This is a genomic window from Chitinivorax sp. B, assembly GCF_005503445.1.
Taxonomy (GTDB): Bacteria; Pseudomonadota; Gammaproteobacteria; order Burkholderiales; family SCOH01; genus Chitinivorax.
Window position 1 is genome coordinate 1 of the sequence record NZ_SCOH01000020.1, and the last position, 57,671, is coordinate 57,671.

Annotated in this window: 49 protein-coding genes and 1 pseudogene (1 of these 50 running past the window's edge); 33 read left to right on the forward strand and 17 right to left on the reverse strand. The window is 50.8% G+C overall.

Translation table 11 applies throughout. The annotated features are described in order from the left end of the window. Positions 1-291: 291 nt before the first annotated feature. Positions 292-837 (forward strand): hypothetical protein, encoded by a 546-nt coding sequence (locus tag FFS57_RS13250; protein ID WP_137938284.1) that lies wholly within the window; start codon positions 292-294, stop codon positions 835-837. Positions 838-1,124: 287 nt separating this feature from the next. Here the strand turns inward: FFS57_RS13250 and FFS57_RS13255 are convergent, their stop codons facing one another. Together FFS57_RS13255 and FFS57_RS13260 are read right to left on the reverse strand one after the other, a co-directional pair. Continuing rightward, positions 1,125-2,837, reverse strand: a complete 1,713-nt coding sequence (locus tag FFS57_RS13255) for an ATP-binding response regulator (protein WP_137938285.1) — start codon at positions 2,835-2,837, stop codon at positions 1,125-1,127. After that, a complete protein-coding gene (locus tag FFS57_RS13260; RefSeq protein ID WP_137938286.1) occupies positions 2,807-3,256 on the reverse strand; it encodes a putative pterin-binding protein in 450 nt (149 codons plus the stop codon). The genes FFS57_RS13255 and FFS57_RS13260 overlap by 31 nt, the downstream gene beginning before the upstream one ends. Positions 3,257-3,987: 731 nt before the next feature. Here FFS57_RS13260 and FFS57_RS13265 point away from each other — a divergent pair. Together FFS57_RS13265 and FFS57_RS13270 are read left to right on the forward strand one after the other, a co-directional pair. Beyond that, on the forward strand, positions 3,988-5,232 hold the full coding sequence (locus FFS57_RS13265; RefSeq protein ID WP_137938287.1) for an MFS transporter: 1,245 nt from the start codon (positions 3,988-3,990) through the stop codon (positions 5,230-5,232). 65 nt (positions 5,233-5,297) lie between these two features. Further along, a complete protein-coding gene (locus tag FFS57_RS13270; protein WP_137938288.1) occupies positions 5,298-6,683 on the forward strand; it encodes a NarK family nitrate/nitrite MFS transporter in 1,386 nt (461 codons plus the stop codon). 62 nt (positions 6,684-6,745) lie between these two features. On the opposite strand, the gene FFS57_RS13275 is transcribed toward FFS57_RS13270, so the two are convergent. From FFS57_RS13275 to FFS57_RS13290, 4 genes are all read right to left on the reverse strand, one after another. Next, entirely contained in the window at positions 6,746-7,573 is an 828-nt protein-coding gene (locus FFS57_RS13275; protein ID WP_137938289.1) for a mechanosensitive ion channel family protein, read from the reverse strand. 200 nt (positions 7,574-7,773) lie between these two features. Beyond that, the gene (locus FFS57_RS13280) at positions 7,774-8,493 is read right to left on the reverse strand and encodes a substrate-binding periplasmic protein (RefSeq protein ID WP_171013918.1); all 720 of its coding nucleotides are present in this window, start codon (positions 8,491-8,493) and stop codon (positions 7,774-7,776) included. A 229-nt stretch (positions 8,494-8,722) separates the two neighbouring features. Next, entirely contained in the window at positions 8,723-9,853 is a 1,131-nt protein-coding gene (locus tag FFS57_RS13285) for a YbdK family carboxylate-amine ligase (protein ID WP_137938291.1), read from the reverse strand. 21 nt (positions 9,854-9,874) lie between these two features. Next, entirely contained in the window at positions 9,875-11,083 is a 1,209-nt protein-coding gene (locus FFS57_RS13290) for a cation:proton antiporter (RefSeq protein ID WP_171013920.1), read from the reverse strand. Between the two features lie 472 nt (positions 11,084-11,555). On the opposite strand from FFS57_RS13290, the gene FFS57_RS13295 reads away from it, so the two are divergent. Continuing rightward, a complete protein-coding gene (locus FFS57_RS13295; RefSeq protein WP_137938293.1) occupies positions 11,556-12,359 on the forward strand; it encodes a substrate-binding periplasmic protein in 804 nt (267 codons plus the stop codon). Positions 12,360-12,463: 104 nt separating this feature from the next. On the opposite strand, the gene FFS57_RS13300 is transcribed toward FFS57_RS13295, so the two are convergent. From FFS57_RS13300 to FFS57_RS13310, 3 genes are all read right to left on the reverse strand, one after another. After that, positions 12,464-13,429 carry a 5'-nucleotidase gene (locus FFS57_RS13300; RefSeq protein WP_137938294.1) on the reverse strand — a complete coding sequence of 322 codons (966 nt, stop codon included), beginning with the start codon at positions 13,427-13,429 and terminating at the stop codon, positions 12,464-12,466. A gap of 108 nt (positions 13,430-13,537) precedes the next feature. Continuing rightward, on the reverse strand, positions 13,538-14,476 hold the full coding sequence (locus tag FFS57_RS13305) for an MBL fold metallo-hydrolase (RefSeq protein WP_171013922.1): 939 nt from the start codon (positions 14,474-14,476) through the stop codon (positions 13,538-13,540). A 181-nt stretch (positions 14,477-14,657) separates the two neighbouring features. Next, positions 14,658-15,095, reverse strand: a complete 438-nt coding sequence (locus tag FFS57_RS13310; protein WP_137938296.1) for a hypothetical protein — start codon at positions 15,093-15,095, stop codon at positions 14,658-14,660. A 205-nt stretch (positions 15,096-15,300) separates the two neighbouring features. On the opposite strand from FFS57_RS13310, the gene FFS57_RS13315 reads away from it, so the two are divergent. Continuing rightward, complete coding sequence (locus FFS57_RS13315) at positions 15,301-15,915, forward strand: PH domain-containing protein (protein WP_137938297.1); 615 nt, start codon at positions 15,301-15,303, stop codon at positions 15,913-15,915. Positions 15,916-15,986: 71 nt separating this feature from the next. Here the strand turns inward: FFS57_RS13315 and FFS57_RS13320 are convergent, their stop codons facing one another. Then, positions 15,987-17,381 carry an FAD-binding oxidoreductase gene (locus tag FFS57_RS13320; RefSeq protein ID WP_137938298.1) on the reverse strand — a complete coding sequence of 465 codons (1,395 nt, stop codon included), beginning with the start codon at positions 17,379-17,381 and terminating at the stop codon, positions 15,987-15,989. A 288-nt stretch (positions 17,382-17,669) separates the two neighbouring features. Between FFS57_RS13320 and putA the strand changes: the two are divergent. From putA to FFS57_RS13335, 3 genes and pseudogenes are all read left to right on the forward strand, one after another. Continuing rightward, positions 17,670-21,287: pseudogene (gene putA, locus FFS57_RS13325) on the forward strand (trifunctional transcriptional regulator/proline dehydrogenase/L-glutamate gamma-semialdehyde dehydrogenase); the annotation flags it as partial. 61 nt (positions 21,288-21,348) lie between these two features. After that, positions 21,349-22,548 carry a branched-chain amino acid ABC transporter substrate-binding protein gene (locus tag FFS57_RS13330; RefSeq protein WP_137938300.1) on the forward strand — a complete coding sequence of 400 codons (1,200 nt, stop codon included), beginning with the start codon at positions 21,349-21,351 and terminating at the stop codon, positions 22,546-22,548. 274 nt (positions 22,549-22,822) lie between these two features. Further along, on the forward strand, positions 22,823-23,551 hold the full coding sequence (locus FFS57_RS13335) for a substrate-binding periplasmic protein (RefSeq protein WP_171013924.1): 729 nt from the start codon (positions 22,823-22,825) through the stop codon (positions 23,549-23,551). Positions 23,552-23,579: 28 nt separating this feature from the next. Here the strand turns inward: FFS57_RS13335 and FFS57_RS13340 are convergent, their stop codons facing one another. From FFS57_RS13340 to FFS57_RS13355, 4 genes are read right to left on the reverse strand one after another with little or no spacing between them, the layout of a single operon-like run. After that, positions 23,580-23,927: a GFA family protein gene (locus FFS57_RS13340; protein WP_137938302.1), complete on the reverse strand. Its 348-nt coding sequence runs from the start codon at positions 23,925-23,927 to the stop codon at positions 23,580-23,582. 59 nt (positions 23,928-23,986) lie between these two features. After that, positions 23,987-25,174, reverse strand: coding sequence for a class I SAM-dependent rRNA methyltransferase (locus tag FFS57_RS13345; protein WP_137938303.1), 1,188 nt, complete (start codon positions 25,172-25,174; stop codon positions 23,987-23,989). A gap of 49 nt (positions 25,175-25,223) precedes the next feature. Further along, complete coding sequence (locus FFS57_RS13350) at positions 25,224-25,496, reverse strand: barstar family protein (protein WP_137938304.1); 273 nt, start codon at positions 25,494-25,496, stop codon at positions 25,224-25,226. Beyond that, positions 25,487-25,948, reverse strand: a complete 462-nt coding sequence (locus FFS57_RS13355; protein WP_137938305.1) for a ribonuclease domain-containing protein — start codon at positions 25,946-25,948, stop codon at positions 25,487-25,489. Before FFS57_RS13355 ends, FFS57_RS13350 begins: the two co-directional genes overlap by 10 nt. 138 nt (positions 25,949-26,086) lie before the next feature. Here FFS57_RS13355 and FFS57_RS13360 point away from each other — a divergent pair, with 138 nt between their 5' ends. Then, a complete protein-coding gene (locus tag FFS57_RS13360) occupies positions 26,087-27,040 on the forward strand; it encodes an RsmB/NOP family class I SAM-dependent RNA methyltransferase (protein WP_137938306.1) in 954 nt (317 codons plus the stop codon). Between the two features lie 58 nt (positions 27,041-27,098). On the opposite strand, the gene FFS57_RS13365 is transcribed toward FFS57_RS13360, so the two are convergent. Beyond that, positions 27,099-27,923 (reverse strand): hypothetical protein, encoded by an 825-nt coding sequence (locus FFS57_RS13365; protein ID WP_137938307.1) that lies wholly within the window; start codon positions 27,921-27,923, stop codon positions 27,099-27,101. Positions 27,924-28,255: 332 nt separating this feature from the next. Between FFS57_RS13365 and FFS57_RS13370 the strand changes: the two genes are divergently transcribed. The 7 genes from FFS57_RS13370 (at position 28,256) to FFS57_RS13400 (ending at position 36,683) form a co-directional block, all read left to right on the forward strand. Then, positions 28,256-31,963: a nitrate reductase subunit alpha gene (locus FFS57_RS13370; RefSeq protein WP_137938308.1), complete on the forward strand. Its 3,708-nt coding sequence runs from the start codon at positions 28,256-28,258 to the stop codon at positions 31,961-31,963. After that, positions 31,960-33,516, forward strand: coding sequence for a nitrate reductase subunit beta (gene narH, locus FFS57_RS13375; protein WP_137938309.1), 1,557 nt, complete (start codon positions 31,960-31,962; stop codon positions 33,514-33,516). The genes FFS57_RS13370 and narH overlap by 4 nt, the downstream gene beginning before the upstream one ends. Positions 33,517-33,578: 62 nt before the next feature. Continuing rightward, positions 33,579-34,226: a nitrate reductase molybdenum cofactor assembly chaperone gene (gene narJ / locus FFS57_RS13380; protein WP_137938310.1), complete on the forward strand. Its 648-nt coding sequence runs from the start codon at positions 33,579-33,581 to the stop codon at positions 34,224-34,226. A gap of 60 nt (positions 34,227-34,286) precedes the next feature. Next, entirely contained in the window at positions 34,287-34,970 is a 684-nt protein-coding gene (gene narI, locus FFS57_RS13385; protein ID WP_137938311.1) for a respiratory nitrate reductase subunit gamma, read from the forward strand. 61 nt (positions 34,971-35,031) lie between these two features. After that, positions 35,032-35,778 (forward strand): peptidylprolyl isomerase, encoded by a 747-nt coding sequence (locus FFS57_RS13390; protein ID WP_137938312.1) that lies wholly within the window; start codon positions 35,032-35,034, stop codon positions 35,776-35,778. Between the two features lie 72 nt (positions 35,779-35,850). Then, positions 35,851-36,180, forward strand: a complete 330-nt coding sequence (locus FFS57_RS13395) for a hypothetical protein (protein ID WP_137938313.1) — start codon at positions 35,851-35,853, stop codon at positions 36,178-36,180. Positions 36,181-36,422: 242 nt separating this feature from the next. Then, the gene (locus FFS57_RS13400) at positions 36,423-36,683 is read left to right on the forward strand and encodes a DUF2249 domain-containing protein (RefSeq protein ID WP_137938314.1); all 261 of its coding nucleotides are present in this window, start codon (positions 36,423-36,425) and stop codon (positions 36,681-36,683) included. A 49-nt stretch (positions 36,684-36,732) separates the two neighbouring features. On the opposite strand, the gene FFS57_RS13405 is transcribed toward FFS57_RS13400, so the two are convergent. Then, entirely contained in the window at positions 36,733-37,524 is a 792-nt protein-coding gene (locus tag FFS57_RS13405) for a class II glutamine amidotransferase (RefSeq protein WP_137938315.1), read from the reverse strand. A 977-nt stretch (positions 37,525-38,501) separates the two neighbouring features. Between FFS57_RS13405 and FFS57_RS13410 the strand changes: the two genes are divergently transcribed. The 17 genes from FFS57_RS13410 (at position 38,502) to epsL (ending at position 57,219) form a co-directional block, all read left to right on the forward strand. Beyond that, on the forward strand, positions 38,502-39,056 hold the full coding sequence (locus FFS57_RS13410; RefSeq protein WP_137938316.1) for an FxDxF family PEP-CTERM protein: 555 nt from the start codon (positions 38,502-38,504) through the stop codon (positions 39,054-39,056). Beyond that, entirely contained in the window at positions 39,053-40,069 is a 1,017-nt protein-coding gene (locus FFS57_RS13415; RefSeq protein ID WP_137938317.1) for an EpsD family peptidyl-prolyl cis-trans isomerase, read from the forward strand. Before FFS57_RS13410 ends, FFS57_RS13415 begins: the two co-directional genes overlap by 4 nt. Then, positions 40,066-40,860, forward strand: a complete 795-nt coding sequence (gene epsE / locus FFS57_RS13420; RefSeq protein ID WP_137938318.1) for a polysaccharide export protein EpsE — start codon at positions 40,066-40,068, stop codon at positions 40,858-40,860. Before FFS57_RS13415 ends, epsE begins: the two co-directional genes overlap by 4 nt. Before the next feature lie 42 nt (positions 40,861-40,902). Further along, positions 40,903-42,342 (forward strand): chain length determinant protein EpsF, encoded by a 1,440-nt coding sequence (epsF, locus tag FFS57_RS13425; RefSeq protein ID WP_137938319.1) that lies wholly within the window; start codon positions 40,903-40,905, stop codon positions 42,340-42,342. A gap of 10 nt (positions 42,343-42,352) precedes the next feature. Then, on the forward strand, positions 42,353-43,249 hold the full coding sequence (locus FFS57_RS13430) for a polysaccharide biosynthesis tyrosine autokinase (RefSeq protein ID WP_137938320.1): 897 nt from the start codon (positions 42,353-42,355) through the stop codon (positions 43,247-43,249). A 16-nt stretch (positions 43,250-43,265) separates the two neighbouring features. Beyond that, entirely contained in the window at positions 43,266-44,129 is an 864-nt protein-coding gene (xrtB, locus tag FFS57_RS13435; RefSeq protein WP_137938321.1) for an exosortase B, read from the forward strand. Next, positions 44,126-44,791 carry an exosortase-associated protein EpsI, B-type gene (gene epsI / locus FFS57_RS13440; protein ID WP_137938322.1) on the forward strand — a complete coding sequence of 222 codons (666 nt, stop codon included), beginning with the start codon at positions 44,126-44,128 and terminating at the stop codon, positions 44,789-44,791. The genes xrtB and epsI overlap by 4 nt, the downstream gene beginning before the upstream one ends. Positions 44,792-44,844: 53 nt before the next feature. Next, positions 44,845-46,026: a glycosyltransferase gene (locus tag FFS57_RS13445; protein WP_137938323.1), complete on the forward strand. Its 1,182-nt coding sequence runs from the start codon at positions 44,845-44,847 to the stop codon at positions 46,024-46,026. A 69-nt stretch (positions 46,027-46,095) separates the two neighbouring features. Next, a complete protein-coding gene (locus tag FFS57_RS13450) occupies positions 46,096-47,619 on the forward strand; it encodes an oligosaccharide flippase family protein (RefSeq protein WP_171013926.1) in 1,524 nt (507 codons plus the stop codon). An 11-nt stretch (positions 47,620-47,630) separates the two neighbouring features. Next, the gene (locus tag FFS57_RS13455; RefSeq protein ID WP_137938325.1) at positions 47,631-49,181 is read left to right on the forward strand and encodes an O-antigen ligase family protein; all 1,551 of its coding nucleotides are present in this window, start codon (positions 47,631-47,633) and stop codon (positions 49,179-49,181) included. A 121-nt stretch (positions 49,182-49,302) separates the two neighbouring features. Then, positions 49,303-49,761 carry a serine O-acetyltransferase gene (locus tag FFS57_RS13460; RefSeq protein WP_137938326.1) on the forward strand — a complete coding sequence of 153 codons (459 nt, stop codon included), beginning with the start codon at positions 49,303-49,305 and terminating at the stop codon, positions 49,759-49,761. Position 49,762: 1 nt separating this feature from the next. Continuing rightward, positions 49,763-50,806: a glycosyltransferase family 4 protein gene (locus FFS57_RS13465; protein WP_137938327.1), complete on the forward strand. Its 1,044-nt coding sequence runs from the start codon at positions 49,763-49,765 to the stop codon at positions 50,804-50,806. Positions 50,807-50,811: 5 nt separating this feature from the next. Further along, positions 50,812-53,130 (forward strand): heparinase II/III domain-containing protein, encoded by a 2,319-nt coding sequence (locus tag FFS57_RS13470; protein WP_137938328.1) that lies wholly within the window; start codon positions 50,812-50,814, stop codon positions 53,128-53,130. 22 nt (positions 53,131-53,152) lie between these two features. Next, a complete protein-coding gene (locus FFS57_RS13475) occupies positions 53,153-53,902 on the forward strand; it encodes a WecB/TagA/CpsF family glycosyltransferase (protein WP_212749160.1) in 750 nt (249 codons plus the stop codon). A 21-nt stretch (positions 53,903-53,923) separates the two neighbouring features. Further along, entirely contained in the window at positions 53,924-55,309 is a 1,386-nt protein-coding gene (locus tag FFS57_RS13480) for an undecaprenyl-phosphate glucose phosphotransferase (protein ID WP_137938330.1), read from the forward strand. Between the two features lie 10 nt (positions 55,310-55,319). Beyond that, a complete protein-coding gene (locus FFS57_RS13485) occupies positions 55,320-56,018 on the forward strand; it encodes a CAAX prenyl protease-related protein (protein WP_137938331.1) in 699 nt (232 codons plus the stop codon). Between the two features lie 4 nt (positions 56,019-56,022). After that, entirely contained in the window at positions 56,023-57,219 is a 1,197-nt protein-coding gene (epsL, locus tag FFS57_RS13490; RefSeq protein ID WP_137938332.1) for an XrtB/PEP-CTERM-associated polysaccharide biosynthesis outer membrane protein EpsL, read from the forward strand. A 76-nt stretch (positions 57,220-57,295) separates the two neighbouring features. On the opposite strand, the gene FFS57_RS13495 is transcribed toward epsL, so the two are convergent. Beyond that, positions 57,296-57,671 carry the end of a [protein-PII] uridylyltransferase gene (locus tag FFS57_RS13495; protein WP_137938333.1) on the reverse strand. It continues 2,204 nt past the right edge of the window, so 376 of the gene's 2,580 nt are visible here — the last part of the coding sequence; its start codon lies off the right edge, out of view; the stop codon is at positions 57,296-57,298.

Sequence of the window (57,671 nt, forward strand, 5' to 3'; positions counted from 1 at the left end):
ACCGTTAGGCTAACGCCTTCGTGTTTGAATTCCGGAGTAACGTTGCAACGACTCATGAACACCGCCGCGAGTAGGTCGGTACGGTACCACCTATGTTGGGACCCAGATTTATTTAGACCAATGAACTCTGAATATTGCAAAGGGTGGTGGTTTCCTGGTGACTTGAGATGTACGTCTGTTTTGGTGTGGATTGTGAAATGATCCGGTATAATGGCATATAAAATGCCAAAAGCATATATTGTGGTATGCGTTTGTATACTTTCTTTCACCCTCAATCACTAAAGGTAAGACGTGAAAACTTACACCAAATTTGCTACTGCCCTTTTACTCACTGGTGTCGCTTTGTCTGCATCTGCTGCTGAATTTTGCCGTCCTTTGATCGGTGCCGTTCATCTGGAGCCCGATGCAGACTGCAAGGTTGCAGAAGCCTATCCAGGCAACGCATATTTGAAGCAGCCCAATACTTGCTTCAAGACCACCGTAACAGGTCTGGGACGTGGTTACTCCGGTTTGACTATGGAGTCTGTCATGGGTGTTGACCAAGGTCGTACAGTGACTCCCAACGTAGCGAACGAAAAGGAGGCACCCCCGATGACTGGTGCTTTGCCGATTCCGCAAACTCGTCAGTTCTTCACAGGCCGCACTGTGTTGAAAACCTTTTGGGGTGATATTTATGCAGCAGAAGCGGGCGTGCAAAGTGCCAAGGGAATGACTGAGCAGGCCATCATTGTTGGTGGTACTGGCCACTATAAAAATGCACGTGGCTACATGACGATCTTTGGTAATTATGTTGGGGGGTGGGGTACACATGTTGGTGAAATCTGCACCTCTCGTTAATGTACGCAGTGATTTACCTGTTTTAGTGTGATGGCTGATTGATATCCACTAGATTGGGGCAGGATCATTAATCCGGCAGGGTGTAGCTTTAACTTAAACGTGTACAAGGTTTCGTTTTAAAAGCAAGATGGGTTAAAACAAAATTATGCCGGATCAATAGTTGGCATTTTACTGCGCCTTAATGTGTGGTAGGGCAAGGTACAAGCAAACCGGGGAGTCAGTATTGCTGCCCGGTTTCTTTTGTTTGATATCTTTAGGTTTAAGGTGGTGAAACTGGTCACTGCAGTTCATTGCAGTTGAGCAAGTGTTTCCTTAAGCTGACTTTCTGAAATGGGTTTGTTCAATCGAGCGGAAAAAGGCTGGGTTACAGTTTCTGGCTGATGACTGTCATGTGCTGAGGTGGTGATAATTGCAAATGGCCGAGAGACTTTGGTTTCATCGTAAATATTGGCCGTGTCGAGATCACTGTCACAAATGATGGCATCGAATTGATTATTGTCCATCATCGATTTAGCTTCTGACTCAGAAGATGCGCACTGGCACCGCATCCCAAGCTGCAATAGCATTTCTTGCAGCGATTGGCGAATGGCTGGGTCATTGTCCACCAATAGTACGGATTGAATACCTGCTATGTAGGATGAGGCTGCCAGTTGCACAGGGATAAACACAGTAACGGTTGTGCCATTGTCCACCAGGCTGTGTATGTTGATATGGCCACCCATGGCCTCGACCAGGCTTTTGACGATCCAGAGTCCCAAGCCGGTGCCGCCACGCTTGTTGGGACCTTGCTGAAATGGCTCTTGGACACGCTTCAGAAAGTTGGAGGGAATACCAACGCCCGTATCCTTGACAGTCAGAATCAATAACGGGTCACTGTCAATCTGGATTTCGACGTTGATGGTCACGCTACCCGTATCTGTATATTTCACCCCGTTGGATGCCAAATTCCACAATATCTGCCGTAGCCGTTTTTCATCTGACATGATGTGTCGGATGTGCCTCAGATCAGTCAACAATGAAATCCCACGTTGCTCCGCACGATAGGTGAGAGCGTCAACAACTTGATTGACGACATGTTGTAAGTCAGTTGGCTCGCTGGTGAGGGTAAGTTGTTCGCTACAGATGGCGGCTTGGTCAATCATCCCATCAATAATGGATTCTAGATGCAGCATGGAAGCGTTCAACCGTTGGACAGCCTTTGTTGCTGAATTTCCTAATGGGAGCGATTTGGCGATGATCCGCACGTTGGTGGCGATACTTTGCAAGGGTGAGCGGAATTCGTGGCTGATTCCTGCCAATACTGTATTACGGGCAACATTCTCTTGCTGCTGCTGCAGAAGTTGCGCACGAAAACGGCGGGCTTCAATATGCAGAATGATGCAGACCATCAACAAGAGACCAATTGCAATCACCAGCAACAACATGATGGTGCGTGTTGTTTGCTGGATACGTTGTTCTCGGTCCTCATTGAATTGTTGTTCCATCAGGCGGGTCTGATTGGAAAATGCTTCACTACGCTCCCGTTCTACTGCAACTTTGTGGATCAATTCTTCCAACACAGGAGGATTGAGCCGACCTTTGATGTCTTGCATGTAGGCAGTCAGGGCTTGTAGTCGATTCACATAGGCGTCAAAACCATCAACAGCTTTCAAGTAGCGCTGGCTACCAAAATTGGCATTAAGGATGTCTTCCAGGCGGCTGTTCACAAAATCAATACGCATTGTCACTGGGACATCGTGCGATGGTTTTTTGGCCAAGGTCAACGCGGCTTCTTCGGCAAGTAATCCCAATTCTCGATCCATGCGAGAGGGTAGCCAGAACAGATCACGCGAATTCTGCTGGGAATCCAGATTCCGGTACAGATCCACCAGTTCGACAGCGATGAAAGTAATGGCCAATACCGCCAGAATGCCAACAACAATAATACCCTTACCTGCAGGGTAGCTACGCCATTGACGCAGAATACTGCCTAACGAACGATGATTTTCTTCACGTACCATACATACAGGTTTTCACGCGATGAGCGTCGAAGCTCAGAATATTGGCTATAAGGAAACAGGGTCATATATGGCCCCTTCTCTTTGATGGTGAGGCGTTGACCGTTGCCTGATATGGCTAGGATCGGTTGGTAGCGCTCAATATCTGTCAACGGTAGGGCGGACACATAGCCATTGGATGCTACAACCGTCACGGTACTAGCATGGCGTAACTTAAGGATTGTTGACAGCAACGGCCCTTGAAAATCGATTTCTTTGGGGTTCCATTGGGTTGCCGTTCGCAGGCCTGCTTGAGGGAGCGCTTGCAATTGGGCATCACTGAAGGTTTCGACATGATCGCGATACACAATAGTGAGTGGGCTGGCATAGACATAGCCAATGCACGTCCATAGACAGAGCAGGCATATCCTGACAGGTTTCATCGCACTTTCCCATGTGATAGGTCGCGCATCGCTGCTTTCTCAGTTGATACGCCATCATGCTGGGTTTGTGCTTTGACACACTGGGGTGATGCAATAGTTTTCCAGGGCATGGCGAAGATTGCTGTTTTCCGCATGAAATATCCACTACTCGAATCAAAAGCGTGCTTATGATAATTGGAAAAAACGCGAAAGAAGATTCGTTTTACATTGAGTAATTGTTAAATCAAATGCTTATGTTAATTTTCAAATTGCGAATGTAAGTATGCCAAGTGGCCTGATATGCCATGGTCTTGCTGTTAGTCCAGTTATTGCTTGTACAAATCTATTCCCAAGGGCCGCCTCTTGCGTGAACGTGATCGGGGCTCATTTGCTGTTTATCACCCCTATTTATCACACCAAAATTCTGGTTCTTGTGCTGCAACTCCCCCCCGTTGACGGCCACTTTTGATAGATCTTGGCTAGGTTCTAAACGCTAAATCAATCAATAAGGATTTGCCTTCAATCAGGTTCGTTTCCGATGGCCTTATAGTGCTTTCGGACTAAGTCTAGCTAGCCACGGGATTTAGTGGACCTAGCCATTCCGCCCTCGGCCCGCACTTCTTACGGTGAATATCCCTAAGCCTTGAAGGGGCATAGCATGCAATCGAGTGAAAACCTTGGCTGACAGGACAAGGTGATCGGTGCAGTCCGTTACGGGGGTAGCAATCATGGCTCAGGAGAGTCGCAAGCAAATGTCAGTACTGATTTCTAGTACTGCGGCATTCACAGTCTGTTTCATGGTGTGGATGATGTTCGCCATCATCGGCATTCCGATCAAAAAACAACTTGGGCTGAACGAGACCGAATTTGGTTTGTTGACAGCGACACCTGTGCTTACTGGTTCACTGGTTAGAGTGCCACTGGGCATCTGGACCGACCGCTTTGGCGGTCGTATTGTACTGTTTGCGCTGATGTTGTCGACAGTGCTGCCGATCTGGTTGATGCAATACGCGACGGAATACTGGCATTTTCTGGTGTTGGGACTGTTTGTTGGTCTAGCTGGCGGTTCATTCTCAGTTGGGACACCCTATGTCGCACGCTGGTTTCCCAAGAATCGGCAGGGTCTGGCCATGGGGGTGTTTGGGGCGGGGAATTCCGGATCGGCTGTCACCAAATTCCTGGCACCTGCGCTGATTGCCACTGCCGGTGGCACTTGGACCATCGTGCCACAAGTGTATTCGGTGATCATGCTGGTGGCCGCTTTGTTATTCTGGGCGTTCTCCGCCACGAACCCGGCCCACAATGTATCGGGTACTGCAGGGTTTGGAGAGCAACTGAAAATGCTGAAAGACCCGCGTGTATGGCGTTATTGTCAGTACTACTCGGTTGTATTTGGTGGCTATGTGGCATTGGCTTTGTGGATGACCAAATACTATGTCGGCGAGTATGGCTTCGACATGCGACTGGCAGCGCTGCTGGCGGCCTGTTTTTCTCTACCTGGCGGCGTGTTGCGGGCACTGGGGGGCTGGATATCTGACCGCTATGGTGCTTACAAGACCACATGGTGGGTAATGTGGGTGTGCTGGGTAGCGTTCTTCCTTCTCAGCTATCCGCAAACGCAAATGGTGGTCAGTACTATCAATGGTCCAGTCACCATGCATATTGGCCTCAGTCCCTGGGTATTCACCGGACTGTTGTTCATAGTCGGGATTGCAACGGCCATTGGCAAGGCATCGGTATTCAAATTCATCTCAGATGATTTCAGCCACAACATTGGCGCCGTATCAGGCATTGTCGGCCTGGCCGGCGGCTTGGGTGGCTTTATTCTGCCGATCATGTTTGGTGCCCTGGTTGATCTGACGGGCATTCGTACCAGCTGTTTCATGCTGTTGTACGGCACGGTCTGCGTCAGCTTGGTATGGATGCATTACAGCTTCAAACCGGAAAGTTGTGCGGTAGAGGTGAACCAAGCCCTAGCTGGTACTAGTAAGGCTTGATCGGGTGCGGGCGGCGGTGTGCCCCGCGCCCGATACATGGCAATGTGAAGACGGAGTAATCAATAATGGCTACGCATGTGATTAAGCGCTGGGAGCCGGAAGATACAGGCTTTTGGCAGAGTGAAGGTGAGAAGGTCGCCTATCGCAATTTGTGGATTTCCATTCCGGCCCTGATGCTGGCATTCAGTGTGTGGATGTTGTGGAGCGTGGTGGTGGTCAACCTCGATAAGGCGGGGTTCACTTTCACCAAAAACCAGCTGTTTTGGTTGACTGCATTGCCCGCGTTGTCGGGTGCGACATTACGCATTTTCTATTCATTTCTGGTGCCGATCTTTGGTGGGCGCAAATGGACGGCGATTTCCACTGCCAGTTTGCTGATCCCTGCCTTGGGTATGGGGTTCGCCCTGCGGGACCCGACTACGTCCTACCCGACTTTGCTGATTCTGGCGTTGTTGTGTGGATTTGGAGGGGGAAATTTCAGTTCGTCCATGGCCAATATCAGCTTTTTCTTTCCGAAAGCAAAAAAGGGGTTGGCGACGGGACTGAACGCGGGGATTGGCAACCTTGGAGTGTCTGTGGTGCAGTTCCTGACCCCGATTGTGATCTCGACTGCAGTGTTTGGTGCATTGGCAGGTGATCCGGCGGTGTTCACCAAGGATGGCGTCTCCAAGCAGATCTGGCTGCAAAACGCGGGTTTCGTCTGGGTACCATTCATTGTCATGGCCACCATAGCGGCTTGGTTTGGTATGAACGACATTGCTGATGCCAAAGCATCATTTGCTGATCAAGCGGTGATTTTCAAGCGCAAGCACAACTGGCTGATGTGCTGGCTCTATATTGGTACCTTTGGCTCATTTATTGGTTTCTCTGCTGGTTTGGCGATGTTGACCAAGTCACAGTTCCCAGATGTCAATCCGACACAATATGCCTTTCTGGGGCCGCTGGTAGGGGCGCTGACACGTCCGATCGGTGGCTGGGTCTCGGACAAGCTAGGTGGTGCACGCGTGACATTGTGGGTATTCCTGGCCATGGTATTTGCGGTGTTTGGGGTATTGAGCTTCATGCCGCACAACGGTGTAGGCGGAAACTTTCAGGGTTTCCTGATGATGTTCATCGTACTGTTCGCGCTGACAGGTATTGGCAATGGCTCAACTTTCCGGATGATTCCGATCATTTTCTTGACAGAACGGCAACATGAGGCCCAAGGCAAGGGTGATATCGCACAACGACAAGCTTTATTGGATGCAGGTAAGGAATCGGCGGCTGTGCTGGGCTTTTCCGGTGCAATTGGCGCATATGGTGGCTTTTTCATTCCAAAGAGCTTCGGTACATCGATTGATCTGACGGGTTCGGTGGATGCAGCACTGTACTGTTTTGTCGCGTTCTATATCAGTTGTTTGCTGGTGACCTGGTGGTTCTATGCTCGTAAGGGGGCGCAAATGCCTTGCTAAGGTGCTTGGCGATAAGGTGTAAACAGAAAGGGAGCCCAGGCTCCCTTTCTGTTTTTATACGGTCAAGCGTTCTGGTTCTGGAGCAACACCATTTGTGACGGGATCGGTGCAGGCATGCCGGCTGCTGCAGGGGCTTCGCGCATTACCTTGTTTGCGTCGAAATACACTTGCCAATAATGATCATTATGGCAATAAGGACGAACGGCCAACACAGGCCCAATCAGATTGAATTCGAGAATTTCCACATCAGGTGCCGGGTCCTTCATTACGTTCGGAACTTTGGCCAATTCCTGCTTCAGCAGCGTGATGGCGGCGGCATGGTCTGCATTCCCGGCCAGCTGACATTTCAGCTCCACACGACGATAAGGGTTGTGGCTGAAGTTTTGAATGGTGTCGCCAAAGATTTTGTTGTTGCCCACAATGGTCATGACATTGTCTGGTGTATTGATTGTGGTCGAAAACAGGCCGATTTCCTTGATGGTGCCGGTGACGCCGGCTACGGTCACAAAATCGCCTACCTTGAACGGCCGTAAGGCAACCAGAAACGCCCCCGCCGCAAAGTTAGCCAGCAAACCTGACCAAGCCATCCCAATGGCGACACCGGCTGCGGCAATCAATGCCGCAAATGTCGTGGTCTGAATGCCGAAATAACCCAGAATGCCAATGATCAGAATAATGTTCAGTGTGACGGTGACCATGTTGCCGATATAGCGAAGCATGGTCGGGTCGACCTTTTGTCGTTCCAGTGAACTGGACAGCAAACGACTTGCCAGCCCGATCAGCCAACGGCCAATGATCCAGAAGGCAATCGCCACCAGAATCTTGACGCCGAATTCGGTCAAATACTGCTCAATCAGGTTTCGCCAATGGGTGAAGTTCAGATCTTGCATGTTGCACTCCTGTGAATGGGTCATCGATTTTGCCCATTCACTATGGACCGGGCCGGGAGGGTCTGCAAGGCGAGATCCATGCCCAGCGCGGGTTCTGTACATGCATCAGTTGGAATGTGGGTAGGGGGAAATGCCGACTCAATTAAAGGAGTTGGACTGACCTTATCGCTAATGAAGCCGGGGGAGCGGTGAGGTGGGAGTCAGAAGACGCCGGATTGGTCGATCATCTGCTTAAGCAGACCGTCATTCGTCATGGATTGCAGGCCCTTGTTGAAAGCCTCTCGCAATGCTTTTGCCCGAGGCGCCTTCAAAGACAAAGCCACATATTGCAGCATGGTGGCAATGGGCGGATCGATCCAGATCAGTTGCTTGCCAAGATGCGGTAGTTCATTGGTGATCAGATATTGGGCGACACCTTTCTCGATCAGAATCAAATCAACTCGACCAGCCCCCAATTTGATCAAGTTGTGCTTGTCATCAGGAGCCGGGTCGGTAGTGAGTTTGGCGGCCACAAAATTGGGTGGATCGCCGTAGCTTTGTACTGTTCCAATCACATAAGGACGCAGGTCTTCAAAGCTCTGAAACTGAATGCTGGTGTCGGTGCGCGTATAGAAGCCAAGCTGTATGGGTGGCATCGGATCGGAATACATCAGGAAACTTTCACGTTCTTTCAAATACCATACGCCAAACAAGCCATCGACCCGACCATTCTTTGCATAGGCAAGGCAGCGCGTCCAGGGGAGGAATTCCAGCTTGGTGTGATAACCGCTGCGCCGAAAAGCTTCGCGCACTATTTCGCTGATGACGCCTTCATTGGGTAAGGTTGGCCCAAAGTAAGGGGGATAAGCAGAGGTGACCAAATGAACTGTTTTTACTGGTTCAGCTTGGATGGGCTTGGCCGGCAGAGCAAGACTGAGCACGAAGAGTATACTCAGCAAACCCCATAGCCAGATGCGATAGACCATTGCTGTCCTTACCTTACTGTGCACAATCCGCCAGTACAAATCAGCCAACTGTGTGTCAGCAAGTGCTTAACAATACGATGCAAGTGGTAATGCCAAATCAAGTTTCCTGTTTCTCAATATAGTTAACTTTCTGTTGATTTTGTCGGTGGCCATGACACCGATGGTATTGAACACAGTGCCATTGCTATAACACCCAGTCTTCGTTGCCCGCCCGCCAATAGTCACACTGGCGTTGCACCACGGCAGACAACATACGGTGTTGCTGGAATTGTTCGCGAATCCAGTCGGCATCGGTTTTCATGCGCATGGCCCGTACACGCAGATAACCCAGTGCATCCTGCGTCCCTAACCGCGCTGCAGTTTCGCTGAGCATATCCAGCGTGGTGAACAAATCCTGTCGCAGTTCTGGCTGGGCACCAGTCTCCGCGTCTGACAAGGTCCCGGCCATGCCAAAACGGCAAGCCTGGAAGCGATTGTAGGCATAAGTTTGGTACAGATCCGGATGGGCCGATAATTCTGGATGATCTAAGAAATAGGCGGCCAGTGTTCTGGCATAGGCCGCCAATGCAACCGAGGTTTCCAGTTGTAACGGTGTATCGCAGACACGAACTTCGACTGTCCCATATTCAGGTTTAGGGCGAATATCCCAATAGAAGTCCTTCATGCTGGCGACAATGCCATAGCTCGACATTTTGGAGAAATAAGCCTGAAAATCGGCCCAAGAGCTCAGCATCGGCATGAAGCCGGAAAGCGGGAACGCATTTACGCTGGTCAGTCGAGACGACTGGAACGAGGTGTCGACACCTTGGTGAAATGGAGACGAAGCTGACAAGGCGATGAAATGCGGGACATAGCGACCCAGCAAGAGTGTCAGTCGAACTGCGGCATCACCATCCGGTACGCCGATATGGATATGCTGGCCGTAAACTGTAAATTGTTTTGCCAGATAGCCATATAGCTCAGACACCAACATGTACCGCTCTTTCGGATAGATGCGCTGGTCGCCCCAGTGCTGGAATGGGTGGGAGCCACCACCTGCAATACCGAGATTGAGCTTGTCAGCGCAATCCAGCATCAGTGTGCGAATCTCGCGCAGCTCTTGTAGCATTTCATGGTGGCTGCGGTGGATGGCGCTGCCGACTTCAATCATGCTTTCGGTGATTTCAGGTTTGATGTCGAAATTGTGCTTTTTACGACCAATCAACGTCAACAGATCGGGCGCGCCGCGCGTCAAGTTGAAATCTCGACGGTTGACGATTTGCAGTTCGAGCTCGATACCAAAGGTCAGTGGTTCGGAAGGGGTGAATTCAAGCATATATGGGCTCCGTTAGCGGGCTCAAGATTTGGCTTCGCCACTGGCTGTTAGGGCGAGACGTAGTACCAGCGGGCCGGTCAGTTCCAGCAATGCGAGCACTGAGATCATCAAGGCGGACAGTTCTGCCCCAAAGTCGGGATAGGGGGCGGACACATGCAAGGCTAGCAAGGTGGCTACACCAGACATCGGAAACAGGCTGATACCCAGCCACATGCCCTTTTTCCAGCTGATCCCATTGAACCAGGCAAGCAGCCCAGTGGTGGTGGTCATCACTACGCTGCGCAAGGCGATGAAGGCCAACGCCAGCCCGATGAATTCCGGTAAATAGCGCAAGGAAATCTGCGCGCCGGTATACACGAACAGAATCGTGCACAACATGGCATTGATTGGCGCTAATTCATCTTCACGAATGAACCACATCGCATGAGTACTGCGGGTCGTGGCGCCCATGACCAGCAAGGCGATCAACGAGGACAATCCGAGGCTGCTGCCCAGACCGACTACCAAGGCAACTGCAGCAATGATCAAGGTACCTTGTTGCATGCTGGATTCGATTTTCAGGACTGTCGGTAGCGTCAGTAGTCGTGCAGCCAGCCAACCCAACAAGCACCCACCGACGACTCGATAGGTCGAATGGATAATGGCGGTATACCACGCAGGTTGATGCTGCATGTAATGTGCACTTAGGCACACTGCAAACAGCAAGATGGCCAGCGCATTCCCCAAGGCGGTCAGATGCAACATGCGCTCGGTCAACTGACCTTCGGCTTTCAGCTCACGGACCAGCAGCAATGCCACCGCCGGGGAACTGGTAATGCCGATCGAAGCCACCATGCTGGCCGGTAGGGTGGGAATCCCCGCCAGACTGAGACTTAGGAAGAGTGCAGCAAAGGTCAAGGCGCTGACCATCAGGCCCGTGAACAATAGCCAGCGTTCCCGCAGTAGCCATCGCACATCAATGCGCCTGCCTAGCTCAAATAGTACTAGTCCAAGCGCAATATCGACAATGAATCGGAACTCATCCAGACCGGACTGTGTGAGCAGATTCAAACCTGATGGGCCGATGGCCAGCCCGGATAACAGACAGCCGGTAATGAACGGGACATGCAACATGCGTCGGCAAAGCGATGCCCCCAACACGCCGGCCGCCAGTAGCAAGCCGAGCACCAATAACGTGACCATGTCGCCGGATGGCTTCACATTCAACCAGGAAATCAAGGATTCTGGCATGACGCTCCTTTCTGTGCAGAACATTGCGGATGGGCTAGGTGACACGAGGAGCCCGGCGATCATACCGGTTACGGGTTGAGTCACCAAATGGATAAAGGATTCAGCATGTTGGCATGAGTATCCGCAAATGTCTGCTTTGGTTTATTGTTTGTTGAGCGGTGGGGTGATCCACCTCCGGTTGGATTGTGTACAACCGGGTAACGCCTGCAGGTGTTTTCAAGTTGGTCTTTTACACATTGAGAATAGTTCCCAAAGTCGATTTATGAACGTTCTGTCTGGTTGCTGGCGAATTGCTGGCGAAGATTGACATGTCATGTGGAAATTGCTTTGTTGAATGTCAAATCAATGGCTTGCAGTCTGCTACATTGAAAGCGATAGATGCGTGACTGCAAATGTGGCAACCCAATGTGATGAGTGTCCGGTCGAGGAATGGCTGGAGTATGTTGTCGGCAAATGATTCAAGGGGACTGGAATGAGCCCGTGGCAAACCAAATTGTTGATCGCACTGGTGGCACTTGCACCAGGTTGGACCTACGCGGCCGATACCACCGTGACGTTACTGATTGATGATGCATATCCACCGTATGCCTACAAGCAGAATGACAAGGCGGCCGGTATATACCCTGATGTATTACGAATGGCTGCTAGCAAGTTGAAGGGGTTCAAGGTGGAGCTGGTCCCTAAGCCATGGAAACGAGCGCTGGCCGAGGTGGAGGCCGGTATGGCCATGGGTGTGGTGCCACCGTACTATCGACCGATTGAGCGACCTTGGATCAGGCCTTATTCGGTGCCGATTCTGGAGGAGCGAGTGGTGGTGTTTTGTCGCCGTGAGATGTTTTCAGATAGTCCACGCTTGCGTTGGCCGGATGACTATCGTGGTTTGACGTTTGGCAACAATATGGGCTTTGTGCTGGGAGGGCAGCCCTTCTGGACTGCAGTGCAGATGGGTTTGATCACCGTACAGGAAGCCCCGGGTAGCCGCACCAATCTGACCAAACTGATCAACAAGCGCATTGATTGCTATTTGAACGACCGGTTGGCCATTCTCTCTGAGATTGCACAGATGCGGCGGGATGGCATCTACGATGATATCAAGCATGCTCACATTCAAGAGGGGGCCACAATTTCCATCGAGAATGGGCATATTGGCTACAGCAGCGTAGATGGTGAACGATTCGCTCACAAAGACGAATTTGTCAAACAGATGGATGCCATTTTGACTTTGATGCGGCAATCTGGCGATATCCAGCGGATTGTGGATCAATATACGCGCTGATCTGGGGCGTTTTATCACAAAAACAAAGGCGCGGCTGGTGCTGGATTCGCAGGCTCTACTGAACCATTGCTACGTGGGCTAACGTAACAATGATGCTGAGCCGCTTATGCATCAGTGACCGCTGGCGTGTTTTCACTGGAACGGGGCGCGTTGGTGACCCCGAACGGGATGTGAACGGACGGCAGGACTGTTGACGTTGGTTCCAGATGCAAGCGCTGATCATCAAAGAAGATGTGTGGCTGCATTACTTCCAGAATGCGTTTCTTCTCGACACCACCCAGAAAAAACGCCTCATTGACAAAAATATCCCAACTGCGCATGGTGTTGATGACACGTTCATGAGATGGTGCGTTACGTGCGGTGACAATGGATACTCGTAACCGAGGTTGATAGTGTTGATCTTGACTGGCGCGATCCAGCTCTTGGCGCTGGATCAGCGACAGTTTTTTCAGAAACTGGGCCAACGGGCCAGGATTGTGCGGTATGTTGACATGCTGCTGTTCATGGGCATGAAAGCGGCCGATATCTCGGGTGTGTTGGAAAACCGCTTCGGCCTGATCGTCGGCTAGTACGCCATCGAAATCTAACGCAATCCGCAATTCGTGATCGTCCGGATCATCCGGTGCATTGGAGTGCAACACCTGACCTGCAGGGTAACCGGCCTCCATGGCCTGCTTCACGTCATCTTCGTTGGCGGACAGGAATAGACTGATGTTCAGTGCTGGAATATAGCGATAGGGTGAGCGACCCTGCAGGAATACTGCCCGTGTCATGTCCAGCTCGTAATGCTTGATGGTGTCCATGACCCGCATCCCTGTGTCTGGATCGTTACGTGACAACAGGATCACCTCAATGGGCGGGTCTGCTGGATTGACTGCGTTGATTGACAGCAATCGTTTGATGAATGGAAAGGCAACACCCGGTGCAAGTGGCTGATGTTGCTTGTCACGTTGATATTGACGATAGGTGGCTTCACCTTGTTCGCGAAACACCTGATCGGATTCCGCCAGATCAAATAAAGCACTGGAGGCCAAACCGACTACCAATCGTTTTTCCAGTTCGTAGGGCATGATGTGGTCAGCGTTGTTGTCAAAGAGTGGTGCCTGAACAGTGTGGCGTCCGCATTGAATCACGGGGCTTGGTACTTGGGAAGCGCTACTCGCGGAATTGATCACGAATCAATCTGTACGACGGGGGATTGGTACACAGTCCAGATCATTGGCAAATTGCAGCTTGCCTTGATAATGATGGCGAATGGTACGAGTTGTCGTTGTTTCTTGCCCCAAGGTGCGTTGCATGCGATGTGAAAGTAACAAATGTTGGACCTTGCTCAGTGACGCAATCTCGCCAATACGTGACGGAGGCATGTGCAGAGCCCGTTCCACACCTTGTGCGCCCTCGGGTACAGCATTGTGAGCTACCAGCAAACCAGCGCCACGGGTCAGTTTGATCAAGGCCTCGCCGTTACCATTGGTATCGCCGGAAAACACCACTGCATGTTCACCAATATCGACGCGCCAGGCCAAGGCGGGAACTGCCCCGTGTGCCACACTGGCGGCTGTCAGTTGTAGTCGGTCTTGTTGCAGCACGGGCATTTTGTCTTCGCCTTCCGGCAGAATATCTTGTGGTCGCAACTGATAGGAGGCCTGATCATCACCAGAAACGAATCGTTCCAGATACCGATAGGCACCACCCTGCATACCCAGCAGCGACTTCAACCATTCGCTGGTCGGTGGAAAACGGCTGCTACCGTCTGGTCCCAGCACGGGCAAATCGCGGGATCGGTCTCCAAAGAAGCCTGCCTTGACGTAGGCTGGCAGGTCAGCGCTGTGATCGGTATGCAGATGTGTCAGGGCAATCGCCTCCAGCATTTCAAACCGTGCACTCACCCGACCGAAGTTCACAGCACTGCCAGGGCCCGCATCAATCAATACCCGACTGCGGCCGTGATCCCAGATCAGGTAACTGCTCTGAGCACGACCGGTCAACTCAGGCCCGCCAGACCCTAGTACCTGCACGTAAACACCGGTCGTCGGGCAGCCTTGTGGCTTGGCCCAGGCGAGGGTGCTGCTTGCAAGCAGGGCAACACAGCCGATCAAGTAGGTAGACCGCCGCATCGGCTGTATGCGGCATGTATTTTGAGCGTCTGCCTGATCTGATTTGGAGCGGCAATCACTGTGCAAGCATTGTCGCTGGGCAATGAGTGCGGAACGTGGCATGGGACTATTCCTGGAAAATGTGCTTGGTCGTTCATCCTGCGAAAATCTGACAACGGGCAGGAATAAACCGGATCAGCAGTCACATGATCACGGCCAAGTGAAACTTTCCGCTATGGGGTATCACACTCTCCAGTACATCGACGCAGTTTGCCAGCTCTTCGACCAGCATGCGTTGTTGAGTGGGCGGTAACCATTCCTCTCGATGATCCTGCAAATGGATGTGCAGCGCTTTGAGCGTGGCCAGGCCGGCTTCGGCATCGAACCATTCCATATCCTCTACGCTATAGCCTTTGTCATCGTCGTCATCCGACGAATCATCATCATCGTCATCGCCAAAATCATCAGCCATGTTGTATTCGACATCGGTTTCATCGGTGAAGGACGATAACTTGGCAACACCCAGTTCGTCACAAAGCTCATCCAGATCATCGCAATAATCGAACATTAGTGAATGGTTATCACTGTCCTCTGAACAATGGCCGTTTTCCAGGGTTTGAATCCAGAATGTCATGCTCATGGGGGAAACTCCTGTCAAGATGGGAGAGCGTGGTTGATTGACAGAATCATAGTCACAGTGGCGGCAACGTAACAGGCCCAGTGTACCGATCAACTATGGACACGGTTGGCAGGCAATGTACTATGCTCATCTGGCCGGTTGGTAAACCTTGCCGGAACCGGTGCATTTCTACTGTGATAAATCATTGACCTGAAAGGTGCAAACCATGTTTGGCAAAGTGGCGGCAGATATGTTGGGTTTGAGTGATATCGGATCGGTGATCGGGCCGGCCGATTACGATAAGGTTGATGCAGATGATTATGTGATGCATGAGGACGACGAGAAGATCTATTTCCTGATCAAGTCCAAATCCGACGAGTACTGCTTTACCAATAAAGCGCTGATCCATCTGGATGGCACCAGTGCCGCCAGTAAAAAACGTATGTTGCGCCGCTATAGCTACCATACTCACCAGATTGCCAATGTGTTGCTGGAAACGGCTGGTACGATCGATATGGATGTCGAAATCAAGTTCGATCTAGGCGACCAACACTTCTCCATCGACGTGCATAAAAAGCATCTGGAACCATTGAAAGATCTTTACAAAGCGCTGATCCGCATTGCGGATCTGTGTCATGAAAACGAGATTGCGCTGGAAAATGCCCGCCACAGTCTGGAGGTTGCCTCCGCCACATTTGGCCGGAGTGCCTCACACAGCGGGTCGGTCGTGGACGCATTCAAGGAGCTGAATCAAGCTGCCTTTGACTGGTTGACCAGCGCTAGACGGCAATATTGCGTCAAGGATTTTGGCTTCGTGTTTGAGCGGTATATTCACAACTGATGCAGTTCAACCCTGTCGTGCAACTGGTTGGGTTGACCATGTGGCTGTGTGATAAGGTGATTTGAGCAAGCTCATATCACCTTGCCGGGGTTGAATAACCCAGTTGGATCTAGCCAGGCTTTCATGCCACGCATCAACTGTATGCCTGTCGGGTCTCCACAGTCTGCCAGCCGGTCGCGTTTCAATTGGCCAATGCCATGTTCCGCGCTGAAAGTACCGCCTGCCTTTTGTACCAAGGCATAGACAATTTCGTTGACTTCGGTCTCGTCCAGAAAAGTCTCCACAGGCGTGCTTCGGGTATGGGCGACGTTATAGTGCAGATTGCCATCCCCAGCATGGCCAAAAGCGATGATCTCCACCGTCGGGAAGCGTTCCTGCAAGCGTTGTTCTGCTTCGGTCACAAATGCAGGTATGGCTCCGCAGGGAACCGCGATGTCATGTTTGATGTTGCCGCCAGCCAGCCGTTGTGCTTCCGGGATCAATTCGCGCCACCGCCATAGTTGTACTGTCTGCGCTTGGTTTTGTGCCAATGCCGCGTCCAGCAAGCCTTGCTGCTGCAGACAATCGGCGAGTAAGGTGTCAAGGTTGATTCGATCATGGGTGGTTGCAAGTTCCACCAAGGCATACCATGGAGCATCCTCTGCCAGTGGGCGAGAAAGATCAGTCACATGTCGGGCAACCAGTTCAATACAGGTCCGACTGATCAACTCGAAAGCGGTCAACGCATCACCAGCCTGTAGCTTCAATTGTGTCAATAGAGCCATGCCTTTGGCGACGTTTGGTAGGGCAATCCAGGCCGTGGCGACCTGTTTCGGGATCGGGGCCAGTTTCAGCGTGGCGGCCGTTACAACACCCAACGTTCCCTCTGCCCCGATGAACAACTGTTTCAGATCATAACCACTATTGTTTTTCAATAGCGGTCGCAGATCTGACCAGATTTCACCATTGGCCAGTACCACCTCCAGACCCAATACCTGTTGCCGCATCATGCCGTGACGAATGACCCGCATTCCACCAGCGTTGGTGGCAATCAGTCCACCCAGTTGCGCGGAGCCACTGGATGCAAGATCAATCGGTAGCTGCAAGCCACGTGCCGCTGTCAAGCCATTCAGTTGGTCCAACACGATGCCGCTTTCAACGGTAATGGTATCGTCTTGCCAGCCTCGAACGGTGTTCAGGCGTGCCAAGTTCAAAATCAGGCTGTGCCTGCCGTTCGGTAACGGTGTTGCGCCGCCGACCAGCCCAGTGTTGCCGCCTTGCGGCACAATGCATACACCTGCAGATGCTGCAAGGCGTACAATCTGTTGTACCTCGGTCACCGTGACGGGGTGTAAAACGGCCAGTGCCAAGCCGTGATATCTGCGACGTTGGTCAAGGCAAAATGGGGCCATGGATGTGGTGTCAGTCAGCATCCGGGTATTCCCTAGCAAGCGCTGTAGTGCTTCCAGCAAATGAATCGTTTCCATCTGGCAAGTTTGCCACAGCCAAAGCCTGCTGTGGCCTTGATATAACGGGATTTGCCAAGGGCATAAAGTATTGCGATTTTCCCCAATGGCTGTGCATGCGAAAATACCGCTAAATCCTGATCGATAATCGCCTCCGAGCAGGTACGGAAGGTTGAACCGATCAAGCCCATTCCAGCCGACGACCGGCACCGGCATCTCCCCTTAGATGTGGCCCTGCAGGTTGGCGCTGGAGACGGAATAAATTAATAATACCGACGGCGTACCCACAAGGTTGCGACCGGCAGGAGACCCCTCATGCAATTCGGCGAATTGTCCCGCCCTCAGTCCGTACTCCGTGATGCCATTACTTCAGCCTATCGACGCGATGAACGCGAATGCGTACAAGCCGTACTGGCTCAAGCCGCCCTTCAACCTGAGCAAGTGAAATCGATTCAGGCCCTGGCCCGCAAACTGGTCACCGAAGTGCGCGAAAAACGCACCAAGTCCAGCGGTGTCGATGCACTGATGCACGAATTCTCGCTCGACAGTACAGAAGGCGTTGCGTTGATGTGCCTGGCTGAAGCCCTGTTGCGTATCCCCGATCAGGAAACCGCAGATCGCCTGATTCGCGACAAGATCTCCAAAGGTGACTGGAAGGCGCATTTGGGGCAAAGTGCCTCGTTGTTTGTGAATGCCGCGACCTGGGGGCTACTGATAACCGGCAAGCTGGTCTCCACCAATAGCGAAAAAGGTCTCTCCAGTGCACTGACACGCATGATTGCGAAGGGCGGCGAACCGCTGATCCGTAAAGGCGTGGATCTGGCGATGCGCATGCTGGGCAAGCAGTTCGTCACCGGTGAAACCATCGATGAAGCGCTGAACAACGGTACCGAACGCGAGGCCCTCGGCTTCCGTTTTTCGTATGACATGCTCGGCGAAGCGGCGATGACGGAGGAGGATGCCAAGCGTTATTACGCAGCCTACGAGGAGGCGATCCATGCCATTGGTAAGGCCAGCAATGGTCGCGGGGTGTATGCCGGCCCCGGGATATCGGTGAAGTTATCAGCCCTTCACCCGCGCTATAGCCGTGCTCAGCATGTTCGTGCCGTCAGTGAACTGTTGCCGCGTATCAAGACATTGTTATTGCTGGCCAAACGATACGACATCGGTTTCAATGTGGATGCTGAAGAGGCTGATCGCCTGGAGTTGTCATTGGATCTGCTGGAAGCCCTGTCATTGGACCCGGACTTCGCAGGGTGGAATGGCATCGGCTTTGTCGTTCAGGCATATCAAAAGCGCTGCCCATTCGTGATCGATTGGATTGTCGATCTGGCACGCCGCAGTGGTCATCGCTTCATGGTCCGGTTGGTGAAGGGTGCATATTGGGATGCCGAAATCAAGCGCGCGCAGCTGGATGGCCTAGAGGGGTACCCGGTCTATACCCGTAAGGTATATACCGACGTGGCTTATCTGGCATGCGCGAAAAAGCTGTTGGCGGCACAGGATGCCGTCTTCCCGCAATTTGCTACCCACAATGCCTATTCGCTTGCCGCCATCTATCACTTGGGTGAAGGCAAAGATTACGAATTCCAGTGCCTGCACGGCATGGGTGAAACCCTGTACGACCTGGTGGTCGGCAAGGACAAGCTTGGCAAGGCCTGTCGCATTTATGCGCCGGTCGGCTCACATGAAACGTTGCTGGCCTATCTGGTGCGTCGGCTGCTGGAAAACGGCGCTAATAGCTCCTTCGTGAACCGGATCGTCGACGAAGCAGTACCGATTGATGAATTGGTGATAGATCAGGTGACGGATGCCGCGCGCCATGCTGGTCAGCCTCATGCCAAGATTTCGTCACCCGCTGGGCTGTATGGTGAAACGCGTGCCAATTCCGATGGCATTGATCTGTCAAATGAATTCCGACTGGCTGATCTGAGCACAGCGCTGAAGGCCAGCGAGTCCCGCCAATGGCAAGCTGCTCCCTTATTGGGCAGCGGGATGGCGTTGGGTGGTACCGCACACGCCATTTGTAATCCGGCTGATCGCGACGATATAGTCGGTAGTGTGATTGAAGCCAGCAGCGAACAGGTCGCGCAAGCGCTGGATGCTGCGGTAGCTGCCGCATCGCGCTGGGCCGCCGTGCCGGCAGCTGAACGTGCTGCGTGCATTGCACGTGCTGGAGATTTGTTGCAACAGCATATGCCAATGCTGATGGGCCTGGCGGTGCGCGAAGCGGGTAAATCATTGCCGAATGCCATTGCAGAGGTGCGCGAGGCGATCGACTTCTGCCGCTACTATGCGGTCCAGGCGCGACAAGAGCTGGCCCAGTCAGCTCCTCGTGGCCCGATTGTGTGCATCAGTCCGTGGAATTTTCCTCTGGCGATCTTCATTGGCCAGGTAACCGCCGCATTGGCTGCCGGTAACCCGGTATTGGCCAAGCCCGCAGAACAGACTCCATTGATTGCTGCAGAAGCAGTCCGCCTGCTGCATGAGGCGGGTGTGCCACAAGATGTACTGCAGTTCCTGCCTGGCACAGGCGAGGTGGTAGGGGCTGCATTGACATGTGACCCACGCATTGCCGGTGTCATGTTCACTGGCTCGACCGAAGTGGCACAGCTGATCAATCGCACGTTGGCGGCGCGAGATGATTCGCCGCTCTTGATTGCAGAAACTGGCGGGATGAATGCGATGATCGTCGACAGTTCATCTTTGCCGGAACAGGTAGTCAACGATGTTCTCAGCTCAGCTTTCGACAGCGCGGGTCAACGTTGCTCAGCCCTGCGTGTACTTTATCTGCAGCGTGACATCGCAGACAAAGTGATTGAGATGCTTAAGGGCGCGATGAAAGAACTACGCGTTGGTAATCCTGCCAGATTGGATATCGACATTGGGCCGGTGATTGATCAGGAGGCGCAGCACAATCTATTGGCGCATATCGAGAAGACCAAGCAGCAATCGAAATGGTACTACCAGGCCAGCATGGATAAAGCCTGCGAGAATGGCACCTTTGTCTCGCCCACTGTATTCGAGATTGACAGTGTACGGCAGCTGGAGCGCGAAGTGTTCGGGCCCGTGCTGCATATCATCCGTTTTGAAGGATCGGCACTCGACAAGGTCATTACTGAAATCAATGCGACGGGCTATGGCCTCACCCACGGCGTACATAGTCGGATCGATGAAACCATTGATCAGATCACATCAGGTGTCCATGCCGGCAATATCTATGTGAACCGTAACATTGTTGGTGCGGTTGTTGGTGTGCAGCCATTTGGTGGCGAAGGTAAATCTGGAACAGGCCCCAAAGCTGGTGGCCCACTGTATCTGCATCGTCTGACTCAGACACCGGCGTTGCCACAAGTAGGCAAACCCGCCCGCGTTATCGAGTTATCTGGCCTGAAGCTGTTGTCAGAAGCCAAGTTGAACAGCCTGTCGCAAGGCCAGCGCGATCAGCTGCAAGCAGTCATCTTCGAATATGAGGCTGCCAGTCCGTTGCGTCGTGAGGCACTGTTGACAGGGCCTACCGGTGAGCGGAACACGCTGGGCTTCTCCAGGCGCGGTAATGTGGCCTGCCTGGCAGAAGGATTGTATGGCCTGGCCTTGCAGGCAGCCGCCGCATTGGCATGTGGCAACAACGTGGTGCTGCCAGCCAGTTCCGATGGTCGTGCCTTGGCTGAATTGCTGGGGGGGCATGCCAGTACAGCCAGCAATCCGGCTGCCAGTGAGGTCGCTGCGGTGTTGTTCGACGGTGATGCCACTGTTGAAAAAGCATTGCGTCAGGCGCTGGCTCAACGCGATGGTGCACTGGTTCCATTGATCAAACCGCACAATGATGGCCGTTACGATTTATATAGATTGGTGGCTGAGCGTGCTGTCAGCGTCAACACGACTGCTGCAGGTGGTAACGCCAGTCTGATGAGCATTGGTGAATGAACTGGATTTTTTCATGGCCGGCGATGTACCGGCCTGTTACTTTCAACACAAGAGGTAGACCATGTATTACTCCACATTGCGTACACTCGGCTTAGCCGTTACTGCAGCACTGGCCATTGTGGCTTGCGGTAAGAAAGCCGACCAGGCTCAACCGGCGGGTCAGTCAGCCCCGGCCGGCGCATCGGCCGCCGGTGATGTCGAAGTCGTCAAACTTGGTTTTGCTGGCCCATTGACTGGTCCGCAAGCTCACTATGGCACGGATATGAAAAATGGCATCTTGCTGGCAGTGGACGATGCCAATGCACAAAATCCGGAAATCGGTGGCAAGAAAGTGAAGTTTGAACTGATATCCGAAGATGACCAGGCTGATCCGAAAACCGGCGCGCAGATGGCCCAGCGTCTGGTGGATGCCAAAGTGAATGGCATCATTGGTCATTTCAACTCCGGTACCTCGATTCCGGCCTCCAAGATCTATTCTGACGCTGGCTTGCCGCAAATCGCTATGGCAACAGCACCAACTTATACCCAACAAGGTTTCAAGACCACGTTCCGCGCGATGACCAGCGATACCCAGCAAGGGGGGGTGATGGGGCCGTTCGTGGTGAACAAATTGGGTTTCAAGAAAATTGCCATCATTGATGATCGGACCGCTTACGGCCAAGGTCTGGCAGATGAATTCGAAAAGTCTGCCAAGGCCGCTGGTGGTCAGATCGTGAAGCGTGAATTTACCAATGACAAAGCAACCGATTTCACCGCTATTCTGACCGCCATCAAAGGTGCACAGCCGGATGCCATTTTCTACGGTGGTGCGGATGCACAGTCAGCCCCGCTGGCCAAGCAGTTGAAGCGCCTGGGCTTGAAGGCGACGCTGGTATCAGGTGAAATGACCCGTACACCGACATTCCTGCAGTTGGCTGGTGCGGAAGCAGATGGTGTGATTGCTTCGTTGGCTGGTTTGCCAATGGACAAGATGCCTGGTGGCAAGGATTTTGAAACCCGCTTCAAGGCCAAGTTTGGTGCGATGGAGCTGTACTCACCCTATGCTTATGACGCGACGATGACCATGATTGCCGCCATGAAGAAGGCCAATTCGGTTGATCCCGTTAAATACCTGCCGGAACTGGCAAAAATCGAGAGCCAAGGTGTCACTTCCGCCAAGATTGCTTATGATGAAAAGGGTGATCTGAAAGCGGGTGATATTACTGTGTACAAGGTTGAAAAAGGGCAGTGGACTGTACTGGAAACAGTATCAGGCAGCTGATTGCAAGTGTGATAGCTACCCTTCATCATTAGGGTACACAGCTTAGAAACGGCACCCGTGTGGTGCCGTTTTTACTTGCATGGTTTCTTGCGGAATAGAAATTGTCTTACTCAATGTTGCGGCGGATTAATATGTATATAGTCAAGCCGGCATGCTGCTGGCAACTTTGGGTTGCTATCAATTGATCAGGCTCACGTGTTCCTTTGCTTTCACTAGGCAGTCAGTGCTGAAGGTGCTGGCATTCTGTATGGTTTGCCTGCTATTGATAGGTAACGTGCAAGCCGCGAAACCGTTGGTATTTGCTTTCAGCGAGTTGGAGCCCTGGAAGCGCATCTACCACAACCAATACACCGGGGCTTACACTGAAATCGTGCGTGAACTATCCAGGCGAGTTGGGGTATCCCTGGCCATCGTAGAATGCCCGTTGGCACGTTGCTTGAAGATGATGGAAGATGGCAGTGCGGATCTGATCATTGGCATCCAGATTTCACCGGAACGTGAGCAGTATATACAGTTTCTCAACACGCCATATCGTGTCGACAGCTCGGACAAGGTCTTCTACCTTGCCAAAGACAGGGGATTATCAATCAGGCGTTATGACGATCTTTATGGTTTGCGAATCGGGATCAAAAATGGGGCTGCCTATTTCGACCGCTTTGACGCCGACCAGGCATTGAACAAGGAAGCCGGTCGGGATAACCTGGTCAACCTGCGTAAATTGGCGATGGGGCGGCTGGATACGGTCATCCTAGCTGAAGATCAGGGTGAGCCACTGCTCACCCAGCTGGCATTACGCAACGTTTTGGTCAAAGCCAGTTACCGAGAGTCGGATGCTACGCCACGCTATATAGGTCTAAGCAAGCGCTCCAGTTACCTTGACAGGTTGCAACAACTTGAAACCGCCATGAGTGACATGGTCAAAGACGGTACACTGGCCAAGCTTTATCTGCAGCATTATCACCGTGCATTGGGCATTCCGCCGGAAGCAATCAATATTCGTTAGCACGGCTTCATGGCCTTACCATCAATGTTCAGGTACTGCGGCCGTCGTAAGGAATGCGTGGCAGCGCGGTCAGATCCAGCGATTCCAGGCAGCGTACATTGACTGCGGCGGTCGTTTGCCCATCTGGCCCCGTGCCAAAACCAAACGGTGCGCACCCGCAGGTCGGGCAGAAGTGGTGATCGATGACATGCTTGTTGAATCGATAGGTTGCCATGGTGTTGGCTGGCGTCTTGAGTGTGAGGCGGTCACGGCTCACAAACCACAGTAAGTAGCCCTTGCGGCTGCAATGTGAGCAGTTGCATTCGATCACCCGTTCAAGTTTGCCGGTTACTTCGAATGCAATTTCGCCGCAGTGGCAACTTCCTTGATAAGTCATGATCACCTCAACAGTAAATGGCTGGGTAGGATTCCCCAGCCGTTATCGACAATTGCCGATCACAAACCGCGTTTGACCAGCAATCCTTTCAAATAGTCACCTTCCGGAAAACTCAATGCGACCGGGTGATCGACATCTGGTGTGAATCGCTCGATCACCTTTGCATCCAGTCCAGCGTCGACTGCTGCCCCCGCGATGATCTTCTGGAACAAGCTGGCATCCATACCGCCAGAACATGTGAAGGTGGCCAGCAAACCACCTGGCTTCAACAGCTTCAGACCCAGCAGATTGATATCCTTATAGGCTCGTGCTGCCTTTTCGACATGCTGAGCCGTCGGTGCAAATTTGGGCGGGTCCAGAATGATCAAATCGTAACTTTGCCCCTTATCGCGTAACAGCCGCAGGTATTTGAAGACATCTGCTTCCACCCAGCTGGCCTGTGCTGGGTCCAGATTATTCAATACCAGATTGGCCTGAGCGGTGGCCAAGGCTTCTGCTGAGCTATCAACCGACTCTACCGACAGCGCCCCACCTCTTAATGCCGCCAACGAAAAACCGCCGGTATAACAGAAACAGTTCAGCACCTTTTTACCGGCAGCCAACTCACCAATGCGACGGCGGTTCACCCGTTGATCAAGATAAAACCCGGTTTTCTGGCCACCAGCAATATCGACACGGTAACGGACACCATATTCATCAATCATGGTGTCTGCAGGCAGGTTGCCACGCAACAGGCCACACCGCTCGGGCAGGCCCTCCAGGCCACGAACATCGGCATCGGATCGCTCATACACATTGGGAATGCCAGTCAGTTCGACCAAGGCATCTACAATCACCTCACGCCAGCGCTCCACGCCGATTGATAGTACCTGCACTACCAACACCTGGTCGTAACGGTCCACGACCAAGCCGGGCAAGCCATCTGATTCGCCATGGACCAGACGTTGGCCATTGAGGCTCGCGGGCAACAAATCCCGACGTAATGCCAATGCGGTCTGCAGGCGGCGACGGAAGAAATTGGCATCAATCGGTTCGCCTTCCACCACGCTCCACACCCGAGCTCGAATCTGGGAGTGCGGGCTGTATGCAGCATTTCCCAGAAAGCGGCCATCGGCGGACCTTACCAGTACGGTGTCTCCGGCTTGCGGTTCACCATCGAGCTGTTGAACGGCACCGGAGAAAACCCACGGGTGGCGGTTGAGCAGCGATTTTTCGCGGCCGGGTTTGAGCTTGAGTATAAAAGTCATAAGAGGAGGCAATACCAAAAAACAGACAATTTTAACCGACTTGGACTGCTCAGCCGAGCTTGAGCGTCACGTCGTCACGTTCATCAGCCAGATCGTTCAGCAGGTCAAACACTGCTTCGCCCTGTTTGCCCAGTGTGATCCGGTCTTGCTGAGCCGTTGGCCAAACAATCTCGATAGGGCCTTCTACATCGGTACTCAATACGTCCCACAAGGCATCCAGATTGCGACCTGTCTGTTTGGGAAGCACCAATTGTCGGTTCAGTTCATCATAGAGTTGGGCCATGGATTGAATTGAATTCAGTTCGCAGCGTATCAGCGGCATGCTGGCACCTCGGTAAAGGTTTCATAGTGATCAACAGTAACTTGGCGCTGACCATCCGGGCTGTATAGCAGACGCTTGGCACCGCGCTTGCCACCTTGGTAATCCAGATCTGCTTCACGCCATTTGCCGCGGGGCAGGCGGCCTTCACGGTTGCCAAAACGGTCTCCGCCAATGCTCTTGCCTTGCAATGCGGGTGCTGACCAGAGTGACTTGCCGGGTCGCCAGCCGGCTTCCTTGGCTTGTTGTTTGGTCACAAATTTGGGCGGCAGGCTGCGGTTTTGTGTTTGATTCAGGGTGGACAGCATGTCTGCTAGCTCTGCTGCATTGATTGCAGGGCTCATATGGCGATTCAATGATTCGGCGGCCTCTTTGCAACTGGGTGTGGCCATCACCAAGGTGGGGAAAGCCAATACGCAGTACGCCAGCCATCGTTTGTTTGGCAATTGGGACATGGGACTCGATCAGTTGAGAAAAACAGTTGATGATTCAGGGACGGTTACAGTCAAGCATGTGGACATCAGTACCTGAAAACCATCGCAGTAATGTTATGCTTGCCGCGATTTTAACGCCTTTTGCCGACTAGAACTGCCATGACTAATGCTTTGCCCGCCATTTTTGTCGAACGACTGCAACATATTATTCCTACTGACAAACTGGCTGAAGTGTTGGCCAGCTTCAGCCAGCCTGCCATGACAGTGTTTCGTGTCAATACACTGAAAGCTACGCCGCTGGACGTTTGTGAAGAACTGCGGGTGGTTGGCCTGAATCCAATGCCGATTGATTGGCAGCCGCTGGCCTTTCAGGTACCTGAGGAACAACGTCGTCCACTGACTGAAACAGCCGCGTTTTATGAAGGGCGGCTTTATGTGCAGAACTTGTCGAGCCAACTGGCCCCGCTGATTCTGGACCCGCAACCAGGAGAAACCATTCTGGATCTGGCTGCGGCACCGGGTGGTAAAACCAGCCAGATGGCGGCAATGATGCAGAATCAGGGCATTTTGTCGGCGGTGGAGCCTGTGAGGGACCGCTTTTTCCGTTTGAAGGCCAACCTGCAGCAGCAAGGCGTGACGATTGCTCGTACTTACATGACTGACGGCCGCTCGGTCGGTGCCAAATGTCCGGAGATGTTTGACCGGGTATTGTTGGATGCGCCATGTTCATCCGAGGCGCGGTTTGATGCCAACGATGCTGACTCGGTTGCGCATTGGAGCCTGCAAAAGGTCAAAGAGGTATCCCACAAGCAAAAGCGTTTGCTGAGTGCGGCGATCCATAGTTTGAAACCAGGTGGCACCCTGGTTTACAGCACCTGTAGTTTCGCCCCGGAAGAAAACGAAAGAATTGTTGAAGCACAATTGAAATCATTTGGCGATGCCATTGCCATCCAGCCGATTGATCTACCGATAGGCAACTGGCAGGCAGGTCTTCCGGAATGGGATGGCAAGGTATTTCATCCAGATATTCAACATTGCCGCCGAATTTTGCCTGATGCGATGATGGACGGTTTTTTTATCTGCAAATTGATCAAACGAACCAATACATGTTAATGGGGTACAGCACATGAGCCCCGATAGCAGTCGCGCAATTAAGACATTGAACAGGCTCTTAGCGATTCATGCCGGGGCCCGGAGGTGCTATAGCTGGGGCCGGGCTTGTGTTGCCCTGCAACCGGAAATAGTGAGCAAGTGCCATTTCGGCTGCGATTGCCGTAGCCAGTAATGCGATCTGTAGTGCTATACCCAAATAGAAGTGTCGCATTACGACGGATACTTGCTGCTTACCCAGTTTCAATAGGAAGTCCGCATCCAGTAATTGCAGCAGTGGTCCTTTCAGTACCTTGCGCCAAGCCTTTTCATCAACTCCAGTCACTTTCTCGGCTTGTTGGGCTAGCAGCTTTTCCAGTGTTTCACTTAGAAGGGTCGCCCTGAACTGATCGAGTACCTTCAAACCAACCCGTTGATACCACGTACTATCTGCTCCAGGGACCAAGCCGGGCAACGGGTGCTGTTGCAGGTATTGATCGACCGCAATCGCCATGACGCCCTGTATGGTTGGGGCTTGTTTTTTCAGTTGAGCCTGGTCCAGTGTGGCCAGAAATACCTGGAAATCAGTCAGATAGGTATTGGCAACCTTTTGCAAGACGGGCTGATATTGATCAAGCGTGGTATTGATCTGTTGGTGCATACCAACCAAAAGACCGGCCTGTAACCCGAACACCGCGCCGCCAATTGGCAATAGCACGAAGTAAAGTTTCAGCGCCCAGTGATACAAACGAATCCGTCGCGCCAGCCAGCCACGGCGATGCAGACTCCACACCACATAAACACTGACGCCACCCCCAGTCAATAAGCCGATCACACCATACCCGATCAGTTGGGTAAAACCGATGGTTTGCCAAAAAGAGTTGATCAGGGTGAGTGTGTCATTCATAACAGGGACCTGGATGGGAGAGGACGCTTGTGGTCTATGGGGGGTTAATCATGCCATATCCGGATGAATTGAGTATCGATACATATGTTAGGTTGTCCAGTGACGGGCGTCTGGGTATTGATATCGATTAAATGGGTATCAATCTGGTCATCTACACCTTTCGAACTATCCCTTCCCCCGAAACGGTCTAGTCCAGGCTAGTGCCAATGCCCTGATCTGTCAGCACTTCCGGCGAATGTTGCACACATCGTTATCCGAATAAGCTTCCAGCATGCTCAATCCGCCCCTGCAAGGTATGCCGGTGCGCGATATGAATTCTGTCTGGAGGCACAATGAGCCACTTTCTTGATCGTTTGAAATACTTCAGCCGGGTAAAAGAAACCTTTTCCGACGGGCATGGTGCCGTGGTGGATGAGGATCGTACCTGGGAGGATGGTTATCGGCAGCGCTGGCAGCATGACAAGATTGTCCGCTCCACGCATGGGGTGAACTGCACCGGATCCTGTTCGTGGAAGGTGTATGTGAAGAATGGCCTGATCACCTGGGAAACCCAGCAGACCGACTATCCGCGTACCAGGCCTGATCTACCCAACCATGAGCCGCGAGGCTGCCCGCGTGGTGCGTCGTACTCTTGGTACGTGTATTCGGCCCAGCGCGTCAAGTACCCGATGATTCGTGGTCGTCTGGCCGAAATGTGGCGCGAGGCACGCAAAACCATGGCACCCGTGGCTGCTTGGGAACATATCAGCCAGGACCCGACCCGTGCGGCTCGATACAAGAAAGTGCGTGGGCAAGGCGGCTTCGTCCGTTCGACCTGGGAAGAGGCAAACGAGATCATCGCCGCTGCCAATGCCTTCACCATCAAGAAATTCGGCCCGGATCGCGTCATTGGCTTCTCGCCGATTCCGGCAATGTCGATGGTCAGTTATGCCGCTGGTAGCCGTTATCTGAGTCTGATCGGTGGCGTGCCGCTGTCTTTCTATGACTGGTATTGCGATTTGCCGCCATCCAGTCCGCAGGTATGGGGTGAGCAAACTGATGTGGCCGAATCGGCCGATTGGTACAACTCGACCTACTTGATGGTATGGGGTTCCAACGTTCCACAAACTCGCACCCCTGATGCGCATTTTTACACCGAAGTCCGTTACAAAGGAACCAAAACGGTAGCGGTATCCAGTGACTTTGGTGAAATGGTCAAGTTTGGCGATATTTGGCTGGCACCCAAGCAAGGTACCGATGCTGCACTGGCAATGGCAATGGGGCATGTGATTCTGAAGGAATGGCATTTGCCCGGTAAAAGCGACTATTTCAACGGCTATGTGAAACAGTACACCGATATGCCGATGCTGGTCATGCTGAAGAAGCAGGGCGGCCACTATGTGGGCGATCACTTCCTGCGCGCTTCGCATCTGGCCGATGGTCTGGGTGAGGCTAATAACCCAGACTGGAAAACCCTGGCCATTGACGAGAAAACGGGCCAGATCGTGGCGCCGAACGGTTCGATCGGTTTCCGTTGGGGGCAAGCGGGCAAGTGGAACCTGGAAACCCGCAATGGTAAGGACGGCAGCGAGGTTGATCTGAAGCTGTCGCAAGTGAACGCACATGATACGGCGGTGGGGGTGGCCTTCCCGTATTTCGGTGGCAAGGATGCCAATGACCTGCTGGTACGTAATGTGCCGGCTAAGCAGATCAAACTGGCTGATGGCAGCGATGCGCTGGTCGCAACGGTCTATGACCTACTGATGGCCAACTATGGCGTCGATCAGGGCGTGGGTGGCGGCAATGTGGCCACCAGCTACGACGACGATGTGCCCTACACCCCGGCCTGGCAGGAAAAACACACCACCGTGAAACGGGAGCTGGTGATTCAGGTTGCGCGTGAGTTTGCCGAGAATGCTCATCAGACGCATGGCAAGAGCATGGTGATTGTTGGGGCGGCACTGAATCATTGGTACCACAACGACATGATCTATCGCGGCATCATCAATATGCTGATGATGTGTGGATGTATCGGTCAATCCGGAGGTGGCTGGTGTCACTATGTAGGGCAGGAAAAGCTGCGTCCGCAAACTGGCTGGGCACCACTGGCCTTTGCATTGGACTGGAACCGCCCAAGTCGTCAGATGAATGGCACGTCTTTTTTCTATGCTCATACCAGTCAATGGCGGCATGAAAAACTCCATGTCTCTGAGATACTGAGCCCCACAGCCAACAGGACTCAATATGGCAACCTTTCACTGATTGACTACAACGCCAAATCCGAACGGATGGGCTGGTTGCCCTCTGCACCGCAACTGGGTACTAATCCGTTGGACATTACTCAGGCTGCCGAAGCAGCTGGCGAAGATCCTGTGAAGTATACGGTGGATGGCCTCAAGAATGGCTCGATCCAGATGTCGTGTGACGACCCAGACAATCCAGCCAACTTCCCGCGCAACATGTTCGTTTGGCGTTCCAATATCCTGGGTTCCAGTGGTAAAGGACACGAGTACTTCCTTAAATACCTGTTGGGTACTCAGAATGCGGTATTTGGTGATGAAGACGATGCCATCAAGCCCACGGAAGTGAAAGTGCGCCCTGCCGCAGAAGGCAAGCTGGATTTGCTGGTTGTGCTGGATTTCCGCATGTCCACCACCTGCCTGTATGGCGACATCGTGCTGCCTACGGCGACCTGGTATGAGAAGGATGACCTCAATACGTCTGATATGCATCCGTTCATTCATCCATTGAGTGAAGCAGTGCAGCCATTGTGGCAATCGAAGACGGATTGGGAGATCTACAAGGGTATTGCCAAGAAGTTCAGCGAAATCGCCAAGGATTACCTCGGTACCCGCAAGGATTTGGTGTTGACACCGTTGATGCACGACACCCCATCCGAGTTGGGGCAGGCGCTGGAACCCAAGGATTGGAAACATGGCGAATGTGATCTGATCCCCGGCAAGACCGCGCCGACCATGACCGTCGTGGAACGCAACTTTGGCGATGTCTATAAGAAATTCACCTCGCTGGGCCCTTTGATGAGCAAGGTGGGCAATGGCGGCAAGGGTATCTCGTGGAATACGCAGCATGAAGTGCATGACTTGGCAGGCCTGAACAAGGTGGTACTGGAAGAAGGTGTATCCAAAGGCTTGCCGAAGATCGAGAGCGCGATTGATGCCTGCGAAGTCATCCTGACACTGGCACCAGAAACCAATGGTCATGTATCTGTCAAGGCTTGGGAAGCGCTGAGTAAGATCACGGGCCGTGACCATACTCACCTGGCTCTACCTCGTGAGCATGACAAGATCCGCTTCCGTGATGTGCAGGCGCAGCCACGCAAGATCATCAGCTCTCCCACCTGGTCCGGGCTGGAAAGCGAGGAAGTCAGCTACAACGCTGGTTACACCAACGTTCACGAATTGATTCCGTGGCGTACGCTGACCGGTCGTCAGCAGTTCTACCAAGATCATCGCTGGATGATCGAATTCGGCGAAGAACTTTGCGTGTACAAGCCTGCCATTGATACCAAGACGGTGGAGCCGGTTATCAATAAGTTGGGCAACGGCAATAAACAGCTGGTGCTGAACTGGATTACGCCACATCAGAAGTGGGGTATCCATAGTACCTACTCTGACAACCTGCGCATGTTGACCTTGTCTCGCGGTGGCCCACATGTATGGATCTCGGAGGAGGAGGCCAAGGAAGCCGGTATTGTCGATAACGACTGGGTTGAGGTCTACAACGTCAACGGTACGTTGACTGCACGGGTGGTGGTCAGCCAACGTGTACCACGTGGCATGTGCCTGATGTACCACGCCCAGGAAAAGATCATCAATGTGCCAGGTGCCGAAACCTCCGGTTTCCGTGGTGGTATCCACAACTCGGTCACGCGTGCTGTGACCAAACCGACTCACATGATCGGTGGGTATGCGCAGCTGGCTTATGGCTTCAATTACTACGGTACGGTAGGGTCCAATCGCGACGAATTCGTGGTGTTGCGCAAGATGAAGAAGGTGGATTGGCTGGAAGGCCCACTGGTTGAGGAAGGAGCAACAAAATGAAAATTCGCGCCCAAGTGGCCATGGTGCTGAACCTCGACAAATGCATCGGTTGCCATACTTGCTCAATCACCTGCAAAAATGTATGGACCAGTCGGGACGGTGTGGAATATGTCTGGTTCAACAACGTTGAGACTAAACCCGGAATTGGTTATCCCAAGGAGTGGGAAAACCAGAAGAAATGGAATGGTGGCTGGCAACGTCGTGCCGATGGCAAGATCGAACCCCGTCAGGGTGGCAAACTGCGGATTCTCGCCAATATCTTCGCGAATCCGCATCTGCCGGAGATCGACGACTACTATGAACCGTTTACCTATGACTATGAACATCTGCAAAAGGCGCCGTTGAGCCAGACCCCGCCAACCGCGCGACCGGTTTCGGTGATCACCGGGCAGAAGATGGACAAGATCGAGTGGGGCCCGAACTGGGAGGACGATCTGGGTGGTGAATTCAGCTCGCGTGGGCGGGATGCGCTGTTTGAAGGGGTGCAGAAGGAGATGTACTCGACTTTCGAGAACACCTTCATGATGTATTTGCCACGCCTGTGCGAACACTGCCTGAACCCGACTTGTGTCGCTTCCTGCCCGTCAGGCTCCATCTACAAGCGTGTCGATGACGGCATCGTACTGGTGGATCAGGATAAATGCCGTGGCTGGCGGATGTGTATCTCTGGCTGCCCGTACAAGAAGATTTACTACAACTGGCACAGTGGCAAAGCCGAGAAATGTACATTCTGCTTTCCTCGGATTGAAGCTGGGCAGCCAACGGTGTGTTCGGAAACCTGTGTGGGTCGTATCCGGTATCTGGGTGTGATGCTGTATGACGCTGACCACATCGAACAAGCTGCATCGGTTGCGAATGAGCAGGACTTGTACGAAGCACAGTTGAAAGTCTTCCTGGACCCGAATGCGCAGGATGTGATCGATGAGGCGCGTCGGCAGGGTATTCCCGACTCCTGGCTGGAGGCTGCCCGCAAGTCGCCTGTATACAAGATGGCCTGTGAATGGAAGGTAGCTTTCCCGCTGCACCCCGAGTATCGCACTTTGCCGATGGTGTGGTATATCCCGCCGCTGTCACCGATCCAGTCTGCGGCTGAAGCCGGCAAGATGGGTATGGATGGTTACATTCCCGACACCAAGTCGCTGCGTATCCCTGTTCGATATCTGGCCAATCTGCTGACTGCCGGCAAGGAAGCGCCTGTACTGAGTGCATTGGATCGAATGCTGGCGATGCGTGCCTACAAGCGTTCTCAAGTGGTCAACAAGCAGGCAGATACAGCTGTACTCAAACAAGTGGGACTCAGTGAAGCACAGGTCGAAGAGATGTACCAGATCATGGCCATTGCCAATTACGAAGATCGCTTCGTGATTCCCTCCAGCCATAAAGAAATGGTTGAAGACAGTTTCAACGAAAAGGGATCGTGCGGCTTCAGCTTTGGCAATGGCTGTTCGGGAGGCACATCAGAAGGCACCTTGTTTGGCAAAAAACAGCAGGGCAGCGTGATCTTTGTGGACATGCCGAAATCACGCAAGAAAAGGGAAATGGAAGGCGCATAACGACGTGGCACGGGGCGGGTACCCGTACCGTGCCATCGCTGCAACATGCCTTGGAGAATACCATGCAATATTTTCAGATCCTATCAGCTTTGCTGACCTATCCCAGCGTTGAACTACAAGCCGCTTTTCCTGAACTTGAAGTAGCACTGGCAGCCACACCGGAAACAGCTCATACGGTAGCGCCGCTGTTTGACTTCCTGCGTCAAAGTGATGAGGTGGCGTTGCAGGAAAATTACGTTGCCACGTTCGACCGCAATCCGAAACATAGCTTGCACTTGTTCGAACATATTCATGGCGAGAGTCGTGACCGTGGTCAGGCCATGGTTGACCTGCTGCAAGAATACAAACGCTATGGCTTGCTGATGACGCCGGATGAACTACCGGATTACGTGCCCTTGTTTCTGGAGTTTCTGTCACAGATTGATGCCAAAGATGCTGAGCGCCTGCTGGGTGAGGCAGTCCATGTACTGGCATTGATAGGCGACAAGCTAAAAGCCAACGATAGCCCCTATCACGTTGTATTCGATGCCTTGCGCGGATTGACTTCAGTTGAGCCGCGACCATTGACCGAGCCACCGGTTCGAGACATGGATGAAGCGATGGAGGTATTTGGTCCCAGCCCGGATGGTGTGGAACCCTTGCTCAAGCCAGGCGTGCAATCGGTCAAGTTCTATCCCAAGGGCCATAGCCCGGTCGCAAGCTGTGGTTGATATCGTGGCAGGTCAGGTACGGTAATTATTGTGCTTCGACTTGCATTGAAGGAGACATAAATGGACTACTTTCAGCAATTCCTGTTCGGTATCTACCCTTATGTGGCCGGTACCATCTTTCTGCTCGGCAGTCTGGTACGCTTTGAGCGCGAGCAATACACCTGGAAGAGCGATTCTTCCCAGTTGCTCAAGCGCGGCAATCTACGGGTCGGTAGCATTTTGTTCCATGTTGGTATTCTTGGCCTGTTCTTTGGTCATCTGGTTGGCTTGTTGACCCCTGTTGCAGTCTGGGATGCATTGGGCATTACCCATAGTTTCAAACAAGGTTTTGCAATGGCTATGGGGGGCATCTTTGGCATCATGTGCCTGATCGGTGTGCTGATTCTGATGCATCGTCGGTTGACTGAACCTCGCATCGCGGCACAAACCAAGTTTGCAGATAAGCTGGTGATGGTCTGGATCTTGGCCACCTTGCTATTGGGGCTGTCTACCATTCCTGTCTCGGCGGGGCATATGGATGGCCACATGATGGTGTTGTTGATGACCTGGGCGCAACATGTTGTCACCTTTCAAGGGGGCGCAGCGCTGATTGTGCAAGAGGCGCCGATCATCTTCAAATTGCACCTGTTCATGGGGATGTCATTGTTTGTAATCTTCCCATTCACACGTTTGGTTCATATCTGGAGTGGTCTGGCATCGGTGACCTACCTGAGTCGCGCATGGCAGTTGGTCAGAACGCGTTAATATTGTCTGTCTGGGGGTAACGGATGGTGTTACCCCGTTTTTTGCTCTGGAGACCTGTACCATGGCTATTACCGTCAACGGCCTTGAAATTACCGACGACATGATTGCAGCCGAGTTGTTGCGCCATGAGGATGCTGACAATCCGCTGCAAGCCGCTGTCTATGAACTGATCTTGCGCAAATTGTTGCTGGATAAGGCCGATGAGTTGGAGATTGCTGGTGACAGCGATGATGAACGTATTGATACGGTGTTGATGAACCAGGTGACTGTGCCCGAGGCTGATCGGGATGCCTGTGAAGTATGGTATCGCAATCATCTGGAGCAGTTTCGTCAGGGAGATCTGGCCGAAGCTCGGCACATTCTGTTTCAGGTAACGGAGCAGGTGTCACTGGAGCTATTGCGTGCCACAGCCAATAGTGTGCTGGAAGAAGTACGTGCCTATCCGGATCGGTTTGACGCCCTGGCAAAGCAGTATTCCAATTGTCCTTCTAGCGAAGTGGGTGGGCATCTGGGGCAGTTGCAGAAGGGCGAAACGGTACCGGAGTTCGATCAGGTGCTGTTCCGACTGAGTGCGGGTGAGTTTTCGGAAAGTCTGGTGGAAACACGTTTTGGATTGCACATCATTCAAGTATTGCGGCGAGAAGAAGGACAAACCTTACCTTTTGACCAGGTGGTCGAGCATATTGCCAGTTTTTTGAACGATACCGCTCAGCGACGAGCTGTGCATCAGTATCTCAACTTTCTGGTTGGCCAGGCCGATATCCAAGGTATTGAAATCCCGGTTTCCAATTCACCTTTGGTGCAGTAGAGCGCGGTTGGCACAACAGTCGCGTTGCATCCTTGCTGTTTTGTTCAATCGATATCGAAGAGGAGAGCAGTGATGAGTCAGGAAATGGTAGCGGTCATGGCGCGCTTGATCAGCTCGCGTGATCAGAATGAATACAGTTGTGATTGCACCAGCTCGGCTGTCAAGCCGGTACAGGCGCCGATTGGGGTGGACTGCAATCTGACCTTGCGTGCATTGGCCATGGCATTGAATCGGGATCCAGGCTGTCTGGCCGCTGATTTGTTGACAGCAGCACTGCAAGACGCACAGTCTCTTCTGCCTGCCGATGTGGCGGTCGCAACGGAGCATGCAAAACAGGCTATCCTGAAAACCCAATTGCCGGAGAATCAGCCGGGGACCGAGTTTGTTGCAGGTGGAACTTGATCGAATACAGCTGATGCTGCCTTGTGAAGCAGCTCACTCACTCTGCCTTGACACACGTGGTCACTTGGCGAACCATATGCCAAGCATATCGGAGCAATGATCCTTTACTGTGGGTTGGTAGTGCTAGCTGGCAAGGCGCTCTTGATTGACTGAAGTGGTATCAGAAAGATTGAGCCAGATCAGGGCTGAATCAGCGGCCCCGGTAGACAATGGGCCATTATCCCTCGGACGAGATTCACATCATGCACGATATTCCGCTCACAGTGCTCAATAGTAGTGTTTTTGTGTTTGACGCGCGTGGTATTGCCAAGCGATTTCGACATGCTGCCATATTCGGTGCACTGGCTGCATTGCGTCCCGGCGAGGTCATGCGCTTTGTCAATGATCATGATCCTCTACCGTTGCTCAATCAAATTGATAGCCATTTTGGTAATCACGTTGAAATGAGCTACCGGCGACGAGACACTGGTGAGGTGGTGATTGACTTCCTGATTACAGGCTAAAACACCGTTCACCTTGCCTGCATTGAAGGATCGGACAAGCAGTGCCAGGTTACTTGGTGCTTGACACTGTGGTAGCCTGCCAGGCGACTTGACCTTGGTGGAAGCCGATCAGCTCACCAGATTCCATGCCAATCCAGGATTCGTTGTCAGTCAGTGGCTGAGTGGCAATCACTGCGACTTGGTCATGTGCTTTGGTAACTTGTGCAAAATCGACTGTAACGTCTTCATCCAGAAGGTGCGCCTTACAAAATGGTGCACGGCGGATAATGTAGTGCAAGTGGGTTGAGCAATGGGCGAACAACCATTCGCCATTCGACAGCATGAAATTGAATGTGCCGTGCTGGGCCAATTCTCCAGCTATTTCCTTGACAGTTTCAAACAGGACATTGGCCGCAGGTTCTTCATCATATCGGTGGCGTAGTTGTTCCAGCAAGAGGCAAAAAGCACGTTCGCTGTCTGTTGTCCCGACGGAGCGGTAATAATGCGTCGGAAGTTCAGGGAGTCGTTCCAGATTGCCGTTGTGGGCAAATACCCAATACTTCCCCCATAACTCCCTTTGGAATGGGTGGGTGTTGACCAGATTGATCTCGCCTTGCGTAGCTTTCCGGATATGAGCAATGACATTGGTTGATTTAATCGGGTAGTGACTGACCAGTTCAGCAATTGGTGATTCCGACGAAGCAAGGTAATCCCGAAATACGCGGCAACCTTTGTCTTCGAAAAAGGCAATGCCCCAGCCATCACGATGTTCATCCGTACGACCACCCCGGCACGCAAAGCCGGTAAACGAAAAACAAATGTCAGTAGGCACGTTGCAGTTCATGCCCAGCAACTGGCACATCCTTCACCTTGCTTCTTTAACCAATGATTGAAAAGGCGCATGGTGTCACCGTGCAGTGACAACAAGCGATGACCTTGTTCAGCTGCAGGTCAGCTGCGTATCCACATAATACCTATAAGCCTATATCAGCATATCATGGCGAATTGTAGATTGCCGCCAGATACAGTGCATCGCATATCCTGAACCTTACCTGAATTAGCTATTTTAATTGCCTGCCACTGGATGGCAGGCCTGTCCCATCAATGGATTCGATAGTTCATTTATAGGCTTGGTGGCATCACATGATTTGTTTATTCATGGCCTTATGATTATGAACTTATGCAATCAACGTGTCTTGAACTTGTTGTTTATCTTTGATGTGTTGTTTTTTCCCACCTTCCAATAACTGCACATTTGGATATTTCATCAAAATATCCTTCATGTGATATGTTTAGTGAAACGGTAACTTTTTGACCTGTCAATTCCGCATGTATGCAATCAGTATCTTGATGGGTATGCCTGTTACCTAGCAGCATCAGCAAATTAGAAAAAAATGATGCATGCATATGATGGGTAATGTTTTCTGTACTGGAGTGGTCATGTATATTGGAAAATCGACTCAAACCCATGCCTGTCAATAACACGTCATTACAATTTAATGAATGACAAGGTAATATTTGTTTTTTGATGGCTTGATTTGTGTATGAATGTAAAACAACAGCGTTTTTCAAATGCGGCGATCTTGCGTTGCTTACCCTTTGTTTTTGTTATTTCATTGATTTTTAATGATAAATATTGATATTTGCTCTGGTTGGTGTGCTGAGAAATCGATATCTGAACAACGTAAATTGTTGCGGTACAGCAAAAAATCTTGTTAAGATGGGCTGGATATTCCATTTGCCTAAGCGCTATGTGTGGTAACATCGCTTTGGCATGTTATGGCTGGTCGTTACACTGCATGACTAGCCACTATCGTTGCTTGTAAGGAGGGCTAATCGATGCGTACTCAGTTTAAGGCTTTATGGCTGTTCCTGATGTTGATGGCAGGTAGTCCGGTATTCGCTGCTTTACCTGGGATGTCGTTGGAGTCTCGGCCTGCAGCAATCTCGCCTGTCGATGAGGATGATCAGAATCAGACATTCTCGTTTGGGTTGCTGACAGGTGATACGGGACGTGGTCAGTACGTCGGCCATCATAAGACACTGGGCGGTTCGTTTGGTGATGTCATTAGTTTCTCGTTGGCGAATGTTTCGAAGCTGGGTTTTCAATATTTCCAGTTTTCTACATTCCCAAATAGTCTGAACTTGCGTGGTCTTGATCTGTACAGTGCTGTTGGCAATACCTTGCTTGTCCGTGGTACGGACAAATTGGTTACAACCCTGGGTGTGGGTAACTATTATCTGCGTATCAGCGGTTTTACTGGCGCGTTGGGTGGTGATTATGCACTGGGTGCCCGGGTTTCTCCAATTCCGGAGCCGTCTGAAGGGTTGATGTTACTTGCCGGGATTGGTGTAGTGGGTTTGGCGATTATGCGCCGCAAGCGGCAGGCATGATCTTTAACATGTATTTTGGTAAGCATTTGATCGGCCGCTCCGTTACGGGCGGCCGAAAGTTTCATATGGATCTAGGTGTCGGGGGAAACGTGCAAATTACTCGAATCGCGCTTGCGCTGTGTGTGCCTGCAGTTGTGCTGATGGCAGGTTGTGGAAAAAAAGACGCTGCACAGGAAGCTTCGCAGGTTGTCGCAAAAGTAGGCGAGACTGAGATTACTGTTCATCAACTCAATCATGCGATGGCGTCAGTGCCAGCCAAGCCGGAGCAGGCCGCCGAAGTTCGCAAGCAGGTATTGGAAGGCTTGGTGGAACAGCAAGCATTGGTCAATCTGGCGATGGAATCAAAACTGGACCGTGATCCGGCTGCATTGCTGGCCATGGAAGCAGCCAAGCAGCAGGTTTTGGCCCGTCATTATCTGGAGCGCCAGCTGGGCCAGTCGGTTGAGGTGTCAGAGGAAAAGGTCAAGGCGTACTTCAGTGAGCATCCTCAGTTGTTTGAGCATCGCAAGATCTATGAGCTGAATGAAATGATTGTTCAAGGAGGGAATAGCAACCTACCCGTCGAAATTGCCAAGCGTATTGAAGCCGGTGAGAGTGTGGCGGCTATCAAATCCTTCGTTGAGCAATCTGGTGGAAAAGCTTCGATCAGCAGTGAGGTGAAGGCTGCTGAGCAGATTCCGTTGGCGGTGTTGCCAAAATTGGCGTCATTACCGGAACGCCGTGCTCTATTGGTGCCCGCTGCGGGCCGCTTGACGGTCATTGAGCTGACCGGTTCTCGCCTTGAGCCGGTGGATTATGCCAAGGCTAAACCTGTGATCGGCACTTATCTGCAAAATCAGGCTCGTGCCGAAAAAGTTAAGTCTTTGGTGGCTGATGCGCGTAGCAAGGCACAGATTTCCTATGTCGGTGAGTTTGCAGGGGCCGCTCCTGTAGCTGTACCTGCATCTGCGGCAACTGCGGATGTCAAAGTGCGTGATGACATGATTACCCAGGGTGTTGGGGCATTGAAATGAAATCGGTTGTAGTGCGTTTGGTTGCATTCTGGTTGTGCTTGCAATCGGCAATCTGTTTTGCGGCTGCAGGGGACTATCAGCTTGGTGCTGGCGACATACTGCGTATTTCTGTCTATGGCCAGCAGGATCTGACGACTGAGGCGCGGGTGAGCGAAGCTGGTGGTGTTGTTTTTCCGCTGGTGGGCGATGTGGCTGTTGCAGGTTTGAGTGCAAAAGAAGCTGGACTGCGGATTGCTGAGGCATTAAAGCGTGGTGGCTTTGTCAGGCAGCCGGAAGTCAGTGTACTGGTGACGCAATTCCGTAGTAAACAAGTGTCGGTGTTGGGGAATGTCAACAAGCCCGGCCGCTACCCATTGGAGACAACCTCATCACTGACAGATCTACTGGCTATGGCAGGTGGTATGGCATCACAGGCGGCTGACGATATCGTGTTGATCCAGCGAAAAGATGGTAAGTCTGTGCGTCGTGAGATCGACGTGTTGGCGTTGCTTCAACAAGGGGATCGCTCGGTGGATCAGGTCATGGCAAATGGAGACGTTATCTATGTGCCACGCGCCGCTGTTTTCTATATCTATGGCGAGGTGCAGCGCCCAGGTGCATATCGTCTTGAGCGGAAGATGACGGTCGCACAGGCATTATCGTTGGGTGGTGGGGTTGGTCCACGTGGTTCTGAGGGGCGGATTGTCGTGAAGCGGCGTGATGCAAAAGGTGTATTGCAAACCGTCTCGATCAGCGTGGATGACCTCATCCAGTCCGACGACGTGTTGCAAGTCAAAGAGCGTGTTTTCTAAAGCGTTGGCCCGTTAAATGATGTATTTGGACAGGAAAACACCATGACATTTGGTCAGTTCATAATGGCCTTGCGTGCCAGATATTGGGTGGTTCTACTGTGTTTGGCTGTGACGGTGAGTGTGGTTGCTGTTATCAGCCTCGTTATGCCGAAAAGTTACTCATCAACGGCCATGGTCTTGGTGGACACCAAGGCGAATGATCCGTTGACTGGCATGATGACCCCGGCGTTGATGATGCCTGGGTACATGTCGACCCAGTTGGACGTACTGACCAGTCGAACGGTCGCTGTCAAAGTTGTGGACAAACTACATCTTGCCGATAACCCGGAAGTGCGTGAGCAGTTTCAGAGTGACACCAAGGGACGTGGCGAAATCCGTTACTGGCTGGCCGAGCTACTTCTCAAAAAACTGGATGCCCGTCCTTCTCGTGACAGCAATGTCATTGAAGTGTCATTTGCCAACGAAAATCCGCAGTTTGCAACATTGCTTGCCAATGCATTTGCGGATGCTTTTATTGAAACAAGCCTTGATTTGAAGGTTGCACCCGCTCGTCAAACGGCTGCTTGGTTCGATCAGCAGCTCAAGGGATTGCGCAGCAATCTCGAAAATGCACAGCGTCAGTTGTCAGCGTACCAGCAGGAAAAGGGTATTGTCGCGATTGATGAGCGGTTGGACGTTGAAAATGCCAAGTTGATTGAATTAAGTAGCTTGGTAACCAGCGCGCAAGGTTTACGAGTAGAAGGTCAATCGCGGCAGCGACAGTTGGGTGAAGTATCTCGTTCGGGTCGTGAATCATTGCCTGAAGTCATGACCAGCCCAATTGTACAGAATCTCAAGGCGGAGCTGGCAAGGGCGGAATCTCGCTTGGCAGATGCTGCCGAGCGCCTGGGTAAGAATCACCCCCAGTTCAAGCAGGCACAGACAGAAGTTGACAGCATTCGTCAGAAATTGGATTACGAAATTCGGACGGCTAGTACCAGTATTGTCAATACGGCGCAAATGCAACAGAAGCGGGAAGGTGAGCTGAAGGCGGCTTTGGCCGCGCAGAAAGCAAAAGTGCTGGAACTGAAAAAACTACGTGATGAAATGGGTGTGTTGACGCGTGAAGTTGAGAATGCGCAGCGGGCTTTTGATACCGCTTTGCAACGAGCCAGTCAGACACGGATGGAGAGCGAGGCTAATCAATCAAACGTGGTGTTACTTGCCCGCGCCGTCGAACCGATTGATCCGTCACGTCCGCGTATTGCATTGAACATTGCACTGTCCATTTTTCTGGGCGGGGTCTTGGGCGTGTTGTGTGCTTTCCTGATGGAGTTATTTGATCGGCGGGTTCGTAGTGCAGATGAATTGGCTACCGTGCTGGATACTCGAGTCCTCGCAACATTGCCCAAATATGATTCAAAAAATCCCACACGCCGCTGGCGCTGGCGTCGTCGTAAATCGGCGACCCACCCCATTGTCACGACTACTGTGCAGTATTGAGGATTGATGTATGGATTTAGCCACCGCCCGGAATATTGAAGCGCCGAACAAGACGGCTGTCGCCAATGACCCCTCACAGACAAGAGTGGCTATTGGCAAACTGTTGGTTGAGGCTGGTTGTATCCGGCGTGAGGACTTGGAACGAATCGACACTGTTCGCCGCGAGAAATGCATCCGCTTTGGTGAGGCGGCAGTGTTGATGGGCTTGGCAAAGGAGGAGGATGTACTCCGGGCGCTTTCACGGCAGTTTGCGTTTGATTGGGTTTCGCCTAGTGAGACTAAGCTGAGTAAAGAGCTTTGCGTGTTGTTTGATCCGTTTGGGCGCGAGGCTGAAGCATTGCGCACCATACGTGGTCAACTACTATTGCGTTGGTTCGATAGTGGTCAAAAACAATTGGCGATTTGTTCACCACATCGGCAATCCGGTTGCTCTCATGTTGCTGCCAATTTGGCCGTACTGTTCGCCCAGTTGGGTGGTCGAACGCTGTTGATTGATGCCAATTTCCGCCAGCCACGTCTGGATGAGTTGTTTTCGTTGGCCCCGCGAGGTGGGCTGGCTGATGTATTGGCAGGGCGTGCCAAGGTCGATGTCTTTCAGCGTGTATCTCAAGTGGCCAATCTGTGGGTGGTACCTGCTGGCCCGATTCCACCCAATCCGCAAGAGCTATTGGCACGGCAATTGTTTTACAAGGTATTGCAGTATTACCAGCGCCACTTTGATTTGATCTTGATTGATACACCCGCCTATGACATGGGGGCCGATCTTGAATTGGTTGCGAGTCGTGTGGGTGGTGCATTGGTTGTGGCACGTAATAATCATACCAAGTTGAAGGTAGTACGAAATCTTCAAGCTGATCTGATGAGGAGTGGAGTCACGTTATGTGGTGGTGTGCTCAACGAATACTGATTTTTAGAGATCAATCATGACAGTTGCCCTGCGTGCATTTCGTTTGGCCGACTTCTTACCTCTTTTGGCGGGGTCGGCAGTGTTGTTTATTCCGACCTATATCAGTTTGTTCAATGGGCTTTGGCAAGCCGATGAGCAGGCTCATGGGCCAATCGTATTGGCCATGTCAATCTGGTTGCTCTGGTCACGGCGTGAAACATTGCTGGCGCTGGAGGCTCGACCGGCCAGCTTGGCTGCATGGAGTATGCTGGTATTGGGTTGTTTGTGTTACGTTCTTGGCCGGTCTCAGGATATTGTTATTCTGGAGCTAGGCGCTCAGATTCCAATTATTACTGCATTGCTGTTATTCCATTGGGGATGGCGTGCCGTCAAAATTTGCCTATTCCCGCTATTGTTTCTCATTTTCATGTTGCCATTGCCTGGCGCATTTGTTGATGCGGCGACAGCCACTCTTAAGCTTCATGTCTCAACAATTGCAGAGACGTTACTTTATGGTCTGGGATATCCTGTTGCCAGAAATGGCGTCATGCTGAATATCGGACAGTATCAGCTTTTGGTGGCGGATGCTTGCTCTGGTTTGCATTCCATGTTTTCACTAACAGCAATGGGATTGCTGTACCTTTATCTGATGGGATATCGCTCAGTACTGCGGAATTTAACACTCGCGATGTTGATTTTGCCAATTGCTTTTCTAGCGAATGTCATTCGAGTTATTGCGCTGGTGTTAATCACCTTTTATCAGGGAAATGAAGCCGCGCAAGGTTTTATTCATGGTTTTGCGGGCATATTTTTGTTTATTGTTGCGTTGCTGGGTTTATTGTCAATTGATTCGTTAATTGGTTTGGTTGGTAACAAACCTAAGTCTGGAGTCAGCAAATGAGTTTGCCTAGTCTGATCGCTGGGGTGGTAATGTTGGCCAGTGCTTATGCTGCAGTTGCAATGAAGCCGACGCATCACATGGCCCAGTTACAGCCTATTCAGTTGCAATCGGTTATTCCAGAGAAAATAGGTGAGTGGACACTTGATAAAACACCAGCGATTGATCAAATCAATCCAGAGGTTCAAGCGAAAATCAATCGAATTTATAGTCAATTAGTACAGCGCACATATGTGAATAGCTTGGGACATCGGATCATGCTCTCTATTGCCTATGGTGGAGATCAAAGCGACGCGTTGCGTGTGCACCGGCCCGAGGTTTGTTACGGATCTCAGGGCTTCCAGGTCAGTCAACAAACGTTGGCGATGTTTCAGCATGGTGATGCCAAAGTGCCGATTCGTCGATTGGTTGCGGCAATGGGTAATCGAATTGAGCCAATTACTTATTGGATGACAGTTGGTGAAAAAGTAGCACTGACAGGGTGGCAGCATAAGCTTGCACAGCTCAGCTATGGGGTGGATCGAGTCATTCCCGATGGCATGGTGTTTCGTGTGTCGACAGTCGGTCTGGACGTGGAAACCAGCTATCGAAATCAGGAAAACTTTCTAGCACAGTTGTACAAGTCGTTGCCCTCAACTGAGCGAAATCGCATCTTTGGTGCCTGAGTCTGAATGGTTCTTTGTGGTAAAAGCAATTTGCCTGGTAGCAAAGGTTTGGCATGCGTTTGTTATATGTTGTTCGAGAGGGATGTGATACCAAGAGGCCAGATGTCTATGGACTATTTGGTTGCTATCTTGCTGGTTTAGGTGTTGAAAGCCACTTGTTGGCGAGCCCTGTCGTCAAACAACTACCTTATGCGTGGCCTGGTGGCGAGATGCTAATCAAGCCGCGAATGGTGTCTGGCTTGAAAGCAAAATGCTGGCAATTGCTTTTTCCTCTGGTGTTGGTGGTAGTCAAGCCCAAATATGATGCTGTCGTTGTTCGAGATAAAACATTAAGTGGTCTATTCTTTTATTTGTACGCACGTCTCCTTCGCTTGCCCTTCATCTTTTGGGTGTCTTATCCGGTAGGTGAGGCGTACGACTCATTGGCAACGTTGACTCCGCAACAGATAAAAAAAGCACTTTATCGCCTGAGAGGTAAGCTAAGTAAATTGGTGGTTGATAAAGTGTTAATACCTAATTCGGATTTGGCATTTCTACAGAGCGAGCAAATGGTAAGTCAGTACATTATCAATGGTGTGCTGCCGAGTAAATTGATCCCTGTTCCAATGTGCGTGGAATGGAAGAAAATCAACGCATTTCATGAGCAAATTGATTGGGACTCCAAAAAGCAGGTTGGTTGTAAACTTGCTTATCTTGGGACGTTGGATCTTAGACGTGAGCCATTTTTTATGCTACAGGTCTTAAAGCGATTACGCCATCGCTACCCCGATCTGACATTGATATTGATTGGTGATTGTCCGTCACAGAGTGAACGGGATTTGCTGGACCAAATGATTGCCGATTTGGAGCTTACCAATGCGGTTACCGTGACTGGATGGCTGTCGCAGCATCAGGCATGGCAACACCTATGTGGCAATGTCATTGGTTTGTCACCTGTTCCTGTAAATGATCTCTATCAGGTTTCATCTCCCACTAAAACAATTGAGTATTTGGCTTTGGGTGTACCTGCAGTTGTCACTCCTATCCCAGACCAGCGAACCGTGATTGAGGAAAGTGGGGCAGGGTTATGTGCTGATATGACGGAGATTGATTTTGCCAACGCCGTTTCAGAATTGCTTGATAGCCCAGAAAAGCGATATGCAATGGCAGTAAATGGTATTGACTATGTTCGACGAACACGAACATATGAGGGTTCGTCCAAATTAATCTATCAGCATTTGATGTCGATGCAGTAAGTTAGGCCAGGGTGGCGGCACCATGTCTATTTTCTGTTTCATTTTATTTTGAAGTGCCAAGGAATTGTTTTGCCTACAGATCAATATTCAACAGGTCGACTAAGAACGGGAATTATCAATTTCCTGATCGGTAAAATCGGTACTGCTCTTTTAAATCTGCTGGCATTCTTTTTGTTGGCTCGGTTGCTACGCGTTGCCGATTATGGTGCCTATATGACGTTTCTGGCAATTGTCGAAATTGTGACATTGCTGGCAACAGGGGCATTTGATCGTGTTGCAGCACAGTTGATACCTGAGTATCGATTAAATGCTGGAAACGAGCGAACGGCAAGGTTGATATGGCGGCTCTTTTTTGGGAGAACTACCATATTGGCAATGGCTATCTTAACCTTGGCAATATTTTATAGAGAAATTCTCGCTTTCTTCAATCAATCGGTACAGAGCGATGCGTACTTGATTTTTCTGGTTGCAATGTTTGCTGAGCTGGCTGCGCGATATTTGCGTGATGGCGTGTTGGGCTCATTACTGATGCAAGGTTGGTCACAGATCGCATTGTTTATGCGAAATCTGGCAATTGTCGTTGGTATGGTTGCACTGGGGTGGAGTACTGGCTCGTTAAGCCTGGTGCAGACGGTTTGGATTGAGGTCGTCAGTTCAACACTTGGTTTCCTGATTGTACTTCCACTGACTTATAAGGCGGCAGCAACTGGTGCAGATTGTTGTGAAGACTGGCGAAGTCCTGGTCTGATGAAAACCTTTAAGATGGTTTGGCATAATTATGTATGCCTTGTCCTCGGTTTTATTTTCAGTGCACAAACCGTGACCATGTTGGCAAGTAAGCTTTATGGCGTTGAGGTTGCAGCAGTCTTTGGATTTGCACGTGGCTTGGCCGATCAGGTTAGGAAATATTTACCCGCAGAACTCTTTCTGGGTGTGGTTCGCCCAGTGATGATTGCAGGTTATGCGAAAGAGAGGGATTTTTCCAAGCTGAATTGGCGTGCTAATTTGGTTTATAAAATTGGTCTATTTTCATTATTCCCAATTATTGCAATATTTGGTGCCCATGGTGATATGGTGTTGCAGTTTTTGCATGGTGGTAAATATCCTGGATCCCAATATTATGTATTACTGCTTCTGATTACGTTGATTCCATTGAGTCATAAGCGGGCAATCGAGATGGTAGTCAACAGTGTTCATGAAACTGATCTTTGGTTATTTGCTGCCTTGTCTTCATTACTCGCAATTCCATTCTTGATCGCGGGTCAACTATTTGATTTACAGCTGACCGGGCTCATTTTGGCGGTCATGCTGGTTGAGTTGCTGACCAATTCAGTTTTGACAATGGGTTTGAAGCGACGTGGTTACCCTTACGTGGTTGATTGGAACGGGTTTGGAAAGCTTATCTTATTAACCGTTGTTACAACGGTGTTGATATACGTGATGCCATTTGGTGATTCGCTGATTAGTTTGTTTGGGATGTTGATTGCTTGTGTTTTGGTGTACTTGGGTGTAGGGCGTATGCTTCGACCTTTTTCGGAGAGAGAACGAGCAAGTGTCAATGCACTCCTCAAACGTAACTTATTTGTTTGGTAACAGGTTGAGTCATGTCGCGCACCATACTGAACAATCGATTTTTCATGCTCGAACGTGTGGATTTCAGACGGTTGCTACGGCAGGCGTTGTTAATATTCTGCATTGTATTTATGTGCGCATTCTTTGCGTTACTGGTCGTTGCAGAGTTGTTACCCGTCATGCTGGGAGCATTGGGGGCATTGGGATTTGCGACTTGGTCTATCTACATACTGTTTTCACCAACTAAGCCGCCATCCAAATCCTGGCCTTTTTTAGCGATTGCAGGCCTTGTTCTGACTATTCCACTTATTTCGCTCGCAAGCCGGTTGCCGTTGCAGAATCTGATTGATTTGATTTTGTTTGGAATGGCGCCCCTTGCAATCAAATACCTGTTTAATGCAACCCGACATCTCGCATGGGTACGTTTCTCGATCTTGTTTTATTTGGGATTTCTGGCTTTCGCTGTATTGTCGACGCTATTTGGACGTTCAAATACCTACGCCGCTATTTATCAGACTATCTTTAATTTAAAACTGTATTTAATGTTGGGATCTGGGTTCGCAGTCGTTTGGACGTTACGTGCTGATCAACGATTGTGGATTTGGGTTCAGCGCATATGGCTAATTTTTCTCCCATTTATCTTGTTGCAATGGTTTGCTCCAGCAGTTGATTGGGTGATGTTCCCATTACATTCTGACAAGATGTATGACCTCAACCCATTTCTTGCCAATAAATTTGTAAAGGTGCCTGGCCCCTTCTTTCATGCAAGTATGTTGGCAACATTTACTGCATTGATGCTTGGTTTTTGTGTTTTGAGGTTTTTGATCGTTGGCGGGAACGATTGTATTACCCCCATTGTCGGTTATGGATTTGTATTGCTGGCATCTGGGCAGCGTGGCGAAACACTCTCTCTGTTTGCATCGTTATTTTTTGTTCTTGTATTTTATAAGCAACGTATTCGCTGGGGTGTGTTGTTGATGCTCAGCACAGTTTTTTTACTTGGATTGATATTTCTAGTAGTCAATTTTGAAAATACCCCGATTTATGACTTGGCGGTTGAGTGGGGATTGGTGGGGAATATCCCATTGAAAGACTTGCAAGCTCGTGCAGCTTTTTACAAATATTCTTTCTTGATTGCGAATGACCACTTCCCACTTGGAAGTGGGCTTGGCACATATGGTGGTGTTGGTGCTCAAAAGTTCGATTTGTCACTTTTCGATCAGCTGGGTTTTCAGCGCTATTACTGGTATTTGGCAGGGCAGTTCCTTGTTGACACCTATTGGCCCAATTTCATTGCCGAAGCGGGTTGGTTGGGAGCTTTTCTAATGCTGCTTTCGATAGCTTGCCTGTGGATACAATCATTTGTTGGCATGAGGCGAGAGGTTGATGCTCATGTCAAGTTTTACTGGTCCATGGCGAATGCGTGCGCAACATTTATTTTAATCAATTCGTTAACTTCACCATTAGCAGCTGATCCAAAATATGTTTGGATGTGTTGGATGTTTTTTGGATTGGCTGCTTCGTTAGGGAAAGCTCAATCGACTGCTAATGACGATTTGGTAAAAATTCGCTATTTGTATTGAATGTATTTTAGCTGCTGGGTGGGATTGATAGGTAGTTGTATTTGTTATGGCTGGCGATTGAATGATTGTTATGTAATGTCTTCGAGTTGCATTTCTGAAGAAATTAAATTTGGGATTGATTATGCTGGCTATTTTTAGATTGTCTAGTTTTTTGCACTCGATGGGTATTCCATTGTTGCCATGGTTGTTGAAGGTTTTAAATAGGGTCTTATTCGCATGTTCTGTCCCACCATCGGTGAAAGTGGGGCGTAATGTTGTATTTGGGTATCAAGGATTGGGTATTGTTGTTCATAAGCGTGCGGTAATTGGCAACAATGTTATTGTTGGTCCGAATGTGACAATTGGCGGGCGTTCTGGCCATGAGCAAGTACCTGTGATTGAAGATGACGTATTAATTGGTGCAGGCGCAAGAATATTGGGGCCAGTTCGAATTGGACGAAATGCTCAAATTGGTGCGAATGCAGTCGTGTTAGTCGATGTTCCTGAAGGTGCTATCGCTGTGGGGGTTCCAGCTGTTGTAAAGCTTCCACGTAACACACAGATGATTGCATCCAACCCGGTGATGGAAAGTCAAAAGTAATATGAAAAAGGTTGTGGTAGTTGGCCCGCATTTTTCAGCGCAAGGTGGAATGGCAACAGTGCTGGATATCTATCGCCAAGAGGGGCTGTTTGATCAGCAGTCGGTGTTATTTCTGCCAACTCATATTGATGGATCGAAGTGGAAGAAGTTTCGATTGGCTATTGCTACCTTTTTTACTTTCTTAATACTTTTAATGTTTAGACAGGTCAGTATGTTGCATGCACATGTTGCAACGCGCGCGAGTTTTTGGCGCAAGGCACTGTTTATGCTGTTGGCCAGATTGTTTGGCACCCCATATATTTTTCACCTGCATAGTGGTTTGTTTCAGGGGTTTTATGAGCGATGCGGGGTTTTTGGAAAATGGCTGACAAGATACCTATTGAGGAATGCAAAGTATGTGTTCGTATTGTCTTCCGATGCTCGGCAATGGATAGTTTCAATTGTTCCTGAGGCTTCGGTAACGATATTTTCTAATCCGATACGTATGCTCCCTTATGTTAGAGAAAATAGACATACAAGCCATGTACTATTTATGGGGAAGCTGGATTCGAATAAGGGAATATATGATTTATTGCCCGCTATTGAGAAGTTAACGGCATTTCATCCTGGTTTGAGATTGTCAATTGCCGGTGAAGGTGAGATCGAACAGGTACGTGCATTGGTAACCCAACTTGGTTTGGAGAAGCATGTGGACCTGCTGGGGTGGGTTGTTGGCGATCAGAAAGCCCAGCTATTGTCCACTGCAACAGTATTTGTTTTGCCCTCATATCGTGAAGGAATGCCAATGGGGGTGCTTGAAGCCATGTCCGTTGGATTGCCAGTTGTAGCCAGTCAGGTCGGTGCTGTCCCAGATATGTTGCAGGCTGGATTGGAGGGGGAGGTGATTCCCGCTGGCAATATTGATGCATTGGCGGGGGCTTTGAACCGTTTGCTTTCGGACGCTGCTTACCGTGAATCGTGTGCATTGCACGCGCGGGATCGCGTCGAACGAAATTACGCCGCTGGCGCAGTTTTGCAAAGGCTGAAGGTTAGCTATTACTCTTGAGAAGGATGATGATCTTGATTCGCTCCCGATTTGTAGTGACAAGCCTGTTAGGGCTGGTGATAGCACAAGGTGTATTAGCTGCAGATATCGTGCCTTCTGTGGTCACTAGCTGGATCAAGCCAAATCGAGCCCCCTCTACGGATTGGATAGGCCGAGCGATAGCGTTGGATATGCCTACCATTCCGCAGGATGGTGTGCTGGTAAAACAAAATCCTGTTTATTTCAGTTGGCCAGCGTTGTACGGGGTTGTTTCGTATTCACTGGTCGTACAGCCTTTGTCTGGCACGGAACAGGAGTTTGAGTCTCCCTACAATTGGTTCGCCATGCCTAAAGCGTTGGAACGAGGAAGCTACCAGTGGCGCGTGCGGGCTAAAAAAGCAAATGGCCAGTTTGATGCCTGGAGTGATTGGCGTGGGTTTACCATTACCACTGATGGCTCAGGGACCAATGTTGCCAATATTTCGGAGCTCTACAACCGTGTGAAGGCATCGCCTCATCCACGTACTTTTCCCTCCAGTACGGAACTGGCAGCCATCAAAAGTGCATTGGCAGGAACACGTCGGGATGCATACGGCAAGTTGAAGGCACGTGCAAAGGCTTATGCATCTAATGCTTTGCCAGAAGAGCTTAAGTCAAGTGCATCAGTTGACGCGACCCAGCGTGATACGGTGATGGATATGTTGGCTATCACCAAGGAAATGAAACCAGAGCTGGCGCAAATCGTTGAACAGGCATTTATTTGGCGGATAGATCGCAATCAGGCTGCATTGAACGATGCGAAACAGCGTTTGCTGAAATTGGCGACATGGAATCCGGAAGGAATTACAGCCTACGAGCCCAGTCATCACATGCCGCGAAATCTTTTATGGACGTTGACCATCGGATATGACTGGCTGTATGACGAATTGTCAGCTGTTGAGCGAACTCTGTTATTGAATTCAATTCGTAAACGTTTAACTCAGATTCATGCCTCGTTGATGGGAACAACCAAGCGGATGATGGTTCGTCCGTATGACTCTCACGGCTGGATCGGATTGAATGCAGCGGCTGCAATTTCTACTGTTGTGGCCGGGGAAGTACCGGAGTCAGAAACCTGGTTCAAGCTGTATGTGCCATGGGCAATGGCTGCGATGTCCCCATGGGGCGGGGAGGATGGCGGGTTCTCGCAGGGGACAGGCTATGGTGCATGGCACTTCGATCCCAATTTGTATTACTGGGATGCGATTCGTTTAGCCACGGGTGTAGATCCTTATCAAAAGGTTTGGCTGCGAAATACTGGGAATTTCCTCTTGTATTTTGCGCCACCTGGTAGTCCAAGTGGCGGGTTTGGCGAGGCAGGGGACTCTGTGCCGGATCCGGCGGTCATTGTTCCCTACACAATGCGGATTCCTTCACAGCTATATCGCTGGTACGGTGCGAATCAACGTCCGACAGATTCGTCGTCGTTGTTACAGTTGCTTGCACCTGTTGAGATTGCCGAAGCATCCTTTCCCAAGGGGATTCCTGATGCCGCGGTTTTCCAGTCGGTAGGTTGGGCGGCGGTGCATAGCTCACTGTCCGATCCAAAGCGCTTTTCGCTTTACTTCAAATCTAGCCCATATGGTTCTTTCAACCATAGCCATGCGGATCAGAACTCCTTCATTATTAATTATGAAGGCAAAAAGATGGCGTTAGATAGCGGGTTCTACGATTGGTACGGGTCACCCCATCACACGAAGTGGTATCAGCAAACCTTGGCACATAACGCCATTACGTTTGATGGAGGAAAAGGGCAGGTACCCAATCAAATGGATGCTCGTGGAGAGATTACCCGTTTTAGTCACATGTCGGGTTATACCGTCATGACTGGCGATGCAACCCGGGCTTATGGTGGTGCCCTTTTGCTTGCTCAGCGATCGATTGTCTATTTGAAGCCTTCATTCATTCTTGTTTATGACGCATTGTCTTCAGATACCCCACGTCAATGGGAATGGAATCTCCACACGGTAAAAACAATGGAAGTGGTCGCGCCCAAGCAAGTCAAAGTTGCCGATGGCACGACGTCAATGTGCGTTGATTTATTGTCAGATGAGGAAATGAAGTTTTCCCAGACTAATCGATTTACAGCGGATCCAGATTCGAACAAAGCCTATTGGGCCAACCAATGGCATGGTCGTTTTACGAGTGAAGATAAATCTAAAAAATCCCAGATTCTGGTTTTGATGCGGTTGAATTGTGCCAATACGACAGATGTGGCGGTTAGCCGATTGGATGAAGGGTACGTTGTGAATATTGCAGGTAAGCGAATTTCCCTCCAGCCGGGCCGGCCAGTGGATGTGAAATAGCACCAAAAAAGAGAGGTGAGGTATGAGAATCGAATTATTTGGGTGCCAGGTGGATAACCTGACAATGAATGAGACGTTGGATAGGGTTGAGGATTTTATTAAAAGTGGTAGGCCCCATCAGCACGTTTGTGTGAATGTGGATAAAGTGGTGAAGGCATCCCGTGACGAATCGTTGCGTGGCATTATCAATAATTGTGAGTTGATCAACGTGGATGGGATGCCGGTTGTATGGGCTTCACGTTTGCTGGGTAAGCCACTTAAGGAGCGAGTTGCAGGTGTCGACCTATTTGAACGACTGATGGAGCATGCTGCCAAGAAAGGTTGGCGGGTGTTTTTCCTTGGGGCTAAAGAAGAAGTTGTCAAAGGTGTTCATGACAAGTTTGCTGCCCTTTATCCAAATCTACAGGTTGCTGGGTATCGCAATGGCTATTGGAAGGCTGAGGAAGAGGAATCGGTTGTACAGATGATTGCAGATTCAAAGCCAGATCTGTTGTTTGTCGCAATCAGTTCACCTAAGAAGGAACAATTCTTGGGCAGGTATCAGGAGCAGATGAAGGTTCCGTTTGCAATGGGCGTAGGTGGAACATTCGATGTCATGGTTGGCATGGTCAAGCGGGCGCCAAAATGGATGCAAAAATTGGGCTTGGAATGGTTCTACCGGTTTTTGCAAGAACCACGCCGCATGTTCAGACGCTACTTTATTGAAGACATGTATTTTTTCTGGTTGCTGTTAAAAGAGATGTTCGGACGTAAGCATTCGGTTCGGGCTTAGCGACATGTTAGGGCTGGCAGTATGATCAATAGCAATTCTAAAGTCCTGTTTCGGGCAGACCCGACAGGTGTCGAGTTGGTTCAGTGGTTGATTGACCCAATCGTTGCCATCTTGATTTGGTATGTCTCGGTTCGTGTCGTGGGTGGGCACTTCCGTGAAGATGATTTTGTATTGTGTGTGTTGCTGTTTTTACTGACGTTCCCTGGGCAGCGCTATGAGCGCATCGATGGGGGAACAATCATTGATGCTGTGGCGCATTGGGCGATGGTGGCGGGCTTGTTGGTTCTGCTTGGCTACGCTACTGAGTATATCTATCGCTTCTATCCCAAAGGTATCATGATCTGGCTGGCAGCCACACCTGTGGCTCAATTGCTGGTTCATGGTGTTATGAACGGTTTATTTGCATCTTTTTTCCGGCGTAATTCCGAACAGGAAAAGGTTGTGGTGATCGGCCTGAATGAAACCGGACGCCGGCTGGTTGAATCATTGAAGCAATCCGATCAGCATGGTATGTCATTGACGGGAATTTTTGACGATCGAGGCCTGGAGAGATTGGGTAATGAGCTGCCATGCAAACATTTGGGCAGTTTAGGGCACGTTGCCGAATACGTGAAAAGCCAAAAGGTATCACGTATCTATATTGCGCTGCCCATGGCATCCCAGCCGCGTATTCTCAAATTACTTGATGACCTTCGGGATACAACTGCCTCAATATACTTCGTGCCGGATCTGTTTACTTTTGATTTGATTCAGGCTCGTTTGGATAGGGTAGGTGAATTGCCTGTGGTGGCGGTATGCGAAACACCTTTTTATGGTATGAACATGATTTTGAAGCGTATTTCAGACGTTGTGTTCTCTATCCTGATCCTTATTCTGATATCACCGATTATGGCCATGGTAGCCCTGGCTGTTAAGTTTGACTCCAAGGGGCCGGTCTTGTTCAAACAGCGCCGCTACGGGTTGGATGGAAAAGAAATCCTCGTTTACAAGTTTCGCTCAATGACCGTTTGTGAGGACGGGGCTGCTGTCGTACAGGCACAGAAAAATGATATGCGTGTGACGCGAGTTGGGGCATTCATCCGGAAAACCTCGCTTGATGAGTTGCCTCAATTCATCAATGTGCTGGAAGGGAAGATGAGTATTGTTGGTCCGCGTCCACACGCGATTGCCCATAACGAGCAGTATCGGAAGTTGATCAAGGGTTACATGGTACGACATAAGGTCAAGCCTGGCATTACGGGGTGGGCGCAGGTAAATGGCTATCGTGGTGAGACCGAAACGCTGGACAAGATGGAAAAACGAATTGAGTACGATCTGGACTACTTGCGTAATTGGAGCTTGCGGTTGGACGTCTCGATTATTCTGCGCACGGCATTGCTGGTAGTGCGCGATCGCAACGCATTTTGACCAAATTCACATGAATCAAACAACACCGTTGATTTGGGGGTGGCCGCGTCCGATTGTGGCGCGCTGCCTACCAATTGCCATTTACTTTTTGTTTCTGGCTATTTCACCTCAATTGACAAAGTGGTTACAACTGACCGCCTATCAGGCAAACTGGCTCTATGGTGCCAAGGTTGGTAGTGTGTTGCTTGCCTTGATCTGGTTTGCCAAAGACTATGGCGAACTGCGTACTGACTGGCTGCCTACCCTACAGCAATGGGTGTTGTCCATCGTTGTGGGTGTTGCGGTGTTCGTCATGTGGATTCACCTTGATCATGGCTGGATGCTGATGGGAGAGCCAGCGGGTTATCGTCCAGCTGATACCGCTGGGAATCTGGATTGGTGGTTGATTGTAACGCGCTGGGTTGGTGCAGCGTTGATCGTTCCCGTGATGGAAGAGTTGTTCTGGCGTTCTTTCTTGATGCGTTGGCTATCTCAAGAGACTTTTCTGAGTTCATCGCCAAGTGATCCGGATGCCAAAGCATTTCTGATTACCGCTGTGTTGTTTGGTATGGAGCATCAGCAGTGGTTAGCAGGTATTCTGGCTGGTGTTGCGTATGGTTGGTTGTACCGTAAGACTGGCCGACTGTTGGTGCCGATCGTTGCACATGCAGTAACGAACGGCGTGTTGGGTATTTGGGTAGTGGCCACAGGACAGTGGCAGTTTTGGTAGCGAGATGAAGAAGATTCAGTGTGTTTTGATATGTGGTGCGTTCAGTGCGGTGTCGTCTGGATTGATTGCAGCTCCAGATGAAGGGGATCGATTTCTGGCCTATGGACAAATTGGTCTGACCCATGATTCGAATGTATTGCGAAGCGCGACTGATGTTCGGGCTGATCGTATCAGGGTGCTGGCCGGCGGTATCAAGGCCTGGATGCCTTTCAGTTTGCAGCGGATAGATGCACAACTTGATGCTCAGGATGTTGATTATCAGGACTTGAGTAGTTTCAATTATCGGAGCCATCGTGCAGAGGTGGGTTGGGACTGGCGACTGACATCGAATGCGGGTGGGCGGCTTGCTTGGTCAAATAATCGACGCCCAGTGGAACTGAAATACCTGACTGAAGCACAGCGAGATGTTACTAATGTGAATCGTGTCAGTGGCAATGGTTTCTATCGATTCATGCCGGAATGGCAGATTGAAGCTGGAGCTGATCGCAGTCGAACTGATCATACGCTGGATAGCCGACGGTTTCTGGACTATGAGGTAGATTCCTATTCCACCGGCTTCCGTTACCTACCTGCAACTGGTAGTAGTGTCGCATTGACTTGGCGCCACTTGAGGGCGACTTACCCGAATCAGCAGGCTTGGCTGCCGCCTGGCGGTATTATCCTCGGCATTGATAACGGATATCGTCAGAATGAACTGAATCTGTCTACCGAATGGCAAATAACCGCATTAACCAGCTTGCATGGCAATGTTGGCCATGTTAGTCGTAGTCATCAGCAAGTTTCTGCACGAGACTATTCGGGTTATGTCGGACGTTTGGGTGTCAAGTATCAGCTAACTGGCAAGGTGGGCTTGCAAAGCAGTATGTGGCGTGAAATTGGTGGTGATGAGCAATCAGCAATTTCCAGTTACGCTATTCGAAAGGGCATACGTTTTGAGCCCAGCTGGAGTATTTCACCAAAACTGCAAGCAAGACTGAGTTGGCAGTATGAGCGACTTAGTTATGTTGGCGGTGCCGGTGATCTGTTGGGCATTGAACCGCGCATCGATAAAGAAAACCAGCTGTCGATTGGTGTTGACTATGAGTGGATTCGCAATTCGACCCTCTCATTGTCATTTGGTCGAGAGCATCGTGATTCGACCGGAGTCAATGGTAGTTACGATGCGAGAACTGCAGGACTGTCAGTCAAGGCAAGTTATTGAATTGACACATGTTGTTGTCGTGTTAAAAGGCCGCCAACAAAGCGGCCTTTTTATTGAATGTATTTCAATACTGATATTATCCGGCTAGTGCCTGCAGTAGATCTGCTTCCAGTTGTACCATGGTTTTGCTATCACACAATCCTGGCCCGGTGATCAGAAATGTATCTTCAGCTCGTTCGCCTAGTGTGGAAATTTTAGCGGAGTGAATGCTGATTTGCCATGCTGTCAATACGGTTGTGATTCGAGAAAGCAATCCTGGGCGGTCCCCTGCAATGACTGACATCACATAGTAATTTTGTTTGTCATCACTGCGAATGCTGATCTGTGGTTGAAGGGGGAAGTGCCGCAACTGTCTACTGATCCGGCCTGCAAGGGGTGGCTCAAGTGGTGCTTGATGTCGTAGTCGATTGGTCAGTTCGTATTCGATCAAGGCGATCAGATCCCGGTAGTGA

What these genes read in the sequence shown, in the direction of transcription:
- FFS57_RS13255 (WP_137938285.1), bottom strand. Translation starts at nt 2,837, where the DNA reads ATGGTACGTGAAGAAAATCATCGTTCGTTAGGCAGTATTCTGCGTCAA.
- FFS57_RS13260 (WP_137938286.1), bottom strand. Translation starts at nt 3,256, where the DNA reads ATGAAACCTGTCAGGATATGCCTGCTCTGTCTATGGACGTGCATTGGC.
- FFS57_RS13265 (WP_137938287.1), top strand. Translation starts at nt 3,988, where the DNA reads ATGTCAGTACTGATTTCTAGTACTGCGGCATTCACAGTCTGTTTCATG.
- FFS57_RS13270 (WP_137938288.1), top strand. Translation starts at nt 5,298, where the DNA reads ATGGCTACGCATGTGATTAAGCGCTGGGAGCCGGAAGATACAGGCTTT.
- FFS57_RS13275 (WP_137938289.1), bottom strand. Translation starts at nt 7,573, where the DNA reads ATGCAAGATCTGAACTTCACCCATTGGCGAAACCTGATTGAGCAGTAT.
- FFS57_RS13285 (WP_137938291.1), bottom strand. Translation starts at nt 9,853, where the DNA reads ATGCTTGAATTCACCCCTTCCGAACCACTGACCTTTGGTATCGAGCTC.
- FFS57_RS13290 (WP_171013920.1), bottom strand. Translation starts at nt 11,083, where the DNA reads ATGCCAGAATCCTTGATTTCCTGGTTGAATGTGAAGCCATCCGGCGAC.
- FFS57_RS13295 (WP_137938293.1), top strand. Translation starts at nt 11,556, where the DNA reads ATGAGCCCGTGGCAAACCAAATTGTTGATCGCACTGGTGGCACTTGCA.
- FFS57_RS13300 (WP_137938294.1), bottom strand. Translation starts at nt 13,429, where the DNA reads ATGCCCTACGAACTGGAAAAACGATTGGTAGTCGGTTTGGCCTCCAGT.
- FFS57_RS13305 (WP_171013922.1), bottom strand. Translation starts at nt 14,476, where the DNA reads ATGCGGCGGTCTACCTACTTGATCGGCTGTGTTGCCCTGCTTGCAAGC.
- FFS57_RS13310 (WP_137938296.1), bottom strand. Translation starts at nt 15,095, where the DNA reads ATGAGCATGACATTCTGGATTCAAACCCTGGAAAACGGCCATTGTTCA.
- FFS57_RS13315 (WP_137938297.1), top strand. Translation starts at nt 15,301, where the DNA reads ATGTTTGGCAAAGTGGCGGCAGATATGTTGGGTTTGAGTGATATCGGA.
- FFS57_RS13320 (WP_137938298.1), bottom strand. Translation starts at nt 17,381, where the DNA reads ATGGAAACGATTCATTTGCTGGAAGCACTACAGCGCTTGCTAGGGAAT.
- FFS57_RS13330 (WP_137938300.1), top strand. Translation starts at nt 21,349, where the DNA reads ATGTATTACTCCACATTGCGTACACTCGGCTTAGCCGTTACTGCAGCA.
- FFS57_RS13340 (WP_137938302.1), bottom strand. Translation starts at nt 23,927, where the DNA reads ATGACTTATCAAGGAAGTTGCCACTGCGGCGAAATTGCATTCGAAGTA.
- FFS57_RS13345 (WP_137938303.1), bottom strand. Translation starts at nt 25,174, where the DNA reads ATGACTTTTATACTCAAGCTCAAACCCGGCCGCGAAAAATCGCTGCTC.
- FFS57_RS13350 (WP_137938304.1), bottom strand. Translation starts at nt 25,496, where the DNA reads ATGCCGCTGATACGCTGCGAACTGAATTCAATTCAATCCATGGCCCAA.
- FFS57_RS13355 (WP_137938305.1), bottom strand. Translation starts at nt 25,948, where the DNA reads ATGTCCCAATTGCCAAACAAACGATGGCTGGCGTACTGCGTATTGGCT.
- FFS57_RS13360 (WP_137938306.1), top strand. Translation starts at nt 26,087, where the DNA reads ATGACTAATGCTTTGCCCGCCATTTTTGTCGAACGACTGCAACATATT.
- FFS57_RS13365 (WP_137938307.1), bottom strand. Translation starts at nt 27,923, where the DNA reads ATGAATGACACACTCACCCTGATCAACTCTTTTTGGCAAACCATCGGT.
- FFS57_RS13370 (WP_137938308.1), top strand. Translation starts at nt 28,256, where the DNA reads ATGAGCCACTTTCTTGATCGTTTGAAATACTTCAGCCGGGTAAAAGAA.
- narH (WP_137938309.1), top strand. Translation starts at nt 31,960, where the DNA reads ATGAAAATTCGCGCCCAAGTGGCCATGGTGCTGAACCTCGACAAATGC.
- narJ (WP_137938310.1), top strand. Translation starts at nt 33,579, where the DNA reads ATGCAATATTTTCAGATCCTATCAGCTTTGCTGACCTATCCCAGCGTT.
- narI (WP_137938311.1), top strand. Translation starts at nt 34,287, where the DNA reads ATGGACTACTTTCAGCAATTCCTGTTCGGTATCTACCCTTATGTGGCC.
- FFS57_RS13390 (WP_137938312.1), top strand. Translation starts at nt 35,032, where the DNA reads ATGGCTATTACCGTCAACGGCCTTGAAATTACCGACGACATGATTGCA.
- FFS57_RS13395 (WP_137938313.1), top strand. Translation starts at nt 35,851, where the DNA reads ATGAGTCAGGAAATGGTAGCGGTCATGGCGCGCTTGATCAGCTCGCGT.
- FFS57_RS13400 (WP_137938314.1), top strand. Translation starts at nt 36,423, where the DNA reads ATGCACGATATTCCGCTCACAGTGCTCAATAGTAGTGTTTTTGTGTTT.
- FFS57_RS13405 (WP_137938315.1), bottom strand. Translation starts at nt 37,524, where the DNA reads ATGTGCCAGTTGCTGGGCATGAACTGCAACGTGCCTACTGACATTTGT.
- FFS57_RS13410 (WP_137938316.1), top strand. Translation starts at nt 38,502, where the DNA reads ATGCGTACTCAGTTTAAGGCTTTATGGCTGTTCCTGATGTTGATGGCA.
- FFS57_RS13415 (WP_137938317.1), top strand. Translation starts at nt 39,053, where the DNA reads ATGATCTTTAACATGTATTTTGGTAAGCATTTGATCGGCCGCTCCGTT.
- epsE (WP_137938318.1), top strand. Translation starts at nt 40,066, where the DNA reads ATGAAATCGGTTGTAGTGCGTTTGGTTGCATTCTGGTTGTGCTTGCAA.
- epsF (WP_137938319.1), top strand. Translation starts at nt 40,903, where the DNA reads ATGACATTTGGTCAGTTCATAATGGCCTTGCGTGCCAGATATTGGGTG.
- FFS57_RS13430 (WP_137938320.1), top strand. Translation starts at nt 42,353, where the DNA reads ATGGATTTAGCCACCGCCCGGAATATTGAAGCGCCGAACAAGACGGCT.
- xrtB (WP_137938321.1), top strand. Translation starts at nt 43,266, where the DNA reads ATGACAGTTGCCCTGCGTGCATTTCGTTTGGCCGACTTCTTACCTCTT.
- epsI (WP_137938322.1), top strand. Translation starts at nt 44,126, where the DNA reads ATGAGTTTGCCTAGTCTGATCGCTGGGGTGGTAATGTTGGCCAGTGCT.
- FFS57_RS13445 (WP_137938323.1), top strand. Translation starts at nt 44,845, where the DNA reads ATGCGTTTGTTATATGTTGTTCGAGAGGGATGTGATACCAAGAGGCCA.
- FFS57_RS13455 (WP_137938325.1), top strand. Translation starts at nt 47,631, where the DNA reads ATGTCGCGCACCATACTGAACAATCGATTTTTCATGCTCGAACGTGTG.
- FFS57_RS13460 (WP_137938326.1), top strand. Translation starts at nt 49,303, where the DNA reads ATGCTGGCTATTTTTAGATTGTCTAGTTTTTTGCACTCGATGGGTATT.
- FFS57_RS13465 (WP_137938327.1), top strand. Translation starts at nt 49,763, where the DNA reads ATGAAAAAGGTTGTGGTAGTTGGCCCGCATTTTTCAGCGCAAGGTGGA.
- FFS57_RS13470 (WP_137938328.1), top strand. Translation starts at nt 50,812, where the DNA reads ATGATGATCTTGATTCGCTCCCGATTTGTAGTGACAAGCCTGTTAGGG.
- FFS57_RS13475 (WP_212749160.1), top strand. Translation starts at nt 53,153, where the DNA reads ATGAGAATCGAATTATTTGGGTGCCAGGTGGATAACCTGACAATGAAT.
- FFS57_RS13480 (WP_137938330.1), top strand. Translation starts at nt 53,924, where the DNA reads ATGATCAATAGCAATTCTAAAGTCCTGTTTCGGGCAGACCCGACAGGT.
- FFS57_RS13485 (WP_137938331.1), top strand. Translation starts at nt 55,320, where the DNA reads ATGAATCAAACAACACCGTTGATTTGGGGGTGGCCGCGTCCGATTGTG.
- epsL (WP_137938332.1), top strand. Translation starts at nt 56,023, where the DNA reads ATGAAGAAGATTCAGTGTGTTTTGATATGTGGTGCGTTCAGTGCGGTG.